General features: G+C 70.4%; 53 protein-coding genes, 1 tRNA gene and 1 pseudogene (2 of these 55 cut by a window edge). 28 read left to right on the top strand and 27 right to left on the bottom strand.

The window, feature by feature from the left end; genetic code table 11:
* Positions 1-2,307, top strand: the 3' portion of a protein-coding gene (locus BKI49_RS11105; protein WP_257004705.1) for a beta-glucosidase. It extends 216 nt beyond the left edge of the window; 2,307 of the gene's 2,523 nt are visible here — the last part of the coding sequence; the start codon falls outside the window, past its left edge; its stop codon occupies positions 2,305-2,307.
* 123 nt (positions 2,308-2,430) lie between these two features.
* Here the strand turns inward: BKI49_RS11105 and BKI49_RS11100 are convergent, their stop codons facing one another.
* Positions 2,431-3,414 (bottom strand): aldose epimerase family protein, encoded by a 984-nt coding sequence (locus BKI49_RS11100; RefSeq protein ID WP_095934058.1) that lies wholly within the window; start codon positions 3,412-3,414, stop codon positions 2,431-2,433.
* Between the two features lie 9 nt (positions 3,415-3,423).
* Positions 3,424-4,323, bottom strand: coding sequence for an SGNH/GDSL hydrolase family protein (locus tag BKI49_RS11095; RefSeq protein WP_095934057.1), 900 nt, complete (start codon positions 4,321-4,323; stop codon positions 3,424-3,426).
* Between the two features lie 265 nt (positions 4,324-4,588).
* On the opposite strand from BKI49_RS11095, the gene BKI49_RS11090 reads away from it, so the two are divergent.
* Positions 4,589-5,083: a DUF3145 domain-containing protein gene (locus BKI49_RS11090; protein WP_095934056.1), complete on the top strand. Its 495-nt coding sequence runs from the start codon at positions 4,589-4,591 to the stop codon at positions 5,081-5,083.
* A 164-nt stretch (positions 5,084-5,247) separates the two neighbouring features.
* Here BKI49_RS11090 and fabF read toward each other — a convergent pair whose 3' ends face one another.
* The 5 genes from fabF to fasR all read right to left on the bottom strand — a co-directional run bounded on the left by fabF (position 5,248) and on the right by fasR (position 10,226).
* The gene (gene fabF, locus BKI49_RS11085; protein WP_095934055.1) at positions 5,248-6,519 is read right to left on the bottom strand and encodes a beta-ketoacyl-ACP synthase II; all 1,272 of its coding nucleotides are present in this window, start codon (positions 6,517-6,519) and stop codon (positions 5,248-5,250) included.
* Between the two features lie 128 nt (positions 6,520-6,647).
* Positions 6,648-6,896, bottom strand: a complete 249-nt coding sequence (locus BKI49_RS11080) for an acyl carrier protein (protein WP_028800941.1) — start codon at positions 6,894-6,896, stop codon at positions 6,648-6,650.
* A gap of 72 nt (positions 6,897-6,968) precedes the next feature.
* Positions 6,969-8,000 (bottom strand): ketoacyl-ACP synthase III, encoded by a 1,032-nt coding sequence (locus tag BKI49_RS11075; protein WP_095934054.1) that lies wholly within the window; start codon positions 7,998-8,000, stop codon positions 6,969-6,971.
* Between the two features lie 13 nt (positions 8,001-8,013).
* Entirely contained in the window at positions 8,014-8,931 is a 918-nt protein-coding gene (locus tag BKI49_RS11070) for an ACP S-malonyltransferase (RefSeq protein WP_095934053.1), read from the bottom strand.
* An 89-nt stretch (positions 8,932-9,020) separates the two neighbouring features.
* On the bottom strand, positions 9,021-10,226 hold the full coding sequence (gene fasR / locus BKI49_RS11065; RefSeq protein WP_028800938.1) for a fatty acid biosynthesis transcriptional regulator FasR: 1,206 nt from the start codon (positions 10,224-10,226) through the stop codon (positions 9,021-9,023).
* A 96-nt stretch (positions 10,227-10,322) separates the two neighbouring features.
* On the opposite strand from fasR, the gene BKI49_RS11060 reads away from it, so the two are divergent.
* The gene (locus BKI49_RS11060; RefSeq protein WP_095934052.1) at positions 10,323-10,979 is read left to right on the top strand and encodes a pirin family protein; all 657 of its coding nucleotides are present in this window, start codon (positions 10,323-10,325) and stop codon (positions 10,977-10,979) included.
* A 3-nt stretch (positions 10,980-10,982) separates the two neighbouring features.
* Here BKI49_RS11060 and BKI49_RS11055 read toward each other — a convergent pair whose 3' ends face one another.
* Positions 10,983-11,804, bottom strand: a complete 822-nt coding sequence (locus BKI49_RS11055; protein WP_095934051.1) for a serine hydrolase domain-containing protein — start codon at positions 11,802-11,804, stop codon at positions 10,983-10,985.
* 19 nt (positions 11,805-11,823) lie between these two features.
* Positions 11,824-12,306 carry a GNAT family N-acetyltransferase gene (locus BKI49_RS11050; RefSeq protein ID WP_095934137.1) on the bottom strand — a complete coding sequence of 161 codons (483 nt, stop codon included), beginning with the start codon at positions 12,304-12,306 and terminating at the stop codon, positions 11,824-11,826.
* A gap of 96 nt (positions 12,307-12,402) precedes the next feature.
* Here BKI49_RS11050 and BKI49_RS11045 point away from each other — a divergent pair, with 96 nt between their 5' ends.
* Both BKI49_RS11045 and BKI49_RS11040 read left to right on the top strand, forming a co-directional pair.
* Positions 12,403-12,888, top strand: coding sequence for a MerR family transcriptional regulator (locus BKI49_RS11045; RefSeq protein ID WP_095934050.1), 486 nt, complete (start codon positions 12,403-12,405; stop codon positions 12,886-12,888).
* Positions 12,888-13,904, top strand: a complete 1,017-nt coding sequence (locus BKI49_RS11040) for an aldo/keto reductase (protein ID WP_095934049.1) — start codon at positions 12,888-12,890, stop codon at positions 13,902-13,904. The genes BKI49_RS11045 and BKI49_RS11040 overlap by 1 nt, the downstream gene beginning before the upstream one ends.
* A gap of 492 nt (positions 13,905-14,396) precedes the next feature.
* Here BKI49_RS11040 and BKI49_RS11035 read toward each other — a convergent pair whose 3' ends face one another.
* From BKI49_RS11035 to BKI49_RS11025, 3 genes are all read right to left on the bottom strand, one after another.
* Positions 14,397-15,257, bottom strand: coding sequence for a DUF4429 domain-containing protein (locus tag BKI49_RS11035; protein ID WP_095934048.1), 861 nt, complete (start codon positions 15,255-15,257; stop codon positions 14,397-14,399).
* Positions 15,258-15,323: 66 nt separating this feature from the next.
* Positions 15,324-16,532 carry an alpha/beta hydrolase gene (locus tag BKI49_RS11030; RefSeq protein WP_095934047.1) on the bottom strand — a complete coding sequence of 403 codons (1,209 nt, stop codon included), beginning with the start codon at positions 16,530-16,532 and terminating at the stop codon, positions 15,324-15,326.
* Positions 16,533-16,687: 155 nt separating this feature from the next.
* Positions 16,688-17,344, bottom strand: coding sequence for a TetR family transcriptional regulator (locus tag BKI49_RS11025; RefSeq protein WP_095934046.1), 657 nt, complete (start codon positions 17,342-17,344; stop codon positions 16,688-16,690).
* Between the two features lie 113 nt (positions 17,345-17,457).
* Between BKI49_RS11025 and BKI49_RS11020 the strand changes: the two genes are divergently transcribed.
* Positions 17,458-19,080 (top strand): MFS transporter, encoded by a 1,623-nt coding sequence (locus BKI49_RS11020; RefSeq protein WP_095934045.1) that lies wholly within the window; start codon positions 17,458-17,460, stop codon positions 19,078-19,080.
* 292 nt (positions 19,081-19,372) lie between these two features.
* The gene (locus BKI49_RS11015; RefSeq protein ID WP_095934044.1) at positions 19,373-19,681 is read left to right on the top strand and encodes a small hydrophobic protein; all 309 of its coding nucleotides are present in this window, start codon (positions 19,373-19,375) and stop codon (positions 19,679-19,681) included.
* A 19-nt stretch (positions 19,682-19,700) separates the two neighbouring features.
* Here the strand turns inward: BKI49_RS11015 and BKI49_RS11010 are convergent, their stop codons facing one another.
* Both BKI49_RS11010 and aceE read right to left on the bottom strand, forming a co-directional pair.
* Positions 19,701-20,540 carry a potassium channel family protein gene (locus BKI49_RS11010; RefSeq protein ID WP_095934043.1) on the bottom strand — a complete coding sequence of 280 codons (840 nt, stop codon included), beginning with the start codon at positions 20,538-20,540 and terminating at the stop codon, positions 19,701-19,703.
* A 74-nt stretch (positions 20,541-20,614) separates the two neighbouring features.
* Positions 20,615-23,347, bottom strand: coding sequence for a pyruvate dehydrogenase (acetyl-transferring), homodimeric type (gene aceE, locus BKI49_RS11005; RefSeq protein WP_095934042.1), 2,733 nt, complete (start codon positions 23,345-23,347; stop codon positions 20,615-20,617).
* A gap of 468 nt (positions 23,348-23,815) precedes the next feature.
* On the opposite strand from aceE, the gene BKI49_RS10995 reads away from it, so the two are divergent.
* The 6 genes from BKI49_RS10995 (at position 23,816) to BKI49_RS10970 (ending at position 28,461) form a co-directional block, all read left to right on the top strand.
* Positions 23,816-24,244: a DUF3052 domain-containing protein gene (locus BKI49_RS10995; RefSeq protein WP_095934041.1), complete on the top strand. Its 429-nt coding sequence runs from the start codon at positions 23,816-23,818 to the stop codon at positions 24,242-24,244.
* Between the two features lie 251 nt (positions 24,245-24,495).
* On the top strand, positions 24,496-24,954 hold the full coding sequence (locus BKI49_RS10990; RefSeq protein WP_095934040.1) for a peroxiredoxin: 459 nt from the start codon (positions 24,496-24,498) through the stop codon (positions 24,952-24,954).
* A 114-nt stretch (positions 24,955-25,068) separates the two neighbouring features.
* A complete protein-coding gene (locus BKI49_RS10985) occupies positions 25,069-25,644 on the top strand; it encodes a TerD family protein (RefSeq protein WP_028800924.1) in 576 nt (191 codons plus the stop codon).
* A gap of 100 nt (positions 25,645-25,744) precedes the next feature.
* The gene (locus tag BKI49_RS10980) at positions 25,745-26,320 is read left to right on the top strand and encodes a TerD family protein (protein WP_028800923.1); all 576 of its coding nucleotides are present in this window, start codon (positions 25,745-25,747) and stop codon (positions 26,318-26,320) included.
* A gap of 107 nt (positions 26,321-26,427) precedes the next feature.
* Positions 26,428-27,576 carry a DUF475 domain-containing protein gene (locus BKI49_RS10975; protein ID WP_095934039.1) on the top strand — a complete coding sequence of 383 codons (1,149 nt, stop codon included), beginning with the start codon at positions 26,428-26,430 and terminating at the stop codon, positions 27,574-27,576.
* 147 nt (positions 27,577-27,723) lie between these two features.
* Positions 27,724-28,461, top strand: coding sequence for a TerD family protein (locus tag BKI49_RS10970; RefSeq protein WP_095934038.1), 738 nt, complete (start codon positions 27,724-27,726; stop codon positions 28,459-28,461).
* A 53-nt stretch (positions 28,462-28,514) separates the two neighbouring features.
* Here BKI49_RS10970 and BKI49_RS10965 read toward each other — a convergent pair whose 3' ends face one another.
* A complete protein-coding gene (locus tag BKI49_RS10965; RefSeq protein ID WP_095934037.1) occupies positions 28,515-29,402 on the bottom strand; it encodes a TerD family protein in 888 nt (295 codons plus the stop codon).
* Positions 29,403-29,582: 180 nt separating this feature from the next.
* On the opposite strand from BKI49_RS10965, the gene BKI49_RS10960 reads away from it, so the two are divergent.
* The 3 genes from BKI49_RS10960 to BKI49_RS10950 are packed head-to-tail and all read left to right on the top strand — an operon-like array spanning position 29,583 to position 34,074.
* Positions 29,583-30,752 carry an HpcH/HpaI aldolase/citrate lyase family protein gene (locus BKI49_RS10960; protein ID WP_095934036.1) on the top strand — a complete coding sequence of 390 codons (1,170 nt, stop codon included), beginning with the start codon at positions 29,583-29,585 and terminating at the stop codon, positions 30,750-30,752.
* A 44-nt stretch (positions 30,753-30,796) separates the two neighbouring features.
* Entirely contained in the window at positions 30,797-33,247 is a 2,451-nt protein-coding gene (locus tag BKI49_RS10955; protein ID WP_095934136.1) for a phosphoribosyltransferase, read from the top strand.
* A complete protein-coding gene (locus tag BKI49_RS10950) occupies positions 33,247-34,074 on the top strand; it encodes an HAD family hydrolase (protein WP_095934035.1) in 828 nt (275 codons plus the stop codon). The genes BKI49_RS10955 and BKI49_RS10950 overlap by 1 nt, the downstream gene beginning before the upstream one ends.
* 105 nt (positions 34,075-34,179) lie before the next feature.
* Here BKI49_RS10950 and BKI49_RS10945 read toward each other — a convergent pair whose 3' ends face one another.
* From BKI49_RS10945 to BKI49_RS10935, 3 genes are all read right to left on the bottom strand, one after another.
* Entirely contained in the window at positions 34,180-34,401 is a 222-nt protein-coding gene (locus BKI49_RS10945; RefSeq protein WP_095934135.1) for an FmdB family zinc ribbon protein, read from the bottom strand.
* A 495-nt stretch (positions 34,402-34,896) separates the two neighbouring features.
* Entirely contained in the window at positions 34,897-36,306 is a 1,410-nt protein-coding gene (locus tag BKI49_RS10940) for a coiled-coil domain-containing protein (RefSeq protein WP_095934034.1), read from the bottom strand.
* A gap of 75 nt (positions 36,307-36,381) precedes the next feature.
* Positions 36,382-37,158 (bottom strand): DUF4097 family beta strand repeat-containing protein, encoded by a 777-nt coding sequence (locus BKI49_RS10935; RefSeq protein ID WP_095934033.1) that lies wholly within the window; start codon positions 37,156-37,158, stop codon positions 36,382-36,384.
* A 219-nt stretch (positions 37,159-37,377) separates the two neighbouring features.
* Here BKI49_RS10935 and BKI49_RS10930 point away from each other — a divergent pair.
* Positions 37,378-37,452, top strand: a tRNA-Val gene (locus tag BKI49_RS10930).
* Between the two features lie 92 nt (positions 37,453-37,544).
* On the opposite strand, the gene BKI49_RS10925 is transcribed toward BKI49_RS10930, so the two are convergent.
* The gene (locus BKI49_RS10925; protein WP_257004703.1) at positions 37,545-37,937 is read right to left on the bottom strand and encodes a tyrosine-type recombinase/integrase; all 393 of its coding nucleotides are present in this window, start codon (positions 37,935-37,937) and stop codon (positions 37,545-37,547) included.
* 368 nt (positions 37,938-38,305) lie between these two features.
* On the bottom strand, positions 38,306-39,271 hold the full coding sequence (locus BKI49_RS10915) for a nuclease-related domain-containing protein (RefSeq protein ID WP_095934134.1): 966 nt from the start codon (positions 39,269-39,271) through the stop codon (positions 38,306-38,308).
* A 604-nt stretch (positions 39,272-39,875) separates the two neighbouring features.
* Here BKI49_RS10915 and BKI49_RS10910 point away from each other — a divergent pair.
* The 3 genes from BKI49_RS10910 to BKI49_RS35240 all read left to right on the top strand — a co-directional run bounded on the left by BKI49_RS10910 (position 39,876) and on the right by BKI49_RS35240 (position 42,800).
* On the top strand, positions 39,876-40,088 hold the full coding sequence (locus BKI49_RS10910; RefSeq protein WP_095934031.1) for a hypothetical protein: 213 nt from the start codon (positions 39,876-39,878) through the stop codon (positions 40,086-40,088).
* A gap of 1,442 nt (positions 40,089-41,530) precedes the next feature.
* Complete coding sequence (locus BKI49_RS35730) at positions 41,531-42,208, top strand: hypothetical protein (protein ID WP_143658419.1); 678 nt, start codon at positions 41,531-41,533, stop codon at positions 42,206-42,208.
* 193 nt (positions 42,209-42,401) lie between these two features.
* Positions 42,402-42,800, top strand: a complete 399-nt coding sequence (locus tag BKI49_RS35240; protein WP_179332398.1) for a hypothetical protein — start codon at positions 42,402-42,404, stop codon at positions 42,798-42,800.
* A gap of 291 nt (positions 42,801-43,091) precedes the next feature.
* Here the strand turns inward: BKI49_RS35240 and BKI49_RS10890 are convergent, their stop codons facing one another.
* From BKI49_RS10890 to BKI49_RS10880, 3 genes and pseudogenes are all read right to left on the bottom strand, one after another.
* Positions 43,092-43,859, bottom strand: coding sequence for a hypothetical protein (locus tag BKI49_RS10890; RefSeq protein ID WP_095934027.1), 768 nt, complete (start codon positions 43,857-43,859; stop codon positions 43,092-43,094).
* Between the two features lie 410 nt (positions 43,860-44,269).
* Positions 44,270-44,530, bottom strand: a pseudogene (locus BKI49_RS10885) (tyrosine-type recombinase/integrase); the annotation flags it as partial.
* A gap of 327 nt (positions 44,531-44,857) precedes the next feature.
* Positions 44,858-45,955, bottom strand: coding sequence for an LppY/LpqO family protein (locus tag BKI49_RS10880; RefSeq protein ID WP_095934026.1), 1,098 nt, complete (start codon positions 45,953-45,955; stop codon positions 44,858-44,860).
* A gap of 402 nt (positions 45,956-46,357) precedes the next feature.
* Here BKI49_RS10880 and BKI49_RS10875 point away from each other — a divergent pair, with 402 nt between their 5' ends.
* Complete coding sequence (locus tag BKI49_RS10875) at positions 46,358-46,630, top strand: hypothetical protein (RefSeq protein WP_257004702.1); 273 nt, start codon at positions 46,358-46,360, stop codon at positions 46,628-46,630.
* Positions 46,631-46,809: 179 nt separating this feature from the next.
* On the opposite strand, the gene BKI49_RS10870 is transcribed toward BKI49_RS10875, so the two are convergent.
* The 3 genes from BKI49_RS10870 to BKI49_RS10860 form a co-directional block, all read right to left on the bottom strand.
* On the bottom strand, positions 46,810-47,199 hold the full coding sequence (locus BKI49_RS10870) for a hypothetical protein (protein WP_143658417.1): 390 nt from the start codon (positions 47,197-47,199) through the stop codon (positions 46,810-46,812).
* 584 nt (positions 47,200-47,783) lie between these two features.
* Positions 47,784-48,044, bottom strand: a complete 261-nt coding sequence (locus tag BKI49_RS10865; RefSeq protein ID WP_095934023.1) for a hypothetical protein — start codon at positions 48,042-48,044, stop codon at positions 47,784-47,786.
* Positions 48,045-48,429: 385 nt separating this feature from the next.
* Positions 48,430-48,900 (bottom strand): VOC family protein, encoded by a 471-nt coding sequence (locus BKI49_RS10860; protein WP_179332397.1) that lies wholly within the window; start codon positions 48,898-48,900, stop codon positions 48,430-48,432.
* Between the two features lie 174 nt (positions 48,901-49,074).
* Here BKI49_RS10860 and BKI49_RS10855 point away from each other — a divergent pair, with 174 nt between their 5' ends.
* The 3 genes from BKI49_RS10855 (at position 49,075) to BKI49_RS10845 (ending at position 52,524) form a co-directional block, all read left to right on the top strand.
* Complete coding sequence (locus BKI49_RS10855; protein ID WP_143658416.1) at positions 49,075-49,791, top strand: hypothetical protein; 717 nt, start codon at positions 49,075-49,077, stop codon at positions 49,789-49,791.
* A 318-nt stretch (positions 49,792-50,109) separates the two neighbouring features.
* Positions 50,110-51,180 (top strand): zinc-dependent alcohol dehydrogenase family protein, encoded by a 1,071-nt coding sequence (locus BKI49_RS10850; RefSeq protein ID WP_257004701.1) that lies wholly within the window; start codon positions 50,110-50,112, stop codon positions 51,178-51,180.
* A 318-nt stretch (positions 51,181-51,498) separates the two neighbouring features.
* The gene (locus BKI49_RS10845; protein WP_143658414.1) at positions 51,499-52,524 is read left to right on the top strand and encodes a right-handed parallel beta-helix repeat-containing protein; all 1,026 of its coding nucleotides are present in this window, start codon (positions 51,499-51,501) and stop codon (positions 52,522-52,524) included.
* A 239-nt stretch (positions 52,525-52,763) separates the two neighbouring features.
* Here the strand turns inward: BKI49_RS10845 and BKI49_RS10840 are convergent, their stop codons facing one another.
* Positions 52,764-53,108, bottom strand: coding sequence for a hypothetical protein (locus BKI49_RS10840; protein WP_095934020.1), 345 nt, complete (start codon positions 53,106-53,108; stop codon positions 52,764-52,766).
* 204 nt (positions 53,109-53,312) lie between these two features.
* Here BKI49_RS10840 and BKI49_RS10835 point away from each other — a divergent pair, with 204 nt between their 5' ends.
* The 4 genes from BKI49_RS10835 to BKI49_RS10820 form a co-directional block, all read left to right on the top strand.
* On the top strand, positions 53,313-53,783 hold the full coding sequence (locus BKI49_RS10835) for a MarR family winged helix-turn-helix transcriptional regulator (protein WP_095934019.1): 471 nt from the start codon (positions 53,313-53,315) through the stop codon (positions 53,781-53,783).
* Positions 53,783-55,198 carry an MFS transporter gene (locus BKI49_RS10830; protein WP_095934018.1) on the top strand — a complete coding sequence of 472 codons (1,416 nt, stop codon included), beginning with the start codon at positions 53,783-53,785 and terminating at the stop codon, positions 55,196-55,198. Before BKI49_RS10835 ends, BKI49_RS10830 begins: the two co-directional genes overlap by 1 nt.
* 2 nt (positions 55,199-55,200) lie before the next feature.
* Entirely contained in the window at positions 55,201-55,788 is a 588-nt protein-coding gene (locus tag BKI49_RS10825; RefSeq protein WP_095934017.1) for a hydrolase, read from the top strand.
* Between the two features lie 88 nt (positions 55,789-55,876).
* Positions 55,877-56,090, top strand: the 5' end (the start) of a protein-coding gene (locus BKI49_RS10820; protein ID WP_095934016.1) for a LysR family transcriptional regulator. Its footprint extends 683 nt past the window's final position; only the first 214 of its 897 coding nucleotides appear in the window; its start codon is at positions 55,877-55,879; its stop codon lies beyond the right edge, outside the window.

Raw genomic sequence — 56,090 nt, 5'->3', positions numbered from 1 at the left:
CTGCGGTCCCTCGTGATGTCCGACGGCCCGATCGGGGTCCGCGGGGTGCGCTGGACCTCCGACGACCCCTCGATCGCCCTCCCGTCCCCCACCGCGCTCGCCGCCACCTGGGACCCGGCCCTCGCCGAGCGTGCCGGCGTCCTGCTCGCCCAGGAGGCCCGCCGCAAGGGCGTCCACGTCCTCCTCGCGCCCACCGTGAACCTGCACCGTTCCCCGCTCGGCGGGCGGCACTTCGAGGCGTACAGCGAGGACCCGTACCTGACCGGCGTCATCGGCTCGGGCTATGTGCGGGGCGTGCAGTCGGGCGGCGTCGGCACCACCGTCAAACACTTCGTCGCCAACGACGCCGAGACCGACCGCTTCACGGTGGACAACCTGGTCTCCGAACGCGCGCTGCGCGAGCTCTATCTGGCCCCCTTCGAGGCCATCGTGGAGAACGCCCGCCCCTGGGGCATCATGACCGCCTACAACTCGGTCAACGGCACCACGATGACCGAGCACCACCACCTCGTGAACGGGATCCTGCGCGGCGAGTGGGGCTTCGACGGCTTCAACGTCTCCGACTGGACCGCGGCCCGCTCCACCACGGCCGCCGTCGAGGGCGGCCTGGACGTCGCCATGCCCGGCCCGCGAACCGTCTACGGCGCGCCGCTCGCGCAGGCCGTCCGCGACGGACGGGTCCAGGAGTCCACCGTCGACGACGCCGTCCGCAACGTCCTGCGCCTCGCCGCCCGCGTCGGCATCCTGGACGGCGCGGAACCGGTCGTCACCGAGCCGCCGGCCCCCGTCGACGGGGAGGCCCTGGCCCGCGAGATCGCCCGCCGCGCCTTCGTCCTGGTACGCAACGAGGCCCGCGACGGAAGCAGGGCGCTGCCCCTGAGGCCGGGCACGGTGGCACTGATCGGCGCCGCCGCCCGCGACGCCCGCGTCCTCGGCGGCGGCTCCGCCACCGTCTTCCCCGCCCACGTGGTCTCCCCGCTGGACGGTCTGACCGCCGCCCTGCCCGAAGGCGCCCTCAGCTACGCCGTCGGCGCCGACCCGAACGAGGAACTCGCCGTCGCCGACCAGGGTTTCGAGCTGCGCGCGGTCTGCCGCGACTCACACGGAGAGATCATCGGAACCGGCTCCGCGCCCAACGGCCACATCCAGTGGATGGGCAACGACCTGCCCGAGGGGGTCACCCACGACGCCCTGCGCACCATCGAGCTGACCGGCCGGTTCACCCCGCGCGTCGGCGGCCCGCACACCTTCGGCATCAGGGGCCTGGGCGCCTTCACCCTCACCGTCGACGGCGTCACGTACTTCGACGACGTCCAGCGCGCCGACAAGGACGACCCGTTCCTGTCGTTCTTCGGCGCGCCGGTGCCCCGGGCCCGGGCCGAACTCACCGTGGGCGAGCCGGTGGAGGTCTCCCTCACCCAGGTCGTGGCCCTCCCCGAGGGCATGCCGATGAAGGCGATCACCTTCACGCTGACCCATCAGGAACCGCAGCGCGACCCCGACGAACTGATCGCCGAGGCCGTCGAGGCGGCCCGCGCCGCGGACACGGCCGTCGTGGTGGTCGCCACCACCGAGCGCGTCGAGTCCGAGGGCTTCGACCGGAAGGATCTGCGTCTGCCGGGCCGTCAGGACGAGCTGGTGCACGCCGTCGCCGCCGCCAACCCGAACACCGTGGTCGTCGTCAACTCCGGTTCCCCGGTCGAGCTGCCGTGGCGCGACGAGGTCGCCGCGGTGCTGCTGAGCTGGTTCCCCGGCCAGGAGGGCGGCTCCGCGCTCGCCGACGTCCTCACCGGGGCGCACGAGCCGGGCGGCCGTCTGCCCACCACCTGGGGCTCCCTCGCACAGGCCCCGGTCACCCAGGTCGTCCCGGACGGCGGCGCACTCCCGTACACCGAGGACCTGTTCATCGGCTACCGCGCCTGGGACAGGGAGAGCAGGACCCCCTCGTACGCCTTCGGGCACGGCCTCGGATACACCGACTGGACGTACGAGTCGATCGAGGTCGAGGGGACGACCGCGACGGTCCGCGTCCGCAACAGCGGCGAGCGCGCCGGACGCGAGGTCGTCCAGATCTACCTCGCCCCCGTGGAGGCCGACCCCGGGCGGCCCGCCCGCCGGCTCGCCGCCTTCGCGGGCGTCGAGGCCGGACCGGGCGAGGGCGTGGAGGCCATTGTGGAACTCCCGCGGCGCGCCTTCGAGATCTGGGACGAGAACAGCGGATCGTGGGCGTTTGTGAAGGGTTCGTACGAGGTTCAGGCAGGCCGTTCCCTCACGGACCGTCGTCTGAGCACGATCATCGAGGCGTGACGGGCGGCGAGCCGCCCCCAAGACCAGCCCCGGCCCGGAACCTGACCTCCGGACCGGGGCTCGCCTCGTTCTGCGCCCGTTCTCACCGGCGCGGACCGGGGGGCGGGACGGTGCCGGGGACGGTCACCGCTCGCGCACGGAGAAGCCGAGCACGGTCTCCGACCGGTACACCCCGCCCGGCCGCAGTTCGGTGCTCGGGAAGTCCGGCCGGTTCGGCGAGTCGGGGAAGTGCTGTGTCTCCAGCGCGATCCCGTCACCGGGCGCGTAGGGGAGCGAGTCGTCGAGGTGGTCCGCCGTGTAGAGCTGGAGGCCCGGCTCGGTGGTCGACACGGTCAGCAGGCGCCCGGAGTCCGGGTCGTGCAGCTCCGCCACCTCGACGGGGGTGTCCGTCACCCCCTTGTCGAGCACGAAGTTGTGGTCGTACCCGGCGCCGACCTTCCGGGACTGCCGGAAGTCGAAGCGCGTGCCCTCGACGGGGGCGAGCTCCCCGGTCGGGATGAGGTCCGCGTCCACCGGCGTCAGCCGCCCGGCGGCGAGGCGCAGTTCGTGCCCCCCGGCGCTGCCCGCGCCGCTCAGGTTCCAGTAGGTGTGGCTGGTCAGGTTCACCACGGTCGGCGCGTCGGTGCGCGCCTCGTACGCGATCCGCAGCGAGCCGTCCGCGTCGAGCGTGTACGTCGCCGAGACCTCCAGCCGGCCCGGGAAGCCCTCCTCGCCGTGCGGGCTGACCCGCGACAGCCGCACGCCCCCGTCGACCGGCTCGGCGTCCCACACCCGCTTGTCGAAGCCGAACTCGCCGCCGTGCAGCGAGTTCGGGCCGTCGTTCGGGGTCAGGTGGTAGGTGAAGCCGTCGAGCGGGAAGCGGGCGCCCGCGATCCGGTTCGCGTACCGGCCGACCAGCGCGCCGAAGTACGGCTGCGGGTGCGCGAGATAGCCCGCGAGGTCGGGGAAGCCCAGCACCACGTTCGCGGTCCGCCCGTCCCGGTCGGGGATCTCGGCCGACTGCACGATCCCGCCGTACGTCAGGACCCGTACCCGCACACCCGACCGCTCCAGAGTCCAGCGATGGACCGCGGTGCCGTCGGAAAGTGTGCTGAAAAGTTCGCTCATGAGCGAACCCTAGGTCACCGGATTGCGTGCGGTGATGTTGCGGTATGCGATCTCGGCCAGCCGCGCCTGCCCGTTCTTGCTCGGGTGGAACCAGTCCCAGTGGCTCAGCTGTTCCGTGTCGAAGCGGTACTCGAAGACCGCGCCGCCGTCGAAGCGGCACCGCCGGTCCTTGGCGCACACCTCGCGCAGCACCTCGTTGTACGCCTCGACGCGGTTCTGCACCTTGGAGCGCCGCAGCGTCGCCGCCGAGTCCAGGGCGTCCGCGTCCCCCAGCATCGACGGGCAGATCCCCAGCTTCCAGATCTGCTTGCCGAGCGCGCTCGTGCGGCCCTGGGACCACAGCCGCTTCAGATCCGGCACGCTCGACACGTACACCTGGGTCTTGGGCAGGGCCGCACGCAGCGTGTCCATCGCGTCCTGGAAGCCGGCGCGGAAGTCCGCCACGGACGTCATCGCGGAGGCCGAAGCACGGCAGGCGTCGTTGGCGCCCGCCATCACCGTCACCAGCTCCGGCCGCCGGGTCGCCGCCTGCGCCATCTGGCCGGGCAGGTCCGCCATCCGGGCGCCGGTCACCGCGTAGTTCCAGCTGTGCTCGGCGGCCCCGGCCTTCCCGAGCAGCCGCACGGCGAGGGACTTGACCTGCGCGTCGCTGCCCGTCGCCCAGGACACCTCGGGGCAGTCCGACAGCACGGCACAGGCGTCGAAGCCCCGCGTGATGGAGTCGCCGACCGCGGCCAGCGACCGCGGGCTGGTGTTCCACGTGGGCGTCGGCTTCGGGGACGGACGCGCCGTGGACGTGTCTCTCGGCGCCGGGGAGTTGCCACCGGAGGCGTCGCACCCGGCGACGCCCAGGAGGGCCGCCGCCGCGACGGCGACGACGGCCCGTGAACGGTGACTGCGGTTCCGCATCCCCAGGTCCCCTCGTTCGTTGTGCAGGGTCGGTCACACCCTTCGGACGCACCGGTCGGTGTCGCGCCGTAGGCCATTGGTGGCACCGCGTCGTGCCCGGTCGGCAGCACCGCGTCCCCATGGGTGAAACCTCGGTGTTTCCAGGCGTCGGGACCGACGGTACGTCACACTCCTTGCGCCGCCGCACGGTAGCCTCGCCCCGTGGCCGCCCTGCCACTGCCGTTCCGCTAAGTTACAAGATGTCTCGCTCTGTCCGGAGGCCCCAGTGACGACACGTGGAGTTCTCTACGTGCACTCCGCGCCCCGCGCGCTGTGCCCGCACGTCGAGTGGGCGGTCGCCGGGGTACTCGGCGCGCGCGTGAACCTCGACTGGATCCGGCAGCCCGCCGCGCCCGGCACCTGGAGATCGGAGTTCTCCTGGAAGGGCGAGGTCGGCACGGCCTCCAAACTCGCCTCCGCGCTGCGCGGCTGGCAGATGCTGCGCTTCGAGGTCACCGCCGAGCCCTGCCCCACCGCCGAGGGCGAGCGCTACAGCTGCACCCCCGACCTGGGGATCTTCCACGCGGTCACCGGGATCCACGGCGACATCCTGATCCCCGAGGACCGGCTGCGCGCCGCCCTGCTCCGTTCCCAGCGCGGCGAGACCGACCTGGAGGCCGAGATCGCCAAACTCCTCGGCAAGCCCTGGGACGACGAGCTGGAACCCTTCCGCTACGCGGGCGAGGGCGCCCCGGTCCGCTGGCTCCACCAGGTGGTCTGACCGGCGGACGTCCTGCGGGGCGCCGCGCCCGAGGGGCGCGGCGAACCGCGCGGCAGGCCCCTGCGAGCCGCACTCGGCGGACGACCGGACGACGAACGGCGTGTGGCCCGTACTCCTTGCAAGGAGTACGGGCCACACGCCGTTCAGCAGAGGGAGACCCGGCGTCAGACGGTACGGAACGCCAGCACCACGTTGTGTCCGCCGAACCCGAACGAGTCGTTCAGCGCGGCGATCCGCCCGTCGACGGGCAGCTTGCGCGCCTCACCGCGGACGACGTCGGCGTTGGCCTCGGCCTCGGGGTCGAGGTTCTCGACGTTGATGGTCGGCGGGGCGACCCGGTGGTACAGCGCGAGCACCGACGCGACCGACTCGACACCGCCGGCGCCGCCGAGCAGGTGGCCGGTCATCGACTTGGTGGCGGACACCGCGATGTGGTCGGCGTCGTCGCCGAACACCTTGCGCAGCGCCTTCAGTTCGGCCACGTCACCGGCCGGCGTCGAGGTGGCGTGCGCGTTCACGTGCACGATCTCGGCGGGGTCCAGGTCGGTGTTGTCGAGCAGGTTCTGCAGGGCGTGCGAGATGCCGCGGCCCTCGGGCTCCGGCTGCACGATGTCGTGGGCGTCGGCCGAGATGCCCTGGCCGACGGCCTCCGCGTAGACGCGGGCGCCACGCTTGGCGGCGTGCTCGGCGGACTCCAGGACGAGGACGCCGGCGCCCTCGCCGAGGACGAAGCCGTCACGGGCGACGTCGTAGGGGCGCGAGGCACCCTGCGGGTCGTCGTTGTTCTTGGACATCGCCATCATGTTGCCGAACGCGGCGATGGGAAGCGGGTGGATGGCCGCCTCGGTGCCACCGGCGACGACGACGTCGGCGCGGCCCGTGCGGATCATCTCGATGGCGTAGCCGATGGCCTCGGCGCCGGAGGCGCAGGCGGAGACCGGGGTGTGGACACCGGCGCGGGCGCCCACGGCGAGGCCCACGTTGGCGGACGGGCCGTTCGGCATCAGCATCGGCACGGTGTGCGGGGAGACGCGGCGTACGCCCTTCTCCTTCAGCACGTCGTACTGGTCGAGCAGGGTCGTCACGCCGCCGATGCCGGAGGCGATGACGGCACCGAGCCGGTCGGGGTCGACGCTCGCGTCCTCGCCCGCCTTGTCGGTGAAACCGGCGTCGGCCCAGGCCTCCTTGGCCGCGATGAGCGCGAACTGCGCCGAGCGGTCCAGCCGGCGGGCCTGCGGGCGGGGAATGACCTCGCCCGGCTCCACGGCGATCTGTGCCGCGATACGGACCGCCTGGTCGGCGGCCCACTCCTGCTCCAGGGGACGGACACCGGAACGTCCGGCGACCAGGCCCTCCCAGGTAGAGGCTGCGTCGCCACCCAGCGGTGTGGTTGCGCCGATACCGGTGACGACCACGGTGCGATTGGTCGGGCTCACGGGAATTCTTTCTCCAACGGATACGAGGATTCAGCGGCGCCACCGCCGGGTGGCGGGGCATGCGGCCCAGGCGGACCGGGGCTCGGAGCCCGGACGGAACCGGGGCTCCAGCCCAGGTGATCGGTAGATCAGGCCTGGTGCTTGAGGATGTAGTCGGTCGCGTCGCCGACGGTCTTGAGGTTCTTGACGTCGTCGTCCGGGATCTTCACGTCGAAGCGCTCTTCGGCGGCGACGACGACCTCGACCATGGACAGCGAGTCGACGTCCAGGTCGTCGGTGAAGGACTTGTCCAGCTGGACGTCCTCGGTGGGGATGCCGGCGATCTCGTTGACGATCTCGGCGAGACCTTCGACGATCTCTTCCTGAGTGGCGGCCATGTCAGGCGCTCCTTCGGTGTGTATCCAGAGGGTGTGGCGGTACTCCGGCCGGAGATGATCCGGACGGTGTGCCTAGGGGAGGGTAACGACCGTGGCGGCGTACACGAGACCCGCCCCGAATCCGATGACGAGCGCGGTGTCGCCGCTCTTCGCCTCACCGGTCGCCAGGAGCCGCTCCATCGCGAGCGGGATCGAGGCGGCCGAGGTGTTGCCGGTGGTGCGTACGTCGCGGGCGACCGTGACGTGCTCCGGCAGTTTGAGCGTCTTCACCATCGAGTCGATGATCCGCTCGTTGGCCTGGTGGGGAATGAAGACGTCCAGGTCGTCCGGGCTGATTCCGGCCGCGTCCAGCGCCTGCTGGGCGACCTTCGCCATCTCGAACACGGCCCAGCGGAACACCGCCTGGCCCTCCTGCGTGATCGCAGGGAACTTGATCTCGCCCTTGGAGTCGAGCGGAAGCTGGGAGACGTCGCCGATGCGGAAACGGTCCCACGGCACGGTCTGCTTGATGGTGCCGGCCTTGTCGCCCTCCGAGCCCCACACGGTCGGGCCGATGTGCGGCTCCTGCGAGGGACCCACGACGACCGCGCCCGCGCCGTCGCCGAACAGGAAGGCCGTGGCGCGGTCCTCCAGGTCGGTGAGGTCGGACAGCCGCTCCACGCCGATGACGAGGACGTATTCGGCCGAACCCTCGACGATCATGCCCTTGGCGAGGGTCAGACCGTAGCCGAAGCCCGCGCAGCCGGCCGAGATGTCGAAGGCGGCGGCCTTGTTCGTGCCGAGCTTGTCGGCGATCTCGGTGGCGATGGCCGGGGTCTGGCTGAAGTGGGACACGGTGGAGACCACCACGGCGCCGATCTGGTCGGCGTCGATCCCGGCGTCGGCGATGGCCTTGCCGGACGCCTCGATCGACATCGCGGCGACGGTCTCCTCGTCGGAGGCCCAGTGCCGGGTCTGGATGCCGGAGCGCGAGCGGATCCACTCGTCGGACGAGTCGATCGTCTCCAGGATCACCTCGTTGGGCACGACCCGGACGGGGCGGTAGCCGCCGACGCCGAGGATGCGGGCGAAAGGAGCGCCCTTGGGTGCCTTGATCTTCGACATGCTCTCGGGCTCCTTAGGCCGCACTGTGCTCGGCGACGAGTTCGCGAGCCGCGTCGAGGTCTTCGGGGGTCTTCAGGGCCAGCGTCCGGACGCCGGGCAGCGCGCGCTTGGCCAGACCGGTGAGCGTGCCGCCGGGGCACACCTCGATCAGCGTGGTCGCGCCGAGGTCCTCGAACGTCCGCATGCACAGGTCCCAGCGCACCGGGTTGGCGACCTGGCCGACCAGGCGCGAGACGACCTCGGCACCGGTGTCGACGACCTGGCCGTCCTTGTTCGAGACGTACCGGACCGTCGGGTCCGCCGGCGTCAGGCCCGCGGCGGCCTTCGCGAGCGCGTCGACCGCGGGGGCCATGTGAGCGGTGTGGAACGCGCCCGCGACCTTCAGGGCGACGACACGGCGTACGCCCTCGGGCTTGTCCGCCTCCAGGGTGGCCAGTTGCTCCAGGGTGCCGGCGGCCACGATCTGGCCGGCGCCGTTCACGTTGGCCGGGGTGAGGCCGAGCTTCTCCAGGTGCGGGACCGTCGTCTCCGGGTCACCACCGAGGAGCGCCGACATGCCGGTCTGCGTGATGGCGGCGGCATCGGCCATCGCCAGGCCCCGCTTGCGGACGAGTCGGAGCGCGGCGGTGTCGTCGAGCACTCCGGCGAACGCGGCGGCGGTGATCTCACCGACGCTGTGGCCCGCGACGGCACCGGGCGCGATGTCACCGAGTGCCGCGGCGGACAGAAGACCCGCGGCGACGAGCAGCGGCTGCGCGACAGCCGTGTCCCGGATCGCGTCCGCGTCGGCCTGCGTGCCGTAGTGGGCGAGGTCGAGGCCGATGGCGTCCGACCACGCGGCAATGCGGTCGGCGGCGCCGGGGAGTTCGAGCCAAGGAGTCAGGAAGCCGGGCGTCTGGGCGCCCTGGCCGGGAGCGACGAGTACGAGCACTCTCACACTCTCTCTTGTGGACGGCCACGGCCGCCCGTGGGGACAGGGACGAAGAACACGAAGGGGAATTGTAGGTCCCCGACAAAAGGCTAGGTCTGGGGATCTCCATCGGTAAGACGTCCCAGGATCAGCGCGATGCGCAGGGTGAATGCGGAGCGTACATCCGACGGCGACCAGCCGGTGACGTCAGTCACACGTCGGAGCCGGTAGCGCACGGTGTTGGGGTGGACGAAGAGCATGCGGGCCGCGCCTTCGAGGCTGCTGGCCTGTTCCAGGTAGACGCTGAGGGTCTCCAGGAGCGCGGAGCCGGCTTCCTCCAGCGGTCTGTAGATCTCCTCCACCAGCTGTTCGCGCGCGGACGGGTCTCCGGCGATCGCGCGCTCCGGCAGCAAATCGTCCGCGAGAACCGGCCGCGGGGCGTCCTGCCAGGCGAAACACGCCTTGAGCCCGGCGGCGGCGGCCTGCGCGGAGCGGGTCGCGGCGAGCAGGTCGGGCACGATCGGCCCGGCCACGACGGGGCCGGCGGCGTACGGTCCGATCAGCGACTTGGCGACGGCGAGCGGGTTGTCGTTGCCTCCCGCGATGACGACGAGCCGGTCCCCGAGGACCCCGGTGAGCACCTGGAGCTTGGCGTGCCGGGCGGCCCGCCGGATCGCCTCCACGGTCAGTTCGCTGTCCCCGTCGGGTGCCGTGCCCAGCACCACGCAGACGTGCTCGGGGGAGTTCCAGCCGAGGGCGGCGGCCCGGCTGACGGCGCCCTCGTCCGCCTCGCCGGAGAGCACCGCGTTCACGACGAGCGACTCAAGGCGGGCGTCCCAGGCACCGCGTGCCTCCGCTGCCTGCGCGTACACCTGGGCGGTGGCGAAGGCGATCTCCCGGGCATAGACGAGGAGCGCCTCGCGCAGCACGGACTCGTCGCCGGGGGCGGCCACCTCGTCGATGGCGCTCTCCATGACCTCGATGGTCGTCCGCACCATCTCGACGGTCTGGCGCAGGGTGATCGCCCGGGTCAGCTCGCGGGGAGCCGTGCCGAAGACGTCGGTGGAGATGGCCTGCGGGGCGTCCGGATGCCGGAACCACTCGGTGAAGGCGGCGATACCGGCCTGCGCGACGAGCCCGATCCAGGAACGGTTCTCCGGTGGCATGGCCCGGTACCAGGGCAGCGTCTCGTCCATCCGCGCGATGGCCTGGGCGGCGAGACTTCCGGACGACTTCTCCAGTCGCCTCAGGGTCGCGGAGTGGGTGTGGACGTCGTGCGACGGGCGGTCGGTGTTGCTGGCTTCGGGTTCGGGCACGGGACAAGACTGCCTTATCAGGACGGAGCCGTGCGGCGGCGGGTCACCGCTAAGCGCGCGAAGGGCGTCGGACCGGCGGCTACCGTGGTGCCTGTGATGGACGTCCGCCGCGCCGACGAGCGCTACCGCGGAGGGGATCCGGAGGCCGGGATCTCCTCCCTCCACGCCTTTTCCTTCGGACCGCACTACGACCCGGACAACCTCCGCTTCGGCGCCGTGATCGCCTGCAACGAGGAGCGGCTCGCGCCCGGCGCGGGCTTCGACGAGCACCCGCACAGCCACACCGAGATCGTCACGTGGGTGGTGGAGGGCGAGCTGACCCACCGGGACTCGGCCGGGCACGCGTCGGTGGTGCGCTCCGGCGACGTCCAGCGGCTGAGCTCCGCGGGCGGTGTCCGGCACGCGGAACGCAACGACGGCACGGAGCCGCTGGTCTTCGTGCAGATGTGGCTGGCCCCGCTGGAGCCGGGCGGCGACCCGGCGTACGAGATCGTCCACGGCATCGCGGACTCCACGCCGTACGCGGTGCCCGAAGCGGGCGCCATGCTGCACGTCCGCCGGCTGACGGCGGGGGAGCGTACGGCGGTCCCCGACGCGCCCTTCGTCTACGTGCACGTCGTGCGCGGCGAAATCCGCCTGGACGGCGAGGAACTGGCGGCCGGGGACGCCGCGCGGATCACCGAGGCGAAGGACCTGGAGGCCGTGGCGGGCGCTCCGGCGGAGCTGCTGCTGTGGGAGATGACCGCGCCGTGAGGCTCAGCGGCGGAGGTCCGCCAGCACGTCGTCGGTGAACGGCGTCCACGCCTCGGCCGCCCAGGGTCCGAAGGCGCGGTCCGTCAGCGCGACGCACGCCGCGCCCGCCACCGGGTCGACCCACAGGAACGTGCCGGACTGACCGAAGTGCCCGAAGGTACGGGGCGAGGACGAATTCCCGGTCCAGTGCGGCGACTTGTGGTCGCGGATCTCGAACCCGAGACCCCAGTCGTTGGGGTTCTGGTGCCCGTACCCGGGCAGCACGCCCTTCGTCCCCGGGTACTGCACGCTCATCGCCTCCGCGACCGTCCGCGGGTCGAGCAGCCGCGGTGCCTGCACCTCGGCGGCGAAGCGGACGAGGTCGGCCACCGTGGACACGCCGTCCTTGGCGGGCGAGCCGTCGAGCGTGGTCGACGTCATGCCCAGCGGGTGCAGCACCGCCTGGCGCAGGTACTCGCCGAAGGGGATGTCGGTCGCCTTGGCGATGTGGTCCCCGAGCACCTCGAACCCGGCGTTGGAGTACAGCCGCCGCTCCCCGGGCGCGGAGGTCGTACGGTGCTCGTCGAAGGCGAGTCCGGAGGTGTGCGCGAGCAGATGACGGACCGTCGCCCCCGCGGGTCCCGCCGGTTCGTCGAGGTCGATCGCCCCCTCCTCGTACGCGACGAGCGCGGCGTACGCGGCGAGCGGCTTGGTGACCGACGCGAGCTTGAAACGGTGTTCCAGCGGGCCGTGCGTCCCCAGTACCGCGCCGTCCGCGCGGACGACCGCCGCGGCGGCGGTGGGAACGGGCCAGTTCGAGATCAGCGCCAGGCTCTGCAGGGACATGCCTACGAGCCTAAGCGGCTCACAGCTGGAGACGCATCGAGGGGTCCGGCTTGCGCACGACGCCGAGGGCGGCGTACAGCGGCTCGGCCTCCGCGGACGCGTTGAGGTCGACCTGCGCGGCGCCCCGCTCGCGGAACCAGTCGAGGAGCGCCTCCATGCACGCGCGGGCGTAGCCGCGGCGCCGGGTGTCCGGATCGGTGGCGACGCTGAAGACATGGCCGACCCGGCCGTGCGGGTTGCCCGCGCGGCCGATCCGGTACTCGACGGTCCCGACGACGAGTGCCGCCAGGGCGCCGGGACGGTCGGGATGGTCGACGACGAAGGCGGCGAAGGTACCGTCGGTGTCGGCCAGCCGGCCGCGTACGGTCGGGAGGGACTCCGCATGCCATGCGGAGGCGTCCGGCGGAGCGTCGCCCGGGGCTCCCAGCGAGTCGATCATCACCTGGCGCAGACGCAGTACTTCCCCGGCGTCCTCGGGCACGGCACGTCGTACGAGACTCATGATCGGCACGGTAGCCACCTCCCCCGGGCCGAGTCGCCGGAATTTCACCTGATTCCGCTTGCTTGGAGTGCACTCCAAGGTTCTAGCGTGGGGGTCATGACGGTGATGGAGACCACGGCCGAGGCCGCCGAGACCGGCACCAGGAGCAGGACCGACGTCTGCGCGGCGCCTCCCGAGCGGCACCGGCGCCCGGACGGCCAGGACAACTACACGATCAGCGAGGTCGTCGCCTTCACCGGCCTCACCGCGCACACCCTGCGCTGGTACGAGCGCATCGGGCTGATGCCGCACATCGACCGTTCGCACACCGGGCAGCGCCGGTACAGCAACCGCGACCTCGACTGGCTGGGCCTCGTCGGCAAGCTCCGGCTCACCGGGATGCCCGTGGCCGACATGGTCCGGTACGCGGAACTCGTGCGCGAGGGCGACCACACCTACATCGAGCGCTACGAGCTTCTGGAGGCGACGCGCCGGGACGTCAAGGCGCGGATCGCGGAGCTCCAGGACACGCTCGCGGTGCTCGACCACAAGATCAACTTCTATGCGGACGCGGGGCGGGCCCTGGCGTCGGAGAGGTCCTGATGACGGACAGCACCATCGGCAGGGTCCAGCTCGGCGCCGGGGGGCCCGAGGTCGGCGTGCAGGGGCTCGGCTGCATGGGCATGAGCTGGGCGTACGGGCCGAGGGACGCGGAGGCGTCGCGGGACGCCCTGGAGAGGGCGCTGGAACTCGGCGTCACGCTCTTCGACACCGCCGACGCGTACGGCCAGGGCGGGAACGAGGAGTTCCTCTCGCCCTTCGTCAAGGCACATCGGGACGACGTGGTCCTCGCCACCAAGTTCGCCATCTCGGTGCCGCCGGACCAGCCGACGAAGCGGATCATCCGCAACGACGCGCCCTACATCCGGCAGGCCGTCGAGGCGAGCCTGAGGCGGCTGGACGTCGACGTGATCGACCTCTACTACATGCACCGCCGTGACGTGCACGTCCCCATCGAGGAGACCGTCGGCGTCATGGCGGATCTGGTGCGGGAGGGCAAGGTCAAGCACCTGGGGCTGAGCGAGGTGACGGCCGGCGAGCTGCGGGCGGCGCGGACCGTGCATCCGATCGCGGCCGTGCAGTCGGAGTGGTCGCTGTTCAGCCGCGACATCGAGGCGGGTGTCGTGCCGGAGGCGCGGCGGATGGGCGTGGCGCTCGTGCCGTACTCGCCGCTCGGCCGGGGCTTCCTCACGGGGTCGTTCGCCGACGCCGACCAGGACCTGACCTCGGGGGACTTCCGGCGCACGATGCCTCGCTTCACCGGTGACAACGCGGCTGCCAATGTGGCGTTGCTGGAACCGGTGCGGGCTGTCGCGGAGGCGCACGACGTGTCGCTCGGGCAGGTCGCGCTGGCCTGGGTCCAGCAGCGGGCCGCCGTGCACGGGCTCACCGTGGTGCCGATTCCTGGGACCACCAAGCGTGGTCGCGTCGAGGAGAACGCCGCCGCGACGCGGATCGTTCTCACTCAGCAGGAGCTGGACCTGCTGGAGTCGATCGCCGGGAAGGTCGCCGGGGACCGGTACGCCGACATGACGTTCTCGTCGGCGGGCCGGGAGTAGCGCGGGTTTCGCCCCCTCCGCCCCTGCCCGTCCCGTCGTCCTGGGGCTGTCGCCCCTAGACCCCCGCGTCAGCCTGGACGGCCTCGTCCTCAAGCGCCGGACGGGCTGGAGATCCTCGGCCCGTCCCGTCGTCCTGGGGCCTGCCGCCCCTAGACCCCCGGGTCGGCCTGGGCGGCCTTGTCCTCAAGCGCTGGACGGGCTGGGATTCCTCGGCCCGTGCCGTCGTCCTGGGGCTGTCGCTGCTAGACGTCGGCGTCGGCCTGGGCGGCCTTGTCCTCAAGCGCCGGACGGGCTGGAGATCCTCGGCCCGTCCCGTCGTCCTGGGGCCTGCCGCCCCCAGACCCCCGCGTCGGCCTGGGCGGCCTTGTCCTCAAGCGCCGGACGGGCTGGAGATCCTCGGCCCGCACGGGTGCGGGCAGGGCGGGATGGGACTCGCCGGCCCGGGGCATGGTGCGGGCCGGGCGGGGCGGGATCCCGGATGCGGAGGCTGTCCTACAGCTCCGCCAGCAGTTCGGCCTTCTTGCTGCTGAACTCCTCGTCCGTGACGAGCCCGGCCTCGTGCAGTTCGCCGAGGTGTCGGATCCGGTCGGCGATGTCGGCCGGATCGCGGCGGGGAGCCGGTGCGGCGACGGCTGTGGGGCCGGCGGACCGCACCGCGGCCAGTACGGCGGCTGCGAAGGGCAGCGACTCGTGCACCGGGCCGTAGCCGAGGCCGAAGACGACGGCCGCCGGATCCTGGTCGGCCTGGGCGGGCTGCGCGGCCGCGGGGGCACGGCGCAGGAGCCGCAGGTGGCCCTCGAAGACCTCGGGGGAGCGCCACTCGACCCCGCTCAGGTCGGCGACCGGGAAACTCTGGTCGCCGGCCTTCCACTTCGCGGAGGAGGCGCCCGTCCAGAACCAGCGGAAGGACACCGCCCTGCCGTCGAAGGAGGCCTTCCCGTCGTACGCCTTGAAATGGAGCGGCCCCGCGGGCGGATCCACCAGATAGCGTTCGGCCGGTTCGTCGTCGGTGGTGAGTCGGTCGCGCAGTTCGTCCGCGTAGTACTCGGCGAGGGTCTCGCGGTCGGCGGGCAGCACCAGCCGGTAGGGGTCGCACCCCTCCTTCAGCTGTCCCGCGGCAGCCTCCATCAGCGGATCGGCGCCCGCCCGTGGCACGGCGCGCAGAACGACCGTGCCGCGCTTCCCGGGCGTCAGCGTCACCGCCGCGATCGCCTCCAGGGGGACACGGCGTTCACCGAGCGCCTGGAACAGCTTCGGCGTACGAATCCCCCGTTCGAAGCGGATGAGGACGGAGTCGGACTCGAACTCCCAGGCGGCATGAAATCCGGCCAGTACGTCACCCATGCGGGCCATCGTATGCGGCACGCAAGCCTCCGTCGCCTCCTCGTACGGACCGCAGTTTTTCGCTCTCTACGCGCGTCAGGCCGACACGGCGTCGGACAAACCCGCCCGGCACGCCTCATCGTCGCGTGCGCAGCTCACCGCGCGGTACGCGCCAACACCGATCTCCGCGAAATTGCGGAGGCTCTCCGTGCCCGGCTCGAAGTAGCCGGCGTGCCCCTGCGCCCCGTCCGCGGACAGCACCCGCGAACCGAACCCCTTCGACACCGGGTCGGCGCCGTGCCCGAGACCGCCGACCTCCAGGTACGGCACGTCCTGGATCCAGTCGTCGCGGTCCCGCATCGCCCAGACCCGCGCCGTGGTGTGCAGGTCGGCCGCCTTCTCGGTCCGCATCCCGGGGCTTCCCGCCACCGCTATGTCGGAGACCCGGGCGGGCAGCTCGTGGGCGGCGACCCCGCACAGCACGGAGCCGTAGCTGTGGCAGTACAGCGCCACCGGCGCTTCCCCCGGCAGGGCGCGCAGCAGCGCGTTCAGCCGTACCGCGCCCTCCTTCGCCCGCATCGCGGTGGCCGCGTCCATGCCGAGCCCGCTGGGCGCCGTGTAGTCGGCCCAGGCGATCACCGCGGTGCGCGTGCCCGGACCCGCGGCACGCTCCTCCGCGTACAGCGAACGCGCCATGCCGACCGGAGCCGAGTACTTCTTGGAGGTGCGCTGGAAGGTCAGCAGGTCGGTGTCGACCCCGGGCACCACGACCGAGATCCGCTGCGCCTTGTCGAGGCTGCCGAAGACCTCGGCGACCCGGCCCGACCCCATGGGGTCGAAGGCGAGGATCTTGCGGCCCTTGTGCAGCAGGGCCTCGTAGCGGTGCATGCGGCGGCCCGCGTCGCGCTGTCCGAGGGGCGACAGCCGGTTGTCGTGCATGCGCTTGCGCTCGACCTTGCGCTGCTGGTCGAGGGCGATGCGGTTCGCCCGGTAGCGCAGGGTCACGGGCGCGCCGTTCATGTTGCCGACCGCGAGCGGGTAGCGGTGGGCGAGCCGGGTGCGCTGCTGGGTGTCGAGCGTCGCGAAGAAGCGGGCCAGCACGCCCGGCGCCGACTCGGCGTCGGGGAGCGCCCGTCCGGCGATGTGCCCGTGCCGCCAGGCGTCGCGGGACGCCTGGAGCGGGGTGGCTCCGCGGTGGCTGTGGAGAGCGGTCCAGCCACTTGTGGCGAGCATCACGAACACCACGGCCAGCGCGAGCAGCGCGCGCCAGACGTTGAGTTGGGGAGATGTGTCGAAGGAAGTCACTGAGAGGACACCCTAGGAGAAGCAGAGTGCCTCACGTTAAACGAGTGAGCGGGATCACGTTTCTGGTGGGGTAATTGGGGCAAACCGGGTTCAGTTTGAGTTAAATACTCACGCTGTGTGGCCGAATGGCTGCGACGCCTGTGCGAGATGTGACGCTACGTGCGCCACTTCTCCGCCAACGCGGGCCCCACATGGTCGAGATAGGACGCCGTCAGTGCGCGGATCGCCTCGACGCTGGTGTCCTCGCCCGCACCCCACAGCCGCCCTGTGACCCGCATCACCCCGCCGAACACGGCGACCGCCACGCGTGGGCGTGGGTCCGCGTCGACGTCCAGACCCTCGCGCTCGGCGATCACCCCGGCGATCTCCTCCTCCATCTCGGCGGAGCGGCGCAGGTGGGCGGCGAGCAGGGCGGGGGTCGACTCGATCAACTGGAAGGTGCGCATGTGCAGTTCGATCGGGATGACCGCCTCGATCGCCTCACCGATGGTGTCCCAGCTCTCCAGGACGGCCCGTCGCAGCGCCTCCAACGGCGCTTCGTGGGGCGGCCGTTCGCGCACGGCGGCGAGGAAGTGCGACTCGGCGAGCCGCTGGACGAACAGGGCGACGTCCTCCTTGCCCGCGAAGTAGCGGAAGAAGGTGCGCTGGGACACGTCGACGGCGTCGGCGATCTCGTCGACGGTCGTCTGCTCGTACCCCTGGGTGGTGAACAGTTCGAGGGCGGCTCGCAGCAGCGCGTCCCGGGTGCGCTGCTTCTTGCGTTCACGCAGGCCCGGGCGCGGTGCCGCCCCGATCGTGTCCGCCGTCTCCATGACCCTCGCTTCCCTGCGGTTCGACCGGTTCAGCCTATCTGTGAGTGACGTGACAGTTACCGACTTGTGAATTGGTTTGTCAACTGTCAGCGACTGTCACTAGCCTCGAACGCATGACTAGTCAGACCACCCTCGACAAGACGGGTCCGGGGGACAGGAGTCCGCTCGACCCGTCGGGCCAGGCTCCGGCCAAGGGGCTGCGCGGCCATCCGTGGTTCACCCTCATCACCGTGGCCGTCGGGGTCATGATGGTGGCCCTGGACGGCACCATCGTCGCCATCGCCAACCCGGCCATCCAGAAGGACCTCGGCGCCAGCTTCGCCGACGTCCAGTGGATCACCAACGGTTACTTCCTGGCCCTCGCGGTCACCCTGATCACCGCGGGCAAGCTCGGTGACCGGTTCGGACACCGGCAGACCTTCCTCATGGGCGTGGTCGGCTTCGCCGCCGCCTCGGGAGCCATCGGCCTGTCCGACAGCATCGCCCTGGTGGTCACCTTCCGCGTCTTCCAGGGCCTGTTCGGTGCCCTGCTGATGCCGGCCGCGCTCGGCCTGCTGCGCGCGACCTTCCCGGCCGAGAAGCTGAACATGGCGATCGGCATCTGGGGCATGGTCATCGGCGCCTCCACCGCGGGCGGCCCGATCCTCGGCGGTCTGCTTGTCCAGCACGTCAGCTGGCAGTCGGTGTTCTTCATCAACGTGCCCGTCGGCGTCGTCGCGCTGGTCCTCGGCCTGGTCATCCTCACCGACCACCGCGCCGAGAAGGCTCCCCGCTCCTTCGACCTGCCCGGCATCGCGCTGCTGTCCGGAGCCATGTTCTGCCTGGTCTGGGCGCTCATCAAGGCCCCGGCCTGGGGCTGGGGCGCCGGTACGACCTGGGCCTTCCTGGGCGCCTCGGTGCTGGGCTTCGTGCTCTTCGCCGTCTGGGAGACCAAGGTGGGCGAGCCGCTCATCCCGCTCGGACTCTTCCGGTCCGTCGCCCTGTCGGCCGGTGTAGTCCTCATGGTGCTGATGGCCATCGCCTTCATGGGCGGCCTGTTCTTCGTCACCTTCTACCTGCAGAACGTGCACGGCATGAGCCCGGTCGACGCCGGTCTGCACCTGCTGCCCCTCACCGGCATGATGATCGTGGGCTCGCCGCTGGCCGGCGCGCTGATCACCAAGTCCGGGCCGCGCATCCCGCTGGCCGGCGGCATGGCCCTCACCGCGATCGCCATGTTCGGCATGTCCACGCTGAAGACGGACACGGGCAGCGGCATCATGTCGCTCTGGTTCGCGCTGCTCGGCCTCGGCCTCGCGCCGGTCATGGTCGGCGCGACCGAGGTCATCGTCGGCAACGCGCCGATGGAGCTGTCCGGAGTCGCCGGCGGTCTCCAGCAGGCCGCGATGCAGATCGGCGGCAGCCTCGGCACGGCGGTGCTCGGCGCCGTCATGGCCTCCAAGGTCGACGGCGACCTCGCGGGCAACTGGGCGGACGCCAAGCTCCCGCCGCTCACCCCGGCCCAGCTCGACCAGGCCGGCGAGGCGGTCCAGGTCGGTGCCGCGCCGGTCACCAAGGACACACCGGCCGCGATCGCCGCGCAGATCACCGACGTCGCCCACGACACGTTCATCTCCGGCATGAGCCTGGCCTGTCTCGTCGCCGCCGGTGTGGCCGTCGTGGCGGTCTTCGTCGCGATGCTCACCAAGCGGGGCGAGAACGCGGAGGCCGTCGGGGCGGGCGCCGGGCACATCTGACGGGCCGTCCACCGGCTGACGGGCGACCGCGCACCGGTCGTCCGGCAGCCGTCGACCGGCCGGGGCGTCCCGGCCGGTTTCGCCTATCAGGGTGACGGAGCTAAAGATCCCTCCCGTTCGGTCCGCGCCGCAGGTCACAGTGGGTCAAGTCCTCCGTACGACCGGGAGGACGGCCGGAGCTGCGGCGCGCTGCCGGAGGGGGGCAGCGCGCGTGCAGGTCTGAAGGTGAGGAACGGGGGTACCCGACGCATCGACCCGAACCGACCGAAAGGTCAAGGGAGTTCAGGAGTTTATGATGGCGGGCTTCGGACACGGTACGCGCAGGTACCCCCGTTCACGTGGCCGTACGAGGTCAGGGAGCGGGCCGGATCGCGCGACCCTTGGCATCATCGGCCTCGTCTGCGCGGTCGCCGGATTCTTCACGCTGGGGATCGTCCTCGGCCCGGCGGCCATCGTCTGCGGCTATCTGTCCATGGGCCGCCGCTGGGCGGGCTCAGGACCCTGGCCGGCCCTGACCGCCGTGGTCCTCGGTGCCGTCGACACACTGCTCGCGGTCCTGTGGCTGGCGGGCTCGACGGGCCCGGGCAACGGTCTGTTCTGACCGGTCGCGCCGCGCGGCGTCACTTCGGTGGACGGTCGTCCGCCCCGGCGGAACGGCCGTCCACCGTGATGTACGCGGGCCGGTGCGCGGCATCCTCCACCGTTCCCGGCACCGGGTGCGGCACACCCGTGGCCGTCCCGCCGGACAGTGCGGCGACCTCCGCGCGCAGGGCCCGCACCTCCTCGGTGAGGGCCTCGATCGCGGCGGTCTGCCGGCGTTCCTCCACGTCGTCCTTCTCGAAGCGGGAGATGAACCAGGCGGCGATGTTGGCGGTGACGACACCGAGCAGCGCGATGCCGGAGAGCATCAGGCCGACCGCGAGCACCCGGCCCATCCCGGTGGTCGGTGCGTGATCGCCGTACCCGACCGTCGTCATCGTCGTGAACGACCACCACACCGCGTCGCCCAGCGTTCTGATGTTCCCGTTGGGTGAGTCCCGCTCCACGGAGAGCACCGCGAGCGAGCCGAACATCAGCAGCCCGATCACCGCGCCGCCGACGTACGTCGTCAGGCGGATCTGCGAGGCCATCCGCGCCCGCCGTCCCACCAGCATCAGGGTGGCGACGAGCCGCAGCAGTCGCAGCGGCTGGAGGATCGGCAGCACCACCGCGCACAGATCGAGCCAGTGCCCGCGCACGAAGTCGCGTCGCCGAGGGGCCAGCGCCAGCCGGACCAGATAGTCGGCGGCGAAGGCCCCCCACACCGTCCACTCCACCACCGTGCAGGTGAGCTCCAGCGACCGGCCGGCGTCGCTGTCCACGATCGGCACGGCGTACGCGACGGCGAACGCCACCGCGAGCGCGAGCAGGGGACGCTGGGTGTGCTGTTCCCAGCGGGCCTGTGCCGATTCATCCTTCATGCCCGCATCGTAGAAGCGGCGAAGGGGCGGCGGAGCCGATGCCCCGCCGCCCCTCACGCCGCCGTACGGACGGTCTACGCGTCGCCGCCCGCGGCACCCGGGTCGGCCGCCGCCACGTCGAGCAGCTGGTAGCGGTCGATCGCCTGCTTCAGCACCGAGCGGTCCACCTTGCCCTCACGGGCCAGCTCGGTGAGCACCGCGACCACGATCGACTGTGCGTCGATGTGGAAGAAGCGCCGGGCCGCGCCGCGGGTGTCCGCGAAGCCGAACCCGTCCGCACCCAGTGATTGGTAGGTGCCCGGCACCCAGCGCGAGATCTGGTCCGGGACCGAACGCATCCAGTCGGAGACGGCCACGAACGGGCCCTGGACGGCGGACAGCCGCTGCGTCACGTAGGGGACGCGCTGTTCCTCCTCGGGGTGCAGGAGGTTGTGCCGCTCCACCTCGACGGCCTCGCGCCGCAGCTCGTTCCAGGAGGTCGCCGACCAGACGTCCGCCTTGACGTTCCACTCCTCGGCGAGGATCCGCTGAGCCTCGATCGCCCACGGCACGGCGACGCCGGAGGCGAGGATCTGCGCCGGGATCGATCCGGAGGTGCCCTCGCCGATGCGGTGGAGGCCCTTCAGGATGCCCTCGACGTCCACGTTCTCCGGCTCGGCCGGGTGCTGGATCGGCTCGTTGTAGACCGTGAGGTAGTAGAAGACGTCCTCCGCGTCCGGGCCGTACATCCGGCGCAGGCCGTCCTGCACGATGTGCGCGATCTCGTAGCCGTACGCCGGGTCGTAGGCGACACAGCCCGGGTTGGTCGAGGCGAGCAGCTGCGAGTGACCGTCCGCGTGCTGGAGCCCCTCACCGGTCAGCGTCGTGCGGCCGGCGGTGGCGCCGAGCACGAAACCGCGCGCCAGCTGGTCGGCCATCTGCCAGAACTGGTCGCCGGTGCGCTGGAAGCCGAACATCGAGTAGAAGACGTACACCGGGATCAGCGGCTCGCCGTGCGTGGCGTACGCCGAGCCCGCCGCGATCAGCGAAGCCGTGCAGCCGGCCTCCGAGATGCCGTCGTGCAGCATCTGGCCGGTCGGGGACTCCTTGTACGCGAGCAGCAGATCGCGGTCGACGGCTTCGTACTGCTGGCCGAGCGGGTTGTAGATCTTCGCGCTCGGGAAGAACGAGTCCATGCCGAAGGTGCGGTACTCGTCGGGTGCGATCAGCACGAAGCGCCTGCCGATCTCCTTGTCCCGCATGAGGTCCTTCAGCAGGCGCACGAAGGCCATGGTCGTGGCGATCGACTGCTGGCCCGACCCCTTCTTCACGCTCGCGTACGTCTTGTCGTCGGGCAGCGCCAGGGGCTTCGCACGCACCAGGCGCGTCGGTACGTACCCGCCGAGCCCCTTGCGGCGGTCGTGCATGTACTGGATCTCTTCCGAGTCCCGGCCGGGGTGGTAGTACGGCGGGAGGCCGTCCTCCAGCTGCTTGTCGGAGATCGGCAGGTGCAGGCGGTCGCGGAAGTGCTTGAGGTCGGCGACCGTGAGCTTCTTCATCTGGTGCGTGGCGTTGCGGCCCTCGAAGTTCGGGCCGAGCGTCCAGCCCTTGACCGTCTGCGCCAGGATCACCGTCGGCTGGCCCTTGTGCGCCTTGGCCGCCGAGAACGCCGCGAAGATCTTCTTGTGGTCGTGACCGCCGCGGCCCAGGTGCAGGACCTGGTCGTCGGTCATGTGCTCGACCATCGCGCGCAGCCGGTGGTCGTCGCCGAAGAAGTGCTGCCGGATGTACGCGCCGGTCTCGGTGGCGTACGTCTGGAACTGGCCGTCCGGCGTGATGTTCAGCTTGTTGACCAGGATGCCGTCGCGGTCCTGCGCCAGCAGCGGGTCCCAGGTGCGGTCCCACACCAGCTTGATGACGTTCCATCCGGCGCCCCGGAACTGCGACTCCAGCTCCTGGATGATCTTTCCGTTGCCGCGCACCGGGCCGTCGAGGCGCTGGAGGTTGCAGTTGACGACGAAGGTCAGGTTGTCCAGGCCCTCGCGCGCCGCGATCGACAGCTGGCCGAGCGACTCGGGCTCGTCCATCTCGCCGTCGCCGAGGAACGCCCACACGTGCGACTTGGAGGTGTCCGCGATCTCGCGGGCCTCCATGTAGCGGTTCATCCGCGCCTGGAAGATCGCGCCGAGCGGGCCGAGGCCCATGGACACGGTCGGGAACTCCCAGAAGTCCGGCATGGAGCGCGGGTGGGGGTAGCTGGACAGCCCGTTCGGGTACTTCGACTTCTCCTGCCGGAACCCGTCGAGCTGCTCCTCGGTGAGCCGGTCGAGCAGATAGGCGCGCGCGTAGATGCCCGGCGAGGCGTGGCCCTGGAAGAAGACCTGGTCGCCGCCGTCGCCCTCGTCCTTGCCGCGGAAGAAGTGGTTGAAGCCCACGTCGTAGAGCGAGGCGGAGGAGGCGAAGGTCGCGATGTGACCGCCGACGCCGATGCCGGGGCGCTGGGCGCGCGAGACCATCACGGCCGCGTTCCAGCGGGTCGCGTTCAGGACCTTGCGCTCGATCTCCTCGTTGCCCGGGAAGAACGGCTCGTCCTTGGTGGCGATCGTGTTGACGTAGTCCGTGCTGCGCATCTCGGGCACGGCCACGCGCTTCTCGCGGGCCCTCTCGATCAGCCGCAGCATCAGATAGCGGGCGCGCTCACGGCCTCGCTGGTCGACGGCGGCGTCGAGGGAGTCGAGCCACTCCTGAGTCTCCTCAGGGTCGAAGTCCGGGACCTGGCTGGGAAGGCCGCCAATGATGATCGGATTGCGATCGGATCCGGAAGCCACGCTGTTCCTTCGCTGTCAGAGGGCTGTCTGCGGTGGGTTTTTCCCCGTCATTTCACCGTTCCCCATCGTGTACCTCGGGAACGCAAACGTCATCTCTACCAAGGGGTAACCGCCACGTTCGTCGAGATCGGCGGGACGTGCCCGGCCAAAACGTAACGATACGCTCACTCCATGACGCGTTCCGCAAAGTCGTTCGGCACTCGTACGTCCGCAGGGTTCCGAAACTCGTAAAAGGGGCAGAAGGGTGTGGTGTGTGTCACGCGGTGTACTCGTGGCGGGCCGTGGGTTGCGTCGACAGCGCCGGGATCGTCACCGTTTCGGCGGTCTCGACGGCCGGGTACTTGCGCGATCCGCCCGGCCCGTGTGGACTACGGCCAACGCTTCGCGCACGCGCGTGGCTGAGACTTCCCCGAGTTCTTGACGAGCCGGGGGAGGCCCTAATTCCGAAACATGATCAGGAGGCAAGCCGTGAGCGCGACCGCGGACCACGCGGAGGAGCGGACCAACCCGGCCGCCAGGCTGGGGTTCGAGCCCGGACAGGTGGTCCAGGAGATCGGCTTCGACGACGACGTTGACCACGAGCTCCGTGAAGGCATCGAATCGCTGATCGGCCAGGATCTGGTCGACGAGGACTACGACGACGTCGCCGACGTCGTGCTGCTGTGGTTCCGGGACGAGGACGGCGATCTCACGGACGCACTGGTGGACGCCATCGGTCTCCTTGAGGACGGCGGCATGATCTGGCTGCTGACCCCGAAGACCGGCCGGGACGGATACGTCGAACCCAGCGACATCAGCGATGCGGCGCAGACCGCCGGCCTCTCCCAGACGAAGAGCATCTCCGTGGCCAAGGAATGGTCGGGCACCCGCCTGGCCACGCCCAAGTCCAAGCGCTGAGATCCCGCTCCGCCTTCCGCAGAGCACCGCGTCAGGCCCCCGCCGGACAGACCCGGCGGGGGCCTCACGCATGCCCCGGAACGGCGGCCGGGCCGCCGTCGCCGGCCGGGCGCAGGCCCCGCCCCGGCCCCGCCGAGGGGCCGCCCGGGTGGCCTCGGAAGTCGCGCGGCCCGCCCGCACAGGGTCGTGAGCGGCTCCCTGCGTAGGGTGGTCGTCACCCGAACAGACCCTCGGAAGGGAAGCGAGTGACCATGGCGATCGAGGTCGGCAGCAAGGCCCCGGACTTCGAGCTCAAGGACAACCACGGCGCCACCGTGCGCCTGTCCGACTTCCGCGGCGAGAAGAACGTGGTGCTGCTCTTCTACCCGTTCGCCTTCACCGGCGTGTGCACCGGCGAGCTGTGCTCCCTGCGCGACAACCTGCCGCAGTTCACGGACCGGGAGACCCAGCTGCTCGCCGTCTCCAACGACTCCATCCACACCCTGCGCGTCTTCGCCGACCAGGAGGGCCTGGAGTACCCCCTGCTCTCCGACTTCTGGCCGCACGGCAACACTTCGCGCGCGTACGGCGTCTTCGACGAGGACAAGGGCTGCGCGCTGCGCGGCACGTTCATCATCGACAAGGAGGGTGTGGTCCGCTGGACCGTCGTCAACGGCCTGCCGGACGCGCGTGACCTGAACGAGTACGTCAAGGCGCTCGACACCCTCTGATTTGTTCGGTTCCAGGCCCTGCGGGGTCCGGGAACCCGTCACTAGGATCGACACGTTGATCCGATACCAACGCACTTCGGGGCTCCCCGCCCCTGGACACCATTGGGAGGACTCGTGGGAGTCAGCCTCAGCAAGGGCGGCAACGTATCGCTGTCGAAGGAGGCCCCGGGACTGACCGCGGTCATCGTCGGTCTGGGGTGGGACGTCCGCACCACCACCGGCACGGACTTCGACCTCGACGCCAGCGCGCTGCTGACGAACGACCAGGGCAAGGTCGCCAACGACCAGAACTTCGTGTTCTTCAACAACCTCAAGAGCCCTGACGGCTCGGTGGAGCACACCGGTGACAACCTCACCGGTGAGGGCGAGGGCGACGACGAGCAGATCAAGGTCAATCTCGCCGCCGTTCCCGCCGACGTCCAGAAGATCGTCTTCCCGGTCTCGATCTACGACGCGGAGAACCGCCAGCAGTCCTTCGGCCAGGTGCGCAACGCGTTCATCCGCGTGGTGAACCAGGCGGGCGGCGCGGAGATCGCGCGCTACGACCTCTCCGAGGACGCCTCCACGGAGACCGCGATGGTCTTCGGCGAGCTCTACCGCAACGGCGCCGAGTGGAAGTTCCGCGCCATCGGCCAGGGCTACGCCTCGGGCCTGCGCGGCATCGCGCAGGACTTCGGCGTCAACGTCTGAGCCGTACAGCCTTCGGCTCCGAGGTCCGGCACCGCACCCTTGCGTGCGGTGCCGGACCTGCTGCACAACTGAAAGACAGACCTCGGGGAGGACCAGCATCATGGGCGTCACGCTCGCCAAGGGGGGCAATGTCTCCCTCTCGAAGGCCGCACCGAACCTCACGCAGGTGATGATCGGGCTCGGCTGGGACGCGCGCTCCACCACCGGAGCCGATTTCGACCTCGACGCCAGCGCGCTGCTGTGCAACGGCGGCCGGGTGCTCGGTGACGAGTGGTTCATCTTCTACAACCAGCTCAAGAGCCCGGACGGCTCCGTGGAGCACACCGGCGACAATCTGACGGGTGAGGGCGAGGGTGACGACGAGTCGATCCTGGTCGACCTCTCCAAGGTGCCGGCCACCGTCGACAAGATCGTCTTCCCGGTCTCGATCCATGACGCGGACAACCGTGGCCAGACCTTCGGCCAGGTCAGCAACGCCTTCATCCGCGTCGTCAACCAGGCCGACGGCCAGGAGCTCGCCCGCTACGACCTGAGCGAGGACGCCTCGACGGAGACCGCGATGATCTTCGGCGAGGTCTACCGCTACAACAACGAGTGGAAGTTCCGCGCGGTCGGTCAGGGGTACGCGTCGGGCCTGCGGGGCATCGCCCTGGACTTCGGGGTCAATGTTTCCTAGGCCCACCCACCTCAGCCGGAGCGGCGGCCCTTTAGACTTCGTGGTCAACGTTAGGTAAAGCCGAGTACGGCGCGGGGGAGACCCGTACATACACGATTGGGTAGCCAGTGCTTCTGAAAACCTTCGGCTGGTCGTTCGCGATTACCGCGCTCGGTCTGGTCGCAGCGGCGTTCTACGGGGGGTGGACCGCCTTCGGGATCGTGGCGATCCTGGCCGTCCTCGAGATCTCGCTGTCCTTCGACAACGCGGTGGTCAACGCCGGAATCCTGAAGAAGATGAATGCCTTCTGGCAGAAGATCTTCCTCACGATCGGCGTGCTGATCGCCGTCTTCGGTATGCGACTGGTCTTCCCCGTCGTCATCGTCGCCATCAGCGCCAAGATCGGCCCGATCGAGGCCGTCGACCTGGCGCTCAACAACAAGGACCACTACCAGGAGCTCGTGACCGACGCCCACCCGGCGATCGCGGCCTTCGGTGGCATGTTCCTGCTGATGATCTTCCTCGACTTCATCTTCGAGGACCGGGACATCCAGTGGCTGCGCTGGATCGAGCGCCCGCTCGCCAAGCTCGGCAAGGTCGACATGCTGTCGGTCTGCATCGCGCTGGTCGTCCTGCTGATCACCGCGTTCACCTTCGCCACGCACGCCCACCAGCACGGCGGCGCGCACGTCGACAAGGCGCAGACGGTGCTGATCTCCGGTATCGCCGGCCTGATCACGTACATGGTCGTCGGCGGACTCTCCGGCTACTTCGAGGACAAGCTCGAAGAGGAGGAGGAGCGCGAACACGAGGAAGAGGAGGAGGCCGAGCGGACCGGGAAGAAGAAGCCGGCCATCGTCCTCGCCGGACAGGCCGCGTTCTTCATGTTCCTCTACCTGGAGGTCCTGGACGCGTCGTTCTCCTTCGACGGTGTCATCGGCGCCTTCGCCATCACCAACGACATCGTGCTGATGGCGCTCGGCCTGGGCATCGGCGCCATGTACGTCCGTTCGCTCACCGTCTACCTGGTCCGCCAGGGCACCCTCGACGACTACGTCTACCTGGAGCACGGCGCGCACTACGCGATCGGCGCCCTCGCCGTGATCCTCATGGTCACCATCCAGTACGAGATCAACGAGGTCATCACCGGCCTCGTCGGTGTCGTCCTGATCGCCTGGTCCTTCTGGTCCTCCGTGCGCCGCAACAAGGCGCTCGCCGCGGCCGAGGGAAAAGGCGAGACCTCGGACGAGAAGGCTGAGATCTCTTCCGGGGTGTGACGCCCCGGCCGGACCCGGCGTGTGACACCCCGGCACGATCGGGGGTGTGACACCCCTCCGGTCGAGGAACGCTCTGTAGCGGGGCGGCCGACGAGGAACAGTCCTCGCGGCCGCCCCGCCGCACTTTCGAGGAACCTGGGGGGCCAAATGGGTATCTGGCAGGACCTGTGGCGCGGACGCTCGGCGGACTTCGACTCCGGCAGCGCCGCCACCAATTCCATAGAACTGACCAAGCGCAACCACACCGTCTCGCTCACCAAGCAGGGCGCGGCCACCGGCAACCTGCGCATCAACCTGTCCTGGCGGATGCGCACCTCCGACATCGGCGGCCCGCAGCGCGGCAGCGTGCTGCGCCATCCCTTCCGCACCCTCAAGCCGGAAGTGGTCCAGGCGCACACCCAGAGCATGGTCAACGTCGACCTCGACCTGGGCGTCATGTACGAGCTGACGGACGGCACCAAGGGCGTGGTCCAGCCGCTCGGCAGCTTCTTCGGCGAACTCAACGTCCCGCCCTACGTGAAGCTCAGCGGCGACGACCGCTTCGGCTCGGCGTCGGGCGAGACGGCCTACGTCAACCTCGACCACCGTGACGACATCAAGCGGCTGCTGGTCTTCGTCTACATCTACGACCAGACCCCCGCCTTCGACCGCACCCACGCCATCATCACGCTCTACCCGAGCAACGGACCGCGCATCGAGATCGGCCTGGAGGAGCGCCATCCGCAGGCCCGTTCCTGCGCGGTCGTGATGATCGAGAGCAACAAGGGCGAGGTGACCGTGCGCCGCGAGGTCAAGTTCGTCTACGGCTTCCAGGCCGAGCTCGACCGTCTCTACGGCTGGGGCCTCCAGTGGGGCCGCGGCTACAAGTCGAAGGTCGAGCGCTGACGCCCCGGGTCCTGTCCGGCCGTCCCCGCCTGCCCGGAATCCGCAGGCAGGCCCTAACGCCCGAGGAACTGCGGCCCCTGCGGAGGCAGCCTGAAGTCCGGGTCGGGCAGCGTGCCCACCGGCTGCGGGAAGCCGTACGCGGGCTGGGTCGCCGGAGCGGTCTGCGGCTGCGGATAGCCGTAGGCCGGCTGGGCGGCCGGAGCGGTCTGCGGCTGCGGATAGCCGTAAGCCGGCTGAGCGGTGGGCGCGGCGGCCGGCTGCGGATAGCCGTACGAGGGCTGCTGCGGCACCGGAGCGGGCTGCTCGGGAGGCAGCGGCACCGAGGTCTCGGGAGCGGACACGGGCGCCGACCAGGCGGCGTCGGGACCGGATCCGGTCACGGCCGCCGCCGCGGCCTCCGTCTCGTCCACGGAGATGCCGAAGTCCGTCGCGAGCCCGACCAGACCGTTGGAATAGCCCTCACCGAGCGCCCGGAACTTCCAGCCGTCACCGCGCCGGTACAGCTCACCGCAGATCAGCGCGGTCTCCGCACCGGTCTCCGGCTTGATGTCGAAGTACGCCAGCGGTTCACCGTCCGCGACGGTGGCGTCGTACAGCACGATGCGCAGATCACGTACGCGGTCGAAGGTGACGTCGTCCGCCGACGCGACCAGCAGAATCTGTCCGACACCGGACTCGACACCCGCCAGATCCGTCTGGATCGTGTCGGTCAGGCCCTCGGTGACGCGTTTCTTGCCGAGCCGCCACACCTTGCCGGAGGGATGGCGGGGCTGGTTGTAGAAGACGAAGTCCTCGTCGGATCGCACACGACCGTCGGGGCCGAGGAGCAGCGCCGAGGCATCCACATCGGGTACGTCCTGCCCGGGCGTCCAGCGGAGCACGGCGCGCACCGCTGTGGCGTCCAGCGGGACGTTCGACCCCTTCAGCATCGCGTGCGTCATGCGGTCATCCTGCCCTCTCGGTCCTGGTCACGACAACGTGGGGTCTCCCCGGAACCGGTGGGTGCCGGACACGGCCGGGTTACCTGAACTTCATGCTCGGTGGGAACCTCTGACATGGATCCATACGTACTATTACCGGCCAGATCACGTAGGGCCGCCTAGTCGCCACGGGGGAGTTTCATGCGTCATTTCGGTCACATCGCCCCGGAAGAGCGGCAACGCCTCTTCCACCAGGAGCCGAGCGTCTTCACCGCCGACTCCCCGGCCCGCGTCCTGGCCACGGCCCTCGGAGCCACGCTGTACAGCCCGGCGACCAGGCCCCGGCTGGCCGACGACATCGTCAAGCAGGCCGAACGCGGTGTGGTCTCCATGGTGCTGTGCCTGGAGGACTCCATCGACGACGCGGAGGTCGCCGGCGCCGAGGAGAACCTCGTCAGGCAGTTCGCCGACCTCGCAGGCCGCGCCGATGCGGGCGAGCTCCCGCTGCTCTTCGTCCGGGTCCGCTTCCCCGAGCAGATCCCCGACCTCGTCCGGCGCCTCGGCCCCTCCGTCCGGCTGCTGTCCGGGTTCGTCATGCCCAAGTTCACCGAGGAACGCGGCATGCCCTTCCTGGAGGCCCTCACCGGCGCCGAGACCGCGAGCGGACGCCGGCTGTTCGCCATGCCCGTGCTGGAATCGCCCGAGCTGCTCTACCGGGAATCGCGCGTGGAGACCCTGGAGGGCATATCCCGCGCCGTCGACAAGTACCGCGACCGCGTGCTCGCCCTGCGCCTCGGCGTGACCGACTTCTGCTCCTCGTACGGGCTTCGCCGCGCCCCCGACATGACGGCCTACGACGTGCAGGTCGTCGCCTCCGTGATCGCCGACGTGGTGAACATGCTGGGACGGGCCGACGGCACCGGCTTCACGGTGACCGGACCGGTCTGGGAGTACTTCCGCGTCCAGGAGCGCATGTTCAAGCCGCAGCTGCGCCGCAGCCCCTTCCTGGAGGGCCAGGCGGAGGAACTGCGCGAGGCACTGATCGAGCACGCCATGGACGGACTCCTCCGCGAGATCGCCCTCGACCAGGCCAACGGCCTGCAGGGCAAGACCTGCATCCACCCCTCGCACGTCCTGCCCGTGCACGCACTGTCCGTAGTCAGTCACGAGGAGTTCAGCGACGCCCAGGACATCCTCAGGCCCGAGCGAGGCGGCGGGGGTGTACTTCGGTCGGCGTACACGAACAAGATGAATGAAGTGAAGCCGCACCGCGCCTGGGCGGAGCGCACGCTGCTGCGCGCCGAGGTCTTCGGCGTCGCGAACGAGGACATCGGCTTCGTGGAGCTGCTCGCCGCCGGACTCCCCGAGTGAGCCGGCCCGGCCGGGCCCCGCGGAACACGATCGACAAGGAATCGATGAACAGCGCTGTGAACGACGTCGTGTGGACGGGTACGTGGGTCGCCGAGCGACTCGGCGTCGAACTCGTCGGGGACGAGCGGCTCGGCGAGCTGCTGGGGCTGGCCCTGCGCCGCAACCCCAAGCGCGCCCACCTCCTCGTGTCCAACGTCCTCGGCAAGCACGTACCGCAGTCGCCGTCCGTGGTGTATGGCCACGGGTTCGCGCTCGGCCGCCGGGTCCGCGACCTGCTGGGCGCCGAGGACGCCCGCGCCGCCGTCGTCGTCGGATACGCGGAGACGGCCACCGGGCTCGGCCACTCCGTCGCGGACGGCCTGGGCCTCGCGCCCTACCTGCACTCCACCCGCCGCCCCGTCGCGGGCGTCGCCACGGCGGGCGGTTTCGAGGAGTCCCACTCGCACGCCACCTCGCACCTCCTCCTGCCCGAGGACCCCGCCCTGCTGGCCGGCAGCGGCCCCCTGGTCCTCGTCGACGACGAGTTCTCCACGGGCAACACCGTCCTCAACACCGTCCGCGCCCTGCACGAGCGCTACCCCCGCGAGCGGTACGTCGTCGTGGCCCTCGTCGACATGCGCTCCGCCGCCGACCTGGGCCGCCTGGAGGAGCTCGCCGCGGAGATCGGGGCGCGCGTCGACCTGGTGTCCGCGGCCTCGGGCACCGTACGGCTCCCCGAGGGCGTCCTGGAGAAGGGCCAGGCCCTCGTCGCCGCCCACGAGCCGGCGCCACCCGCCCCGGCCGCGCACGGCGGCACCGCGAAGGCTGTCCGGGTCGAGCTGGGCTGGCCCCGCGGCGTCCCCGACGGCGGACGGCACGGATTCACGCCCGGCCAGCGAATACGCCTGGAGGGCGCCCTGCCCGCCATGGCCGCGCGGCTCGCCGACGCCCTCCCCGACGGCGCGCGCCGGGTGCTCGTGCTCGGCTTCGAGGAGCTGATGTACGCGCCGCTCAGACTGGCACGCGAGCTGGAACAGGCCGTGACCGCCGAGGTGCGGTACTCCACGACCACCCGGTCCCCGGTCCTCGCCCTCGACGACCCCGGCTACGCCATCCGCAGCCGCATCGTCTTCCCCGCCCACGACGACCCCGACGACGGCCCCGGCGAGCGCTACGCCTACAACGTCGCGGGCGCCGGCTTCGACGCCGTCGTCGCCGTCGTCGACTCCGTCGCCGACACCCCGGAGCTGCACGCCCCCGACGGCCTGCTGGCCCGGCTCGCGGAGCACACACCGAGCGTCCTGCTCGCCGTCGTCCCCTCGTACGTCCCCGCTCGGACGCCGACCGAAAGGCCCTCCATGCTCCCCGAGCCCCTCCGCGGCCCCGCCTTCTCCTCGTACGCGCCGGACGAGGTCGGCTGGCTGCTCCAGGACCTCTCGGACGTCGGCCTGGAGGCGCCGACCGAGGAGCGCGAGGAGGCGATCCAGAGCGGCGGCGCCCACTACGCGGAGTCGCTGCCGGTCGAGTACCAGCCGAACGCCCAGTACCAGGAGCTGTTCCACACGGCCCTCGCCGACTCCGCCGCCCGCCTCGCCCAGGCCGTCGGCGCCGTCACCGAGATCGTCCTCGCCGAACGGTCCCCGCGACCGGTGCTGGTGTCCCTGGCCCGCGCCGGCACGCCCGTCGGCGTCCTGATGCGCCGCTGGGCGGAACACCGCCACGACCTCGACCTGCCGCACTACGCCGTATCGATCGTCCGCGGACGCGGCATCGACGCCAACGCGCTGCGCTGGCTGGCCGCCCACCACGACCCGGCCGACGTCGTCTTCGTCGACGGCTGGACCGGCAAGGGTGCCATCACCCGCGAACTCGCCGACGCCATCGAGGAGTTCGAGGCCTCCGACGGCATCACCGGCTTCGACCCGGAGATCGCGGTCCTCGCCGACCCCGGCTCCTGCGTCCGCACGTACGGCACCCGCGAGGACTTCCTCATCCCCTCCGCCTGCCTCAACTCGACCGTCTCGGGCCTGATCTCGCGCACCGTGCTCCGCTCCGACCTGGTCGGCGAACACGACTTCCACGGCGCGAAGTTCTACCGCGAGCTCGCCGGCTCCGACGTCTCCGCCGACTTCCTGGACGCCGTCGCGGCCCGCTTCGACGACGTCGCCGACGCGGCCTGCGCCCAGGCCAAGGAACTCCTCGCCGCCGACCGCACCCCCACCTGGGAGGGCTGGGCGGCGGTCGAGCGGATCAGCGAGGAGTACGGCATCCACGACGTGAACCTGGTCAAGCCGGGCGTCGGCGAGACCACCCGCGTCCTGCTGCGACGCGTCCCCTGGAAGATCCTCGCCCGGACCGGAGCGGGCGCCGACCTCGACCACGTACGCCTGCTCGCCGAGCAGCGCGGCGTGCCCGTCGAGGAGGTCGACGAACTCCCCTACACCTGCGTGGGGTTGATCCACCCGCAGTACACCAGGGGCGCGACGGGCGCCGACGGCAAGGCGGTGACCGCCTGATGTCCGCGCCCAAGGTGCTCGTCGCCAGCGACCTCGACCGCACGCTGATCTACTCCTCCGCGGCCCTCGCGCTCACCATGCCCGACGCGCGGGCGCCCCGGCTGCTCTGCGTCGAGGTGCACGAGAGCAAGCCCCTGTCGTACATGACGGAGGCGGCGGCCGGACTGCTCACCGGGCTCGGCGACACGGCGCACTTCGTGCCCACCACGACCCGCACCCGCAAGCAGTACCAGCGCATCAACCTGCCGGGGCCCGCGCCGACGTACGCGATCTGTGCCAACGGCGGGCACCTGCTCGTCGACGGGGTGTCGGACCCTGACTGGCACGCGCAGGTGACGGCGCGGCTCGCCTCGGAGTGCGCGCCGCTGGCCGAGGTGCGCGCACACCTGGAGGCCACCGCGGACCCCGCCTGGGTGCGCAAGCACCGGGTCGCCGAGGACCTGTTCGTCTATCTCGTGGTGGAGCGCGAACTGCTTCCCGAGGAATGGGTGAAGGACCTCGCCGTGTGGGCGGAGGGCCGCGGCTGGACGGTGTCGTTGCAGGGCCGCAAGATCTACGCGGTGCCGAAGCCGCTCACCAAGAGCGCCGCCGTGCGGGAGATCGCCCGCCGCACCGGCGCCGAGCTCACCCTCGCCGCCGGGGACTCCCTCCTCGACGCCGACCTCCTGCTCGCCGCCGACCGCGGCTGGCGCCCCGGCCACGGCGAACTCGCCGACGCGGACTGGACGGCGGCCGCGATCACCGCACTCCCGGAACGGGGAGTACTGGCGGGGGAGCGCATCCTGCGGGAGTTCCTACGCGCCAGCGACGGCGGCGGGCGGGGCTGACCTCTCGTTTCGCTCACCGGGGCGGCGCGCGGCTCGCTGTGCGCGGTCCCGGGAGCGCAGCCGTCGCGTACCGCCGGTCCCCGGGAAACCCCTCGGACCGGTGGGTCAGCCGCAGCAGCCCCCGCCGCAGCAACCGCCGCCGCCGCCGCGCGGCGCAGGGGCCGGTGCGGACGACGACCCGCCCGTGGCGACGGCGACCGTCGACAGGAGCTTCACCGTGTCGTCGTGCCCGGCGGGGCAGGCCGCGGGGGCGGAGGACTCCGCCATCGGGCGGCTGAGTTCGAAGGTGTCGCCGCAGGTCCGGCAGCGGTACTCGTAGCGAGGCATGCGCACAGGTTAGCCCGGGACGGGCGGGCGCGCGGAGTCTCTGCGCCCGCACCGTCGCGGATCGGTTCACCTCGTGAGAGCGGCGCTGCGGCCGGGCGGCAGCGCCGGGGGGAGCCGGCCGCAGGTACCTCACGGCCTCCGCCCCGCGGCGGAGGGCACACACCGGCACCCGCCGGGGGTCGGCCGACCTGTGCCGCTGTGGAGGGATGACCCACCTGTGGAGGGGCTGCCGACACCGGCCGGGGCACCCCCCGCCCCACACACGCCGCCAGGGGACTGCCGCCCCCTCCGGGGCACCGCCGACCCCGGCCGGGGCATGGCGCACCAGGCCGGGACCCCGTCGATCAGGCGCCCGCGCCGCGTTCCTCGCGGATCTGGGAGACCACCCGCGCCACCGTCTGCCGCACGGCCTCACACCGCCAGGGCACTGCCGACCCCTCCGGGGCACCGCCGCCCCCGGCCGGGGCACGGCGCACCAGGCCGGGACCCCGTCGATCAGGCGCCCGCGCCGCGTTCCTCGCGGATCTGGGAGACCACCCGCGCCACCGTCTGCCGCACGGCCTCCGTCTCCGTCAGGAAGTGCCAGTAGTCGGGGTGGCGGCCCTCCAGCGTGGCGACGGCACGGTCCAGCCGGGCGACCGAGTCGTCGAGCGGGCGGGCGTGCCTCGGATCGGGCGTGCTGCGGCCCGCCATGGCGAGCCGCTGGGCGTCACGGATGGCGAAGCGCGTGCGGTCGATCTCCTGCTGCGGGTCCTTGGCGACCGCGTTCAGCCGTTGCAGCCGGTCACCGGCCGCGGACACGGCCTCGTCCGTGTTGTTCAGCAGCGCACGCACCGTGGACAGCAGCGAGGTGGCGTCCGGCCAGCGCTGCTCGTCCCGCGCGGCCCGCGCCTCCTTCAGCTTGAGCTCCGCCTGCCGCACGCTCTCCGCGGCCTGCTCCGGTACGTGCTGGAGGTCCTGCCAGCAGGCGGCCGAGAAGCGGCGCCTGAGCTCGCTCAGCACCGGCTCCACCTGCCCGGACCGCGTGGTCAGCGCCTGCGCGCGGGTCCGCAGCGAGACGAGTCGGTGGTCGATCTCGGCGGCCCGCTCGGGCAGCCGCTCCGCCTCCGCGCGTACCGCCCCCGCCTCCCGCGAGACCCGTTCGGCCCGCTCCAGCGTCTCGGGCACGCCGTGCCGTCCGGCCCCCTGGTTGAGCTTGGTCAGTTCGGGTCCGAGAGCGGCGAGCCGGGCGGCGAGGTCGTCGGCCCGGAGCCCCGAGCCCCGTACACCGTCCAGCGCGTTCGACGCGGCGAGCAGGGCCTGCCGGGCCCGCTCGACGGCCGGGGCCAGCCGGGCGAGCTGGGTCTCGGCCTTGCCGAGCAGCGGACCGAGCCCCTGCTCGAAGCGCTCCAGGTCGGACTTGACCCGGCCCAGCTCGTCCTTGGCGGCGGTCAGCTCCGTGCGGGCCCGTACGGCGGCCGAGGCCTCCAGGTCGTCCCGGTCGAGGTCGTGGGCGTCCACGGCGGTGATGTAGCGGTGGCTGGCCTCGTCGATCCGCCGGCCCAGCGCCTCGAAGTCGTCGACCGCGCGGCGCGCGGCGGGGGAGTCGTCGACGGCCGTGATGGTCTCGATGGAGATGCGCAGATCGCGCTGGGCGGTGTCGAGTTCGTAGAACGCGGCGGCGGCGGCGTCCTTGGCGGCCTGCGCCTCGGCCCGCTGGCTCTCGGCACGTCCGCCGAACCACCGCCGGGTACCGCCGCCCGCGAAGGCGGCGGGCAGCGCGAGAACGGCCAGCAGAGGAAGGGCGATCAGGGCGAGGGTGTCGTGGGCGGGCCGACGACGGGTCCGGGCCGGCGCCGGTGGGCGGTGTGCCGACCGTGAGCATGGCTCGAACGGCGAGTACGGCTGCGCAGGTGTCGCCGTCACATCCCTCTCCCGTGCTGTCATCCGCCTTGCCCGGCTGTCATTCTCCCACCGGTTGAAGACGAACACACGGGCCGGTCAGTTCGCGGTTCGCACCGTGATCTTTCCGTCGCCGGTGTGGGCGGTGACGACGTGGGAGCTGCTGTCGGCACGGGGCACGGACACCCGTACCGATCCGTCGCCGCTCCCGGTGTTCACCCGGTACGTCGCCCTGGGCAGCGCGATCGAGACGGAGCCGTCCTGGCTGCGGGACTCCACCAGGTCCGGTACGGCGGCGAGTTCGAGCCGCACCGAGCCGTCCTGGGTGCGGGCCCGCACCTGCCGCGAGCCGACGCCGAGCGCGTGGATCGAGCCGTCGGCGCTGCGCAGGTCCAGCGGCCCCGAGGAGTCGGACACCTGGACCGAACCGTCCGACGTACGAATGGTCAGCGGCTCCTCGAAGCCGCGCGCCGTCACCCGCCCGTCCCCGTCGTCGACGGTGACCGCGACGCCGCGCGGCACCACGATCCGGTGCCGGGCCGAGCAGTCGGCGACCACGCCCGAGCACTTCATCCGCAGCACCAGCCGGTCGTCGTCCTTCATCGCCCAGGTGACCTCGGGGTCGCCGCCGACGACGACGTGACCCTGGAACCACCGGGTGACCTCGACCCGGCCGGCCTCCGCGGAGTCCGAGACCACGAGGTCGAGCGCGGAGTCGTCCGAGTCGACGGTCAGGGTCCGGCCGTGCAGGTCGAACGCGCGGTGCTCGGGCTCCTTGTCGTCCCCGGCGGACGCGCCACAGGCGGTGGCGGTCGCGACGAGGGCCGCCACGACCCCGGTGACGGCGGCCACGCGGACGGCGACGGATCGGGCCATGGTGATCTCCCCCTGAGAAGAACGGCGACACGCGCCGGGCCTCTCGGGACGTATCTCCGACGCCCTTCGACCGTACGGACCGGGCCCGTCCCGGGGGCATCCGGACGGCTCCCGAATCCGAGGTGGGGATAACCCCCCGCCCGCCTTGCGCCTCCGGCGCCGCCCCGATACGGGTTTGCGGGGCACGCCCTCCGGCAATGTAGGCTGTCGACTCGTCCTGGGCGCGTAGCTCAGCGGTAGAGCGCCGCCCTTACAAGGCGGATGTCGGCGGTTCGAAACCGTCCGCGCCCACCAGTTCCAGGACACGAGAAAGGCCCAGGTCCGCGGGTGGGAGTCCGTGAGCCTGGGCCTTGATCATTCTCGGCCGCTCGGAGCCGTCGTGCCACTTACGTGCCAGATGGGCCGCGCGGAGGCCGCTTCACCTTCTTGATCTGACCGTCCACGTAGTCGGCGATCTGGTGATCGCGCCCGTTGACGAGGTGCTGATAGACCAGCGCGGCCCGCACCGACGAGTGGCCCATGCGGTGCATCAGCTCACGGGTGGTGGCGCCGCCGGTCGCGGCGAGGGTGTTGCCGGTGTGCCGGAGGTCGTGGAAGTGGACGTCACCGAGACCGGTCGTGGTGAGAGCGCGGAGCCAGATCCGCCGGAAGTTGTTCCGCCGCAGGACTCCACTGCGGGCCCCGGCGAAGACGAGCCCGGTGCGGCCGGCCTCCGCGTGCTCGGCCAGGTGGTGCGCCGGCTCGGGCACGAGCGAGGCCGGGAACGCCACGGTGCGCACACCCGCAGCGCTCTCTTGGGCGCTTTGACCTTGAGGCCGTCCGTCCGGGTCTCGGAGTACGAGCGGCGGACGGAGACGGTACGGGCCTCCAGGTCGATGTCCCGGCGCTGGAGCGCGGCCAGCTCACCGAAGCGGAGCGCGGCGAACGCGGCCAGGAGCACCAAGCCGCGGCAGTGCGGCGGGACCGCGTCGGCGAGCCGGTACACCTCGGGCACGGAGAGGAAAGGCCGCTCGGTGTGGGTGGGGGTCGTTCTCGACGTGATGACCAAGGACAAGGCAGCCATCCGGCTCTACGAACGGTGGGGGATGCAGCGCCTCGGCACGGCAAGGCACGCGTTAGGAGAGGGACAGGAGATCGACGCTGTCTGTTACGTCTCCCCAGCACCCGAGGCCTGACGAGGTACCGAAGACGGGTCCGTGCGGAGCCAGGCGCGTCTGTGCCGGGCCACGGCGAACAGCGACTCGACCTGTTCGCGCGTGAGCCGGCCGGTCACCGGCGCCAGAGCGGAGACCTCTCGTTCCTGGTAGGTCCGCACGGTGTTCTGCGTCGGTGCGCGGACCACCGAGGCGACATCGACGAAGGCGAGGACGGGCACTACATCAGGTGTGAAGCCGGCGTAGCGTTCCAACACCCGTCGCACATAGGCGGCTTCGGCCTTGCTCACCGCAGGGTACGGGTGCGGGGAACCGTTGACCTTGGCTACCTCGTCACCGACCCAGACCGAAGCGCCAGGGTGCCGCTTCGTGTTGAAGACGAACACCCCGCCGGGACCGATCAGCAGGTGATCGATGTCCCCGCCATTGGCCTTGGGGATGCCGTGCAGGACTCGCCAGCCATGAGCGGTGAGACGTTCCAGCTCACGGCCCACCCTCTTTTCCCCTTCAAGGCCATCGAGCCACGACTCCCAGCCCGAGGGGCGCTTCAACAGCTTGGACCAAGCCCGCGCGACAACCGACGGTCCACGGACGGCCATGTCGCTGAGAATTGCTGCACCGGGAGGGTTCTTCGCCAGATCATCGGCAACGGTGAGTTCGGGCAGCGACAAAGGGCGTCGATCACGTCGGGGCTTCGCCGGGGGTGACGACTGCTGAGGCGGCTCGGCCGGCCGAGGCCGACGAGGGGGCGATGAGGCCGGGCGATCGGTGCGCACTGTCACCGGATCACCAAGCTGTTGGCGGAGTAAGGCAACAGCCTCATGCCGATGCTCAGCAACCTTGACGGTGATGACCTTGGAACCCCGGTCCGCCCACGCAACGGGCGTGCCGTCCGGCAGGTTCACGTAGAGCCTGTCCTTGCCGTGCCGCTTCCACGGATTCACCGTGAGGTCTGACATCGGCTCCGCCCCCAAGTGCACCTTTGCCCCAGCACTCATGGCAGCAGCCGACGATGCCCCTGTACAAGGGCGCCATGCGGCCAAACTTTCCCTACTACATCAAGCACCCGTCGTCGCTTCGCTCCTCCGGGCGGGAGCGGGCGGCGGGCGGCGCCCGCGCTCATGTCTCCGCCCCACTCGGCACCGCCGGCCGCCCGCTCCCGCCCAAGAGGCAGGCACACAGGGCATGAGGTCAGAACACGTCGTGGCTGAGGCGGTCGGCTCCACGGCTTTACGGAGCCACTTCGGCGCGAGCCACGAAGAACAGGGGGCCCATCGGGCACTAACGCGGGCAGGACCAGTGCCGGTCCACAGACTGCCCGACGCGCCGGAAGCTTACGGGGCCATGATCACTCGCGCCAAAGCAGCGCCACCCCAAAGCCGCTACGCCGACCGCGTGAGCAACGCTTCAGGTCAATACATCCAGGGCCTGTCCGACGGGTCGCGTTACCGACCCCGCCGCCAGCGTCGTCACCCGAATGGCGCAACGTGACGTGCCACCCACTTGGGCGAGGATCAAGCTGGCTAGTGGCCCAACCGAGGCAATCCGTGAAAGGGGAACCCAATGCGCAGTCGACGAATCCTCGCCGCCGTCATCGCCACGGCAGCCCTCGCCGGGCTCGGCCTCACAGGCGCCGCCACAGCCACCGCCGACACACCCAGCCCTCACTTCAACTACACCACCGCTGCTAAGTGCAGGGAGGGCGGCGGAGAGCCCTATCTGCACAACACCGTCAAATGCTGGGGCGGTACGTACGACGGCTACACCATCGACTGAACCCCACAAAGCGCCCCGCAGCCACGCGCCGCGGGGCGCTCCCGCGCGAGCGCAGCCGGGAGAGGCGCAGGGACTGTGCCGACCCGTCGGGCACGCTGAGACCTACCCTGGGCCGTCGGAGGGTGCTCAACGACGTCCAACGCTGACAACCACCGACAGCTAAGTCGCAGGTCGCAGCGTTGATCGATTACGCGGCCGCAGGCCAGAAACCCGGCCCTTCACTTCTTCGGCTACTGAGGGAGCCGCTGCCCAAGGTCCACCCCTAGGCTGCTCGGCCAGCGCCCCTGGACCGTCGCAGTACAGCAGCGAAGTACAGCAACCTCACCGACCGATGCCAACCGTCGGCGCCCCGAGCCGTCCGCCGTACCAGCCCAGGAGACCTCGGCGACCGCCACGCCCATAGTTCGCATCGAGGGGCCGTGGCACAGTCGCCGGGGCCGTGCCACTGTCATGCCAGATCGGGCGGGGACTCACGGGGAACTGAGGTTCAGTCGGGTACTTCCACCGGGATCCAATCAGGCCGGAGAATCCGCAGGTCACGCCTACTCTCACCCCACCTCGCTCCTAAAGCGGTGGTCAGCGACAAGCCCCGTGCACTTCGCGTGCCGGCTCGGCAGGACTTGGGCAGCGGCGCCTGACTGGGGCATTGAGACTCCGCCGACCTCGTCGGAACACGCTCGCGGAACCGCCCACCTCGCACAACCGTGCACCCGTGCGCCCCCCGTGCTCCATAGCCGTTGGTTAGGTCACGCTTACCGTACGTTGCGCTCGGCCAATACTCAGCCCACAGTGGCATAACGCAAACGCCCACCCATTGCCGCGCAGGCTTCCCGGCGAGAGCAGCAATAGGTGGGCCAGCACCTACTAGGAGGTACTGCTATGAGTGTGACCCCAAGCAACAGGCTGTCAATCGCTGACCCGCGAGACTGGGTCGTCGTACTCGTCGTCATCGTGGTCATCTACGTCCCGCACGCACAGCTCCAGGGCGTTCTGACCAACTTGATCGCGATGTCAGCGGCCATGGCCTCCGGCTCGGCGGTGAGCGTGGCGTCAGCGAGGCGATCCCAGGCGGCTGGGTGACCGCCGACTAGGCTCGTTAGGTCCCCGTTGGAGCTCCCAGCTCGCAAGGGCCGGAGAAACCCACACGTGCCCCCTGCATGCCCGATCGAACGGCAACGGGCGGGAACCAACGGGGAACGTCGGCTCATGACCCGGGAACGCCGAGGTCAGCGTCTCACCAGGTCACGCCGCATCCGGATACGCGATCTTCCAAACTAGGGCATTGACCTTCCGGTGACCCACTTGACTGGGTCATTCAGACTCCCGGCCAAAGCCGTTCTGTCAACCGCGCGATACGGTGCGCGTCGCAACGTCTAATGATCTAGATCCGCCCTAACTCTATGATCTTCCCAACGAGTTGATCGCTACAGGGGAGACTGGCCGTGACAGGACCGAACCAGACGACGCGACGTCTCACGCTGTCGGCGGCCGTCGTGGCCAGTGTGCTGTGCGCCGCTCTTACGGCATGCAGCGGCGGGGATGTCGACGACTCTGGGCAAGGTGGCGGGCGTGCCGGTGCGACCAGCAGCCCCGCGCCGGAGCGGTCGTCCGCCGTACCAGATTCCGATGCCGTGTTGAGTCAGAAGGACCAGGTCAAGAACGCGCTTCCGGACCTCGGGGCAGTGGGTGGCCTTGAGGGCGTGAGTGGTGACGTCAACACCGCGGACGGGCACCTCGATTGTCCGAGTCCGCAGGAGTGCAAAGGCAAGTGGTACGGCCACGACAAGTTCGCTTTGTCTGGCGATACGTACTACGTCAATTTCGAGATCACCACCTACACCAGCAGGCAGGACGCCAAGGACGGGCTGAAGGTCGAGGTCGGTGACAATCCGACTCTGTCGAAGCCCACCTTCGGGAATGAGAGCCAGGCCTACACCAAGGAAGGCGGAGGGTTGACGGGCGAGTACATCACCATGCGCGTCGGTACGGTGGTCGCCACCACCTTCGTGGAGGGCGGTGAGAGCGAACCGATGCTGACACAGGGTGCAACGATGTTCGCCCAGCGGATCGCACAGGTCCAGGCCGGGAAGAAAGTCACGGCAACGCTGCCTCAGTACTGATCTGACGATTCTGGGCCTGTCCAGCCGCGGCCGAACTGTGAGCCGTACAGCAGAGAAGTACAGCAACCGTGACGACCGGCATCGACCATTGGTGATCCTCGCAACGTCCGTACTCCGCGCCAGGAAGGCTCTGCCTGATGCCGGGTTCAGGAGGGAGGACTTTGAGGACTGGGACCGTGATCCAAACGCCCCAATGCCTCTGCGCGGCACAATCCACGCGCCCGAGCTCTCCACCGATCCCGCTTTCCTGTCGGCGCATCTTCCGCTCTGGGCATCGGTGGACGCTCAGCCGGTGGGAAGAAGTATCGAGGACAGGTTCACGGCTGCGGCAGCTCGGCATGTGGCAGAGATCCACTGGGACCTTCTGGAATGGCCGAAGGTTCCGGAAGCCGGCCTGTACGCGGACTTCAAGCACGCCGAGGTATCCGTGCTGTTCAACGCCGCCACACGCGACCTGGACGAGCGTATCGACGGGCACACTGTCCTCGTGCACGTCCGCCGCAGAAACGGCGACGGATACGAGGAGCGCCACGCGTCCTGGCTGGCCGAGCAAGTGGGCCAGACCGTCATCGGTCCGCCGCAGTTCTGCTAGCCCTGACGCGGCGTGCAGCAAGCGCACCGGAGCGATGTAAATCTCTCAGTGGGGCTCTGGCGTCGAGGCGCTTCATCCGCCATCGTGTTGAGCACCCGCCGGGCCGTCCCTGGGCCGTCCGAGGGTGCTCGACGACGACCAACGCTGACAACCGTCGACGGCTAAGTCGCAGGTAGCAGCGTTGATCGGTTGCAGGGGTGCAGGTTGGAGACCCGGCCCTGCACTTCTTCGGCTACTGATCGGATCCCTACGACCGACGCTTCGCGGCGAAGTGGTCGCGTCGGTTGGTTGTCAGTAGCTGTGACCGGGCCAGTGCGGATCGGTCCAGCGGTCCAGCTCGGTGAGACCGAGCAGCCGTATCCGGTGCTGCAGATCCGTCGAAGCGCCCGACTCGCGGAGCCGTGCCGCGGCGTGTCCGAGGAGCCACGTGACCAGGTCGGCGCGCATCTCCTCTTCGTCATGCTCGTACCAGCTCACCCGCCACGGCAGGCTGTCTCCCAGGAGCTTGTACTCCCATTCCGCCGCCGCCTCGGCGAGACGGCGGTCGCTGAGGTGACCGGTCTGCTCCTCCCATTCGGCGAGCCAGGGCCCGAGCGTTCCGGAAGCCTCGGCGCACATCGCGAAGACCTCATGCGCTGGGACGATCGCATCCGGGTCGGTGAGGCTCTGCACCCACCAGGCATGCAAGAACTCGCGTACCGGACCGGCTTGATCGTCGGGCCACTGCTGCCAGCGGCCGAGGGCGAAGCAATACCCGGCCTCTTCCAGGCCGAACAGGGGCTCCGCGTAACCGGCGACCAGTGCTGTGGCGAACTGCGGCAGTATGCGGCGCAGCACGGCTGCGTGATCGGTCCAGCCCCAGGCCTGCCAGGTCCGGCGCAGAAGATCCGGCTCCAGCTCCACGTTCGGCGCCTTCAGAAGGGAGAGTTCTTCCGCGCTTCCCCAGTGGCACTCGCAGTTGTGCTCGTCCGAATGCGCGGTCGCATCGCGGAACGTGACGGCGAGATTGTCCAGCGCGGTATTGAGGCGGCGGCGCGCGGGGTGGTCGGCGAGATGCATGATGTGCCCGGCCTTCGAGAACTCCGTACGGCTTCCGCCGACCGAAGATCGACACTTTACCGGGTGAGGCCAGCGCGAGCAATGACGCGGATGCCCGACTCTCTCACGTGAATCCAGCCCGTAGCGGCAAGCCCGCCTGCATTTGCTTCATGGCGAAGCGGTCGCGTGCCACAGCCGTGCCACATCGTGCGGTCAGCCACGGTCAACGACGGCTCGTCGCAGTCGAGATGCACGGTTCATCTGGGTCGTCGCTACAGCCGATGCGACCTGGGGAACTATGCCGACGACCACGTCCGCCCTTACAAGGCGGATGCCGGCGGTTCGAAACCGTCCGCGCCCACCAGGACAAAGGCCCCCAGCCGATCATGGCTGGGGGCCTTTGGCATCCAGATCTGACATCAGTGCCAGGACTACTCGCGCTGCAGGCGCCGCGTGAGCAGCCGGTCCATGTGGCTGACGGCCTCGCGCTGGGTGCCCTGGACGACGTGGGCGTAGACGTTCATGGTCACGGCGATCTGGCTGTGCCCGAGGGTCTCCATCACGACGCGGGGAGCCACGCCGGCCGCGGTGAGCAGGGTCGCGCAGCCGTGCCGGGCGTCGTGCAGCCGGATGACCCGCAGGCCCGCGTTCCCGGCGACCCGGGTGAACGAGCGATAGACGTTACGGGGCTCAGAGGCCTCGGGCATGGCCGTACGGTCCTGCATCCGACAGGCGGCTGACAAGGTCTCCATGGCGGTACAGCTGGGAAGTACAGCAACCTCAGCGATCCTTCCCGCGCGATGGCACCCGCAAGGGGCCGATTCGCAGCCGGAATGACCGTCGATGACCGATCCACACAGAGCTACGGATCAGAAGTTCCCCGTGCCAGATCCGGCGGGGAACCACGGGGAACTGAGGTGGCCGGCGGGGGTGTTTCGTGTCGGCGGGGTCCGTTGCGTGCTCTCGGCGTGTCGGCCGGAAGTCCTCGTAGTGGATGTACGTGGGCTTTCGGCCAACCGCTACTCGCCCCCTTCTGCCCCACCGGCGGGTGTGGCGTTGGTGGCGGCCACCGCACGGCGCAGGGCCCGCGCAATCTTCACGGCGTTGCCAACGGCCCAGACGTGGATGAAGAACATGCGGGGCGTGTCGACCAGGCCATGGTTGTGCAACTCGACGATCTCGATTCCGCCGCGCTGGAGCGCGGCCAGCACGTCCTGCGCCTCCCCGGCCAGCACGGCGAAATCCCCGCTGACCGCGGCACAGCCTCCCCCGACCGGCTGGAAGCTGAGGGCCGTGGTCGCCCCGGAACCAATCGGCAGGACGTAGCTGCCGTCGGTGATCGTCTCGCGGCGCCGGAAGACGGACTTGTAGACGTTGCCATAGACGGTACCTGCGGTGCCCAGGGCGGCGTCGATGCCCGCTGTGTCCAGCTTCAGCTTCTTTGCAGGAGTAGAAGTCGTCGAGGACTTGGCGGGCGGCGTGCCTGTGCAGTCGAACGCGGCGCGCAGGCCGCGGGCCAGGGTCAGGGCATCCGGACCGTGCCCGTGCGTATGGATCCACACGATACGGGGAGTGTGAGCGAGCAGGTGGTTGTGAATAGCCGTCTGCTCGATGCCGTGTGACTGCAGTGCGCCGGTCACACGGTGCAGCTCCGTCTCGGCGACGGCCAGTTCTCCCATGCTCAGGATGGTGTTGTCGGCATAGCGGATGAAGGACACGTGCGAGCCGACGGCGAGTTCCGGCGACACAGTGACGCCGTGGGAGACGACACGCAGGTCGGTGCGGGGGAAAGCTGTCCGGTAGATCAGCCTGCCCAGCATGCTTCCCTCGCGGCCCAGTTCCGCCGCAACGTGAGCCCAGTCCTTCGCCGTGCTCTCGGCCGGACGCACCAACGCGCCGGCATCCCGGCTGGCCCTGCCGTCAGCGCCTGCGCGCTCACCGCCGCAGTTGTGATCCGGGCCGCCGTGCGCCCCTTCGCGCGAGGCGCCCGGCTCGGCACCGACAGCCCGTCCCGGCAGTGCCGCGAATGCCGATCCCAGCGCAGCCGTGGTCAGGACGCGGCGTCGTGATGTCCCTGCACCTGTTCCGGCCGGTACCGGCCTCGCTTCAGTAGCCATGTATTCGCCATCCCAGCCACATTGTGGAGGGGCCCGCCGGATCCTCTCGACGAGCCTTGATCAATAGGCACAGCATGACGGCTTAAACAGTCAATAACCCTCTATTACGCCAAAAGTGGCATGTTACAGCATCACGCAATGTGGAGCCCGATCACACCGGAAACACGTACGTCTCGGATCAGGCGGGCAGTCACGGGGAACACCAGTATTCGGCAGGAGAGGGCCACCGTACGGGCGAGGCGGGTAGTCCCAAGCCGCCGGCGAGGACCAGCGGGCCTGGAGGGCGTGCGCTGCGCTGTCGGAGGCCAGATGTAGCCTCCGCGCAGGGCAATCAGACCGTCCACGACTTGGCGCGACGAGGCCGCGCGAAACGCCGATTCCACGGAGCTCTACGCCCCGGGGATGCTGCAGGCCACCGAGGTCGCGCTGGCCGCGTTTGAACAAGAGGCGCATGTTCTCGGCAGCGCATCCGACGAGCCCGTACTAGCCGCCGTCGAGCGCGTCGTGCGGCAGCTGAACGTCATTGATAAGGAATATGGGGCGTACTGCACCATCGAGCGCGAGGACCTCTGCGAGTACATCGATGACGTCCTCACCGAGCAAGGCGTTGACGTCTCGGGGCTACTCATCCGCCAGGGCATGGGAGGACTGACCGAACGGTGGCGTGACTGGTAAGTCGGTCAGTCGTGTGTCCAGGGTGGCGGCGCGTGCCACAGCCGTGCCGCGTCGAGCGGTCAGGCACGGTCAACAACGGTTCATCGCAGTCGAGATGCGCCGTTGACCTGGGTTGTAGACAGAGCCCGTTTGACCTGGGCGCCAGGGCCACCCCGTACCCCACCCTTACAAGGCACGTGTCAGCCCGTGTGATCCGGACGGCCGGAGGTCACGTAGTCGTAGTATTCGTCGCCGACGAAACCGAGATTGACCCAGCGGTCAGCGATCGCGCCGAACTCCCGCTCGGCCAGGCTGATGGCTTCCTCCGGAGTCGCCACGGTGGTGATCTTCTTGCCCCATGTCTCGTCGTCCGGATCGAGCGGCAGCTGGTCGGTGATGTCACGGAAGGTGTCGGAGGGGATGTCCTCCACCTCCTGCAGGTAGACCCCGACGCCAGCACGGCCAGGGCTGAGCGCGATCCAACGAACGCCACGCCGGCCGCCCCGCTCCACCGGGCCGAGGAACTGCTCGATCTCCTTGCCGCGACGCAACGCTCCCAGCGCGAACACAGGCGTGAGATGCCGTACCAACGCGCCTCCTTTCTCACTGCCCAGCCGACGCCGCAAGGTCTTCGGAGCCGCACCAGAGATCAGGTATCACCCTCACAGGCCTGAGGGCCAGGTGCCGACACGCGCCCGCGCGTGCCACATCGGGCGGTCAGCCACGGTCAACGACGGGTCGCCGCGGTCGCGATGACCGGCTCAGCTGACCACTCTCCAAAGCCGCTATGACCCGCGCACCCTCGATGACCCTGACCACCAGGCTTGTAAGGCGGCGGTCGAGGAGCCTGCCAGTGCAGTCATGCTCTGTCCATGGATGAGTACAGATGGCCCGCGGGCCCCGAAGTGCCGAAGGCGGACGCGGTTCGGCAGAGCTGGGCGGCAACCGTCGGGGCGCTACCTGTAGGGACCCCAACCCGGACCTAGGTGGTCACACCACTAGCCGCTTCTCCACGTAACGCAGGAGGCCGGCTGGGCGTGGTTTCCGGCCCGCACAGGCCAAACAGAGCAGGTGCGACGCAATGAACCGGCCCCGGCGCGCCCTTTCGGGGGTGCCGGGGCCGGTTCGGATCGCCGGCCCCTCCTACGGGCCGGTGCCGGCGTCAGCTACCGGGTCAGCGGTGGCAATCGCGGTGGACGGGGCGCCAGACGCGGGTCCACTGGCCGGGGTGCCAGCGGTGGTGCCGGTCCCGGAATGCCGGCTGCCAGTGGCGCGCCCATTGGCCCCGCTCGTCCTGGCAGTGGTGCGACGCCGCCGGCGGCCGGTGGTCCTGCGGCGCGGCCGACGCGGTGCCGACCATGCCGACGACCGCGCCCGTGGCCAGAGCCACCGTCGCCGCCCCCAGGGCCGCAGCCCTCTTCAACCGGTTGATCATGTTCAGACCTTTCCGTACGAACCGGGGCTGGCGCCCCGTCACTGCCCGAACCGTTCGGCCAGGCACGCCCTGATCCTTGCCCTCCGACACGGCCAAATCGCCACAGAACACCGGCTGTTATGAAATACCAATCAATTTCTCATTGCTCTTAAATACTCATATAAATACGGCAATAGGGTGTAGCGGGATGGTCAGCTGTCAGGAGTTGTGAGCGAGTCGCCCCGGCTGAGGGGCGTTGCCGACTGGGCTGCACACGCTGCTTGATCATCCGGTCGACGCCGACGCCGACGCCGACGCCGACGCCGACGCCGACGCCGACGCCAGAGCCGGAACTGTCCGGTCACAGACGGCTGCAACACCCCCCGGGGGTCCGGAACGCGGTGGGTCAGGCCGGGGCGTCGGCGTCCTGAGCGGAGGCCGCGAACGCCTCGGGGCCCTGTTCCGCCGCCGCCGGGTCCATCCACATGACCTGCCAGCCGTGGCCGTCGAGGTCGTAGAAGCTGCGTGAGTACATGAAGCCGTAGTCCTCGGCGTCGTCGACCTCGGTGCCGCCCGCTGCGAGCGCAGCGGCGCTGACCGCGTCGACTTCGTCGCGCGACGACACGCTGAAGCAGTACAGCGCCAGCGTGTGCGTGGTGGGATCGGCCATCGGCAGTTTCGCGAACTCCGCGAACTTCTCGCGGGTGAGCAGCATGACGAAGGCGTGCTCGCCGACCAGCATGCAGGTGGCGGTCTCGTCGGTGAACTTCGGGTTGAAGCTGAACCCGAGCTTGGCGAAGAACGCCTTGCTGCGCTCGAGGTCCGCTACGGGGATGTTCACGAACAGCATGCGGCCGGGGTGTGCGGGGTTGGTCATGGTGGGGCTCCAGTCGGTGGCTCGATGGCGTACGTCCTGGTAGACCGGCGCAGCCGGCGGAACTCATCGGTGAATCTCGGTTGGTTCAGTCGCTGCGCTGATCCATGACACGGCCGCCGCCTGACGCGTCGGGGACGGTGATCCACGGCCACCGCCATGGGAGGGTTCCGTGCCATGAACCGTGATGCGTGGAGCCGCGCCGGCCGCTTGCGCCGTCGGGTGCCGGTGGGCGGCGGCCTTGTCCTGAGCCTGAGTCTGGCCATGACCGGCTCTGTGCCGGCGACGAGCGCCGCGCAAGGTCCCAAGCCGCCGGGATGGGCTCGGCTCTGCGACTCGTCGTTGAACGAACCTGCCGCTGAAGCTCTGGTACGCCTGACCGGGCGCAGGCACATACGGGAGTACCCGGGGATGCGCCACGCCTCGCTCGCCAAGGTTGCTGAGGGTGTAAGGAGTTGGACTCTCAGCGATATCGGCCTCTGCGCTCTGTACACGCCGCCGCCGCTGGCTCCGGCAGAGTTGCGGATGGCCGTCGACGTCGAGGTCGGCATAGCTCCGTACCCCATGACGAAGGAATCGAGGGAGGACGGCTACCTGTATTTCCGTATGGGAGAGACCACCGAAACCTTCGCTGTCGCGGGGGCGGGGGCCCACGGCGCGTTCGGGCGTCGCGCATGGCTCGACTTTCACTGTCGGGGCATGGAGGGGGAGTCGGTGCGGATGGCGCTCACGGTCCACTGGCCTTTCCGCGGCGATGCCCGCCGGCAGGCCGCGGACATGGTCACCGTGGTCCATTCCATGGCCCTGAAGCTCAGCGAGGAGCTGGGTTGCGGCCCGGAGGACCAACTGCCGGCCGTGCCACCGACGGAACCGATCGAGGAGTCCGCACTGTGACGCCGACCGAGTCGACTCGGTCCAGCGACGGGGAGAGCCATGCCTGCTCGGTGCGGGGGAGGCGCGAGAAGCCGTTGACCTGAGCTGCCGCCGTAGCCCGGGTGACCTGGTCGCTCTCGTTCCCGTTCACGGCCGATTGCAGAGTCAGTCGGTGGCGCTTAGCGTGATGTCGGGACTCCAGAGGCTCCCGGGTGCAGGCTCCCGGGTGCGGTGCGTGCGGTGGACCTGGCACGGGTATGCGCCCGGGGTCCAGCCCGTCGAGGTGATCGCCCGCCGCGGCGCAGGGGTCATCGGGCGTCGAGAGACGAAAGGCCGCCCATGCCGCACACCATGCGCGCGCTCGTAGCCGGAGAGGTCGGCGAGCCGGCCGAGGTTCTGCGGCTGGAAACCCGGCCGGTGCCCACGCCGGAAGCCGGTCAGGCGTTGATCCGTGTGAAGGCGACCCCGATTCACGCCAGCGACCTGCACGTGCTGCGTGGCCGCTACGGTTTCTCCCCTCGATTCCCCGCTGTCGGGGGCAATATGGAATGCGTCGGCCGTGTCGAGGCCCTGGGCCCGGACACCGAGGGGCTGAAGATCGGCGACCGTGTGGTGAACGCTGCCGTCCCGGCGGTGCCCGGGCCACACGTGGCCGGCACTTGGCAGGAATACCTTGTTGCCGACGTGCGAAGGCTCCTGCCGGTCCCTGGTCGTCTGAGCGACTCCGACGCCTGCCAGCTCGCCGTCAACCCGTTGACCGCGCTGCTCCTGGTGACACGCGAACTCGACGTACAGCCGGGGGAATGGTTGCTGCAGACGGCCGCGGGCTCCACCGTCGGCCGGCTCGTCATCCAGCTGGCCAGGCATCTGGGCATTCCCACGATCAATGTCGTGCGGCGGCGCGATGCCGTCGAGGAGATCAGGGCGCTGGGCGGAGACGAGGTCATCTGTACGGCGGACGAGGACCTGTCGCAGCGTGTGGCTGAGATCGCGGGAGCGGCCGGCGTGCACAAGGCCGTCGACTGTGTCGCGGGACCCGTGGGTGCCCAGGTGTCCCAGGCATTGGCTCCGGGAGGAGAAGTCGTGGTCTACGGTGCGCTCTCCACCCATCGGCAGACCGACCCGGCGGCGCTGACGATCCCGCTGCAGGCACGCTCGGTCATCTACGAGACGAAAACAGTTCGGGGCTTCTGGCTGAACCGCTGGTTCGGCACCGCCTCACCCGGGGGCGCGCTGGACGCGCTGTCCGAGGTCCGCGCGCTCGTCGCCGACGGTGTGCTGAGCATCCCCGCGGGCCGCCCGTTCCCGCTCGAACGCTTCACCGAAGCCATCGCGCTCGCCGAAACACCCGCACGTGGTGCCAAGCCGCTCTTCGTCTTCGGAGACGGCCGGGACGGCGACGACAGGTAGGGCACGACCTTGCCGGTGCCGGTGCCGGTGCCGGTGCCGGTTCCGGTTCCGGTTCCGGTGTCAGCGGTGGCGCGGCTGCGGTAGGGCAAGGATGCCGACCCCCGCGATGCCACCCGCTCGGCCCGCAGGCCGCCGTCCGCGGGCCACACCGGTCATTTCCCGCGCCGTTCGGATGACGCGCACGCGCCGCCCGACGGTCCTGCCGCCCGGCCGGGGCATCCCTCTCTTCCGAGCGTGGGCGCCCAGGCCGCCCGCGTCGGAGGAGCACGCCGGGGCTGGGCCGTCGGGCACGCCCCCACCCGAGGCGGGAGACGATGGATGCTTGAGCGAGCAGCCCGAGCGGTGTTGCGCCGGTGGGCGCCGACGGCCACGGCGGCGGTGACGGCGGGCGCGGTCGGTCTGGTCGCTGCGGCCACGGCCGCGGCGACCGAACGCCCCGTGGCGAACTGCAAGGACGATCCGCGAGCTCTGCGGTCCGCGATCGACAGCGCCGCTCCAGGGGCGACGCTGTTGGTGAAGGGGACCTGCGTCGGCCCCGTCACCATCGACAAGGACCTGGCCCTGATCGGCCTGGAGGACGCGGTCCTCGACGGCAACAGCGCGGGCTCCGCCGTGACGGTCGACCCAGGCGTCCGGGTACGGCTGGCCGACCTGACCATCGCCAACGGCACCGGCACCGGAGGCGGTATCCACAACAACGGTGGCACGGTGAGCCTCACCGGTTCCACGGTGGAGCGCAACAGGGCGGGCGACGGCGGCGGCATCTACAACAACGTCAACGGCACGGTGACGCTGGTCGGTTCCACGGTGCGCGACAACATCGCCCACTCCGGCGGCGCCGTCATCAACTTCGGCACGGTGACGCTGTCCGGCTCCAGGGTGGAGCGCAACACGTCGACGATCGACGGTGGCGGCATCTACAACAACTTCAACAGCAGGGTGACGCTGGTCAGTTCCACGGTGGAGCACAACACGGCGGCACGATCTGGCGGCGGCATCTTCAACATCTTCAGCAGTACGGTGACGCTCACCGGCTCCACGGTGGAGCACAACACGGCCGACCGCGGTGACGGCGGCGGCATTTGGAACGACATCAAGAGCACGTTGAGGCTGTCCGGCTCCACGGTGAAGAACAACACGGCGGCGATCAAGGGTGGTGGCGTCTACAACTCCACCGGCACGGTGTCGCTGACCGGCTCCCCGGTGGAGGACAACACGGCGGGACTCGACGGTGGCGGCGTCTACAACTCCGCCGGCACGGTGCCGCTGATCGGCTCCCCGGTGCGCGACAACCGCCCGGACAACTGCGGCGGGCCCGATCCCGTCCCCGGCTGCACCGGCTGACCTCCACATCCCGTCGACCGCTGATCACGCGCTGGCTCTAGATCACCGTCTGCCGTCTGCCGTCTGCCGTCTGCCGTCTGCCGTGCGGCGTGCGGCGTGCGGTGCGCCGCCTTCCCCTGCCCTGCGTGAGGAACACGGCATCAGTCGCCGACGGGCGCCGGCTCAAGACGGAGGCGAGGGGCAGGCCGGCAGGAGGACTCCGGCGCCCCGGTGCAGGCGTGCGCTTCCCGCCCCGGCGGTCACGCCGGGTCCGGACCCGGCGCCTCGTGGGCGTGCTTGAGCCTCATGCGGGCGTCGACCGTCTCCGGAGGGGCGACCTCTGACCAGAACCGGTGGCCGGACACGAACACGGCGAGCTCGCGCTCCCGTTGCCGGAGCTTTTCGACCTCGGCCTGCTCGTCGGAGGTCCAGCCGGGGGAGGCGGGGCGTTCCACCTTGCGCCAGCCGCCCGTGTCGCTGAAGCCGTCCAGCGGTTCCACGGACCAGGGGAGTCGTTTCAGCAGGGCCAGCAGTTCGGCCCGGACCTGATGCAGCTCCTCCTGACCGGCGAGGAGGTCACTCGGAAAGTCATAGGTCGCAGCCACGCCGCAATGCTACGCCTGTTCGATTTTGGGATGCGAGTTCATTGGGGGACTTCACGCGAACGGGTGTCCGGACGGCTTTCCGTTGCCGTCGAGGGTGTTGTTTGGGCAGGTCAGCGCCTTGCTGGTGGATCGGTGAGCTGTTGGTCAGGCAAGACTGTCCAGGCTGAACTGGACAGTTTGAACTGAAGAAATTATCGTGACGGCATGGACCAGAACCCCGACGCCCGGGGCGGGAGTGCCGACGGGATCTCCGAGTCGGCCGCCCGCGCCGCCGGTGATCTGCGCGTGGCGTTCAGCCGGCTGCGGCGACGGATACGTGAGGTCGCCGAGACGTACGACCTCACGCCCTCCCAGTTCTCGGCGCTCACCCTGCTCAGCAAGAGCGGGGCCGCGGCGGCCAGCGGGCTCGCCGCCGCCGAGGGCGTCCGGCCGCAGTCCATCGCCGCCACCCTCGCCGTGCTCGACGAGCGTGGGCTGATCGCGCGGAACCCGGACCCCGGGGACGGCAGGCGGCAGGTGATCACCCTCACCGACGCCGGACGCGACCGCGTCGAGGGCACCCGGCAGGCGCGCGAGGAATGGCTGGCCCGGGCCTTCCAGGACCACTGCACCGAGGCCGAGCGGCAGACCGTCATCGAGGCGATGGCCCTGCTGGACCGGCTCACCCGGCCGTGATGGCCACGCTCCGCAAAGAGCAGCGCTTCCCCGCGACCCGGCGCCGGCCGCCCGCCGACGGCTTCGACCGGCGCCTGATCGCCCCGATGGTCCTGGGTTCGGTGCTGAACCCGGTCAACTCCTCGATGATCGCGGTGGCGTTGGTGCCGATCGGCGCCGCGCTCGGCGCACCTCCCGCGCAGACCGCGTGGCTCGTGTCGGGTCTCTACCTCGCCACCGCCGTGGGCCAGCCCGTGATCGGCCGGCTCGTCGACATGTACGGACCCCGCCGCCTCTACCTCATCGGTACGGCGCTCGTGGGGGCCGCGGGTCTCCTCGGCGCCCTCGCCCCGAGCCTCGGCGCCCTGGTCGCCGCCCGTGTGCTGCTCGGCTTCGGCACCTCGGCCGCGTACCCGGCCGCCATGCACCTGACCCGCAGCGAGGCGGAACGCACCGGACACGACAGCCCGGCCGGCGTCCTGACCGCGCTCGCGATCGGGAGCCAGACCGTCGCCGTCGTCGGACCCACCCTCGGCGGAGTGCTCATCGGCCTGGGCGGCTGGCGCACCGTCTTCCTCGTCAACGTGCCGCTGTCGCTGGCCTGCCTCGTCCTCGGCGCCCGGCGCCTGCCGTCCGGCCCCGCCGCGCGGCGCACCAAGAAGAGCTTCGACCTGCCCGGGATGGCGTTCTTCGCCGCCCTGCTCGTCGCGCTGATGCTGTTCCTGATGGAGCCCGGGGCCGGCCTCTGGTACCTGCCCGTGCTCGCCGGCTTCGCGGGAGCCGCCTTCGCCCTGCGGGAGCTGCGCGTCCCGGAACCCTTCGTCGACCTGCGCGTGCTCGGCGGCAACATCCCCCTCCTCGCCACCTTCGTACGCCAACTCCTCGCCTACACCACGGCGTACGGGGTCCTGTACGGATACACGCAGTGGCTGGAGGAGGGCCGCGGACTGCACGCCGCCACCGCGGGCCTCGTCCTGCTGCCGCTGTCGCTGAGCGCGCTCGTCGTCTCCGGCGTGACGGGGCGGCGCGAGGCGGTCCGCGGCAAGCTCGTCGCCGGCGCCCTCGTCCAGGCCGCCGGCTGTACCGGCCTGCTGCTGGCGGACGCCGGCAGCACGGTCTGGCTGCTCGTCGCGCTCGGCGTCGTCATGGGCGTACCGCAGGGCCTCAACGGCCTCGCCAACCAGACCGCGCTCTACCGCCAGGCCGACCCCGCCCGCATGGGCTCCGCGGCCGGACTGCTGCGCACGTTCATGTACCTCGGCGCGATGGCCGCCTCAGCCGCCGACGCCGCCTTCTTCCCGCACGGCGCCCACACCGGCGGCCTGCACCACCTGGCCCTCTTCATGCTCGCCTGCAGCGCGCTGCTGCTGGTGACGACCCTCCTCGACCGATCCCTCCGCACCACCACCCCCACCCCCGTTCCAGGAAAGGCCTGACCATGGCTGTCACCACGCTCGACCCCCGTACCGCGCTCGTCGTCATCGATCTCCAGCGCGGCATCGTCGGCGCCCCGAACCTCACCCCCAACAGCCCCGCCGACGTCGTGGCCCGCTCCGTCGAACTCGCCGACACCTTCCGCGAGCAGGGCCTGCCCGTGGTCCTCGTGCGCGTGACGGCCGCCGCGGACGGTTCGGACGCCGCGCCCGGCCGCATCGACGGCGGCAGCACGTCCCGCACCTGGCCGGAGGGCTGGGACGTCGTCGTCGACGAACTCACCGGCCACCCCGGGGACATCGTCGTGACCAAGCGGAACTGGGGCGCCTTCTACGGCACCGACCTCGACCTCCAGCTCCGCCGCCGCGGCGTCACCCAGATCGTGCTGACCGGCATCGCCACCAGCATCGGTGTGGAGTCCACCGCCCGCGCCGCCCACGAGCACGGCTACCACGTCACCCTGGCCACCGACGCCATGGCCGACATGAACGCCGACAGTCACCGCAACAGCGTCGAGCGCATCTTCCCCCGGCTCGGTGAGACGGGCACCACCGCCGAGATCGTCGAGCTGCTGGCCAAGTCGCGGGTGTGACCCGGGGCGCGGCGCTCCTGGCGGGGACTCCGTGCCCGGCAGGACGCGCCGGAGGCGACCCGGCGCGGCACCGCTAACTTGGTGCCTCGTGACCCTGGATGATCTGCGTGTCTTCGTCGCCGTCTGCCGGGCCGGGAGCCTCAGCGCCGTGGCCCGCGAGCTGGGCTGCACCCAGTCGGCGGTGAGCCAGCACGTACGGCGTCTGGAGCGCGAGGTCGGCGTCGGGCTCGTGGAGCGGCAGGCGCGGGGCGTCGTCCCGACACGGGCCGGGCGGCTGCTGGAACGGGCCGCCGCCGAAGGGA

The organism is Streptomyces sp. Tue6028 (assembly GCF_002300165.1).
GTDB classification, from domain to species: domain Bacteria; phylum Actinomycetota; class Actinomycetes; order Streptomycetales; family Streptomycetaceae; genus Streptomyces; species Streptomyces siamensis.
Note: the sequence above shows the minus strand (reverse complement) of the source record. Positions and strands in the feature narration are given on the sequence as shown.

Coding starts and splice junctions, on each gene's coding strand:
- BKI49_RS11100 (WP_095934058.1), bottom strand. CDS start 3,414: ATGAGCGAACTTTTCAGCACACTTTCCGACGGCACCGCGGTCCATCGC.
- BKI49_RS11095 (WP_095934057.1), bottom strand. CDS start 4,323: ATGCGGAACCGCAGTCACCGTTCACGGGCCGTCGTCGCCGTCGCGGCG.
- BKI49_RS11080 (WP_028800941.1), bottom strand. CDS start 6,896: ATGGCCGCCACTCAGGAAGAGATCGTCGAAGGTCTCGCCGAGATCGTC.
- BKI49_RS11075 (WP_095934054.1), bottom strand. CDS start 8,000: ATGTCGAAGATCAAGGCACCCAAGGGCGCTCCTTTCGCCCGCATCCTC.
- BKI49_RS11060 (WP_095934052.1), top strand. CDS start 10,323: ATGGACGTCCGCCGCGCCGACGAGCGCTACCGCGGAGGGGATCCGGAG.
- BKI49_RS11055 (WP_095934051.1), bottom strand. CDS start 11,804: ATGTCCCTGCAGAGCCTGGCGCTGATCTCGAACTGGCCCGTTCCCACC.
- BKI49_RS11050 (WP_095934137.1), bottom strand. CDS start 12,306: ATGAGTCTCGTACGACGTGCCGTGCCCGAGGACGCCGGGGAAGTACTG.
- BKI49_RS11045 (WP_095934050.1), top strand. CDS start 12,403: ATGACGGTGATGGAGACCACGGCCGAGGCCGCCGAGACCGGCACCAGG.
- BKI49_RS11040 (WP_095934049.1), top strand. CDS start 12,888: ATGACGGACAGCACCATCGGCAGGGTCCAGCTCGGCGCCGGGGGGCCC.
- BKI49_RS11035 (WP_095934048.1), bottom strand. CDS start 15,257: ATGGCCCGCATGGGTGACGTACTGGCCGGATTTCATGCCGCCTGGGAG.
- BKI49_RS11025 (WP_095934046.1), bottom strand. CDS start 17,344: ATGGAGACGGCGGACACGATCGGGGCGGCACCGCGCCCGGGCCTGCGT.
- BKI49_RS11020 (WP_095934045.1), top strand. CDS start 17,458: ATGACTAGTCAGACCACCCTCGACAAGACGGGTCCGGGGGACAGGAGT.
- BKI49_RS11015 (WP_095934044.1), top strand. CDS start 19,373: ATGATGGCGGGCTTCGGACACGGTACGCGCAGGTACCCCCGTTCACGT.
- BKI49_RS11010 (WP_095934043.1), bottom strand. CDS start 20,540: ATGAAGGATGAATCGGCACAGGCCCGCTGGGAACAGCACACCCAGCGT.
- BKI49_RS10990 (WP_095934040.1), top strand. CDS start 24,496: ATGGCGATCGAGGTCGGCAGCAAGGCCCCGGACTTCGAGCTCAAGGAC.
- BKI49_RS10980 (WP_028800923.1), top strand. CDS start 25,745: ATGGGCGTCACGCTCGCCAAGGGGGGCAATGTCTCCCTCTCGAAGGCC.
- BKI49_RS10970 (WP_095934038.1), top strand. CDS start 27,724: ATGGGTATCTGGCAGGACCTGTGGCGCGGACGCTCGGCGGACTTCGAC.
- BKI49_RS10965 (WP_095934037.1), bottom strand. CDS start 29,402: ATGACGCACGCGATGCTGAAGGGGTCGAACGTCCCGCTGGACGCCACA.
- BKI49_RS10960 (WP_095934036.1), top strand. CDS start 29,583: ATGCGTCATTTCGGTCACATCGCCCCGGAAGAGCGGCAACGCCTCTTC.
- BKI49_RS10955 (WP_095934136.1), top strand. CDS start 30,797: ATGAACAGCGCTGTGAACGACGTCGTGTGGACGGGTACGTGGGTCGCC.
- BKI49_RS10950 (WP_095934035.1), top strand. CDS start 33,247: ATGTCCGCGCCCAAGGTGCTCGTCGCCAGCGACCTCGACCGCACGCTG.
- BKI49_RS10945 (WP_095934135.1), bottom strand. CDS start 34,401: ATGCCTCGCTACGAGTACCGCTGCCGGACCTGCGGCGACACCTTCGAA.
- BKI49_RS10935 (WP_095934033.1), bottom strand. CDS start 37,158: ATGGCCCGATCCGTCGCCGTCCGCGTGGCCGCCGTCACCGGGGTCGTG.
- BKI49_RS10915 (WP_095934134.1), bottom strand. CDS start 39,271: ATGTCAGACCTCACGGTGAATCCGTGGAAGCGGCACGGCAAGGACAGG.
- BKI49_RS10910 (WP_095934031.1), top strand. CDS start 39,876: ATGCGCAGTCGACGAATCCTCGCCGCCGTCATCGCCACGGCAGCCCTC.
- BKI49_RS35240 (WP_179332398.1), top strand. CDS start 42,402: ATGCCTCTGCGCGGCACAATCCACGCGCCCGAGCTCTCCACCGATCCC.
- BKI49_RS10890 (WP_095934027.1), bottom strand. CDS start 43,859: ATGCATCTCGCCGACCACCCCGCGCGCCGCCGCCTCAATACCGCGCTG.
- BKI49_RS10880 (WP_095934026.1), bottom strand. CDS start 45,955: ATGGCTACTGAAGCGAGGCCGGTACCGGCCGGAACAGGTGCAGGGACA.
- BKI49_RS10875 (WP_257004702.1), top strand. CDS start 46,358: ATGCTGCAGGCCACCGAGGTCGCGCTGGCCGCGTTTGAACAAGAGGCG.
- BKI49_RS10865 (WP_095934023.1), bottom strand. CDS start 48,044: ATGATCAACCGGTTGAAGAGGGCTGCGGCCCTGGGGGCGGCGACGGTG.
- BKI49_RS10860 (WP_179332397.1), bottom strand. CDS start 48,900: ATGACCAACCCCGCACACCCCGGCCGCATGCTGTTCGTGAACATCCCC.
- BKI49_RS10855 (WP_143658416.1), top strand. CDS start 49,075: ATGAACCGTGATGCGTGGAGCCGCGCCGGCCGCTTGCGCCGTCGGGTG.
- BKI49_RS10850 (WP_257004701.1), top strand. CDS start 50,110: ATGCCGCACACCATGCGCGCGCTCGTAGCCGGAGAGGTCGGCGAGCCG.
- BKI49_RS10845 (WP_143658414.1), top strand. CDS start 51,499: ATGCTTGAGCGAGCAGCCCGAGCGGTGTTGCGCCGGTGGGCGCCGACG.
- BKI49_RS10835 (WP_095934019.1), top strand. CDS start 53,313: ATGGACCAGAACCCCGACGCCCGGGGCGGGAGTGCCGACGGGATCTCC.
- BKI49_RS10830 (WP_095934018.1), top strand. CDS start 53,783: ATGGCCACGCTCCGCAAAGAGCAGCGCTTCCCCGCGACCCGGCGCCGG.
- BKI49_RS10825 (WP_095934017.1), top strand. CDS start 55,201: ATGGCTGTCACCACGCTCGACCCCCGTACCGCGCTCGTCGTCATCGAT.